This is a genomic window from Mesorhizobium sp. B2-1-3, assembly GCF_006442495.1.
GTDB lineage: Bacteria > Pseudomonadota > Alphaproteobacteria > Rhizobiales > Rhizobiaceae > Mesorhizobium.
The window spans coordinates 115,344-170,734 of record NZ_VFWL01000013.1 but is presented as its reverse complement, the minus strand read 5'-3'; the positions used below and the strand labels follow the sequence as shown (position 1 = coordinate 170,734).

54 protein-coding genes, 1 other RNA gene and 1 pseudogene (1 of these 56 only partly in view) are annotated in these 55,391 nt (G+C 63.7%); 26 read left to right on the top strand and 30 right to left on the bottom strand.

What is annotated here, in order from left to right:
• The first annotated feature begins 227 nt into the window (after positions 1-227).
• The gene (locus FJ973_RS21345) at positions 228-2,060 is read left to right on the top strand and encodes an ATP-binding protein (RefSeq protein ID WP_140516706.1); all 1,833 of its coding nucleotides are present in this window, start codon (positions 228-230) and stop codon (positions 2,058-2,060) included.
• A 221-nt stretch (positions 2,061-2,281) separates the two neighbouring features.
• Here the strand turns inward: FJ973_RS21345 and FJ973_RS21340 are convergent, their stop codons facing one another.
• Both FJ973_RS21340 and miaA read right to left on the bottom strand, forming a co-directional pair.
• Positions 2,282-3,073 carry a GGDEF domain-containing protein gene (locus tag FJ973_RS21340; protein ID WP_140495351.1) on the bottom strand — a complete coding sequence of 264 codons (792 nt, stop codon included), beginning with the start codon at positions 3,071-3,073 and terminating at the stop codon, positions 2,282-2,284.
• 106 nt (positions 3,074-3,179) lie between these two features.
• Complete coding sequence (gene miaA, locus FJ973_RS21335) at positions 3,180-4,145, bottom strand: tRNA (adenosine(37)-N6)-dimethylallyltransferase MiaA (RefSeq protein ID WP_140516708.1); 966 nt, start codon at positions 4,143-4,145, stop codon at positions 3,180-3,182.
• On the opposite strand from miaA, the gene serB reads away from it, so the two are divergent.
• Positions 4,135-5,022 (top strand): phosphoserine phosphatase SerB, encoded by an 888-nt coding sequence (gene serB, locus FJ973_RS21330; RefSeq protein WP_140557584.1) that lies wholly within the window; start codon positions 4,135-4,137, stop codon positions 5,020-5,022. The genes miaA and serB overlap by 11 nt on opposite strands.
• Entirely contained in the window at positions 5,019-5,582 is a 564-nt protein-coding gene (locus FJ973_RS21325) for a GNAT family N-acetyltransferase (protein ID WP_140557583.1), read from the top strand. The genes serB and FJ973_RS21325 overlap by 4 nt, the downstream gene beginning before the upstream one ends.
• Here FJ973_RS21325 and FJ973_RS21320 read toward each other — a convergent pair whose 3' ends face one another.
• The 8 genes from FJ973_RS21320 to FJ973_RS21285 form a co-directional block, all read right to left on the bottom strand.
• On the bottom strand, positions 5,583-5,843 hold the full coding sequence (locus tag FJ973_RS21320) for a toxin-antitoxin system HicB family antitoxin (protein WP_140495345.1): 261 nt from the start codon (positions 5,841-5,843) through the stop codon (positions 5,583-5,585). It abuts the gene before it with no gap.
• Positions 5,840-6,265, bottom strand: a complete 426-nt coding sequence (locus tag FJ973_RS21315) for a putative toxin-antitoxin system toxin component, PIN family (protein WP_140557581.1) — start codon at positions 6,263-6,265, stop codon at positions 5,840-5,842. The genes FJ973_RS21320 and FJ973_RS21315 overlap by 4 nt, the downstream gene beginning before the upstream one ends.
• 55 nt (positions 6,266-6,320) lie before the next feature.
• Positions 6,321-7,835, bottom strand: coding sequence for a DegQ family serine endoprotease (locus FJ973_RS21310; RefSeq protein WP_140495341.1), 1,515 nt, complete (start codon positions 7,833-7,835; stop codon positions 6,321-6,323).
• A 137-nt stretch (positions 7,836-7,972) separates the two neighbouring features.
• Entirely contained in the window at positions 7,973-8,161 is a 189-nt protein-coding gene (locus FJ973_RS21305; protein WP_140521173.1) for a DUF2065 domain-containing protein, read from the bottom strand.
• Between the two features lie 6 nt (positions 8,162-8,167).
• Positions 8,168-9,136: a protease modulator HflC gene (locus tag FJ973_RS21300; RefSeq protein ID WP_140521174.1), complete on the bottom strand. Its 969-nt coding sequence runs from the start codon at positions 9,134-9,136 to the stop codon at positions 8,168-8,170.
• On the bottom strand, positions 9,136-10,257 hold the full coding sequence (gene hflK / locus FJ973_RS21295) for an FtsH protease activity modulator HflK (protein WP_140495337.1): 1,122 nt from the start codon (positions 10,255-10,257) through the stop codon (positions 9,136-9,138). Before hflK ends, FJ973_RS21300 begins: the two co-directional genes overlap by 1 nt.
• Positions 10,258-10,423: 166 nt before the next feature.
• Entirely contained in the window at positions 10,424-10,942 is a 519-nt protein-coding gene (locus FJ973_RS21290) for a dihydrofolate reductase (RefSeq protein WP_140495334.1), read from the bottom strand.
• The gene (locus FJ973_RS21285; RefSeq protein WP_140557580.1) at positions 10,942-11,952 is read right to left on the bottom strand and encodes a DUF4424 domain-containing protein; all 1,011 of its coding nucleotides are present in this window, start codon (positions 11,950-11,952) and stop codon (positions 10,942-10,944) included. The genes FJ973_RS21290 and FJ973_RS21285 overlap by 1 nt, the downstream gene beginning before the upstream one ends.
• A gap of 124 nt (positions 11,953-12,076) precedes the next feature.
• Here FJ973_RS21285 and cobF point away from each other — a divergent pair, with 124 nt between their 5' ends.
• A complete protein-coding gene (gene cobF, locus FJ973_RS21280; protein ID WP_140557578.1) occupies positions 12,077-12,841 on the top strand; it encodes a precorrin-6A synthase (deacetylating) in 765 nt (254 codons plus the stop codon).
• A 102-nt stretch (positions 12,842-12,943) separates the two neighbouring features.
• Here the strand turns inward: cobF and FJ973_RS21275 are convergent, their stop codons facing one another.
• From FJ973_RS21275 to FJ973_RS21250, 6 genes are all read right to left on the bottom strand, one after another.
• Positions 12,944-13,285, bottom strand: coding sequence for a winged helix-turn-helix domain-containing protein (locus FJ973_RS21275; protein WP_140495328.1), 342 nt, complete (start codon positions 13,283-13,285; stop codon positions 12,944-12,946).
• Between the two features lie 92 nt (positions 13,286-13,377).
• The gene (modC, locus tag FJ973_RS21270; protein WP_140557577.1) at positions 13,378-14,490 is read right to left on the bottom strand and encodes a molybdenum ABC transporter ATP-binding protein; all 1,113 of its coding nucleotides are present in this window, start codon (positions 14,488-14,490) and stop codon (positions 13,378-13,380) included.
• On the bottom strand, positions 14,487-15,191 hold the full coding sequence (gene modB / locus FJ973_RS21265) for a molybdate ABC transporter permease subunit (protein WP_140495324.1): 705 nt from the start codon (positions 15,189-15,191) through the stop codon (positions 14,487-14,489). The genes modC and modB overlap by 4 nt, the downstream gene beginning before the upstream one ends.
• Positions 15,192-15,206: 15 nt before the next feature.
• Positions 15,207-16,001, bottom strand: a complete 795-nt coding sequence (gene modA / locus FJ973_RS21260) for a molybdate ABC transporter substrate-binding protein (RefSeq protein ID WP_140557575.1) — start codon at positions 15,999-16,001, stop codon at positions 15,207-15,209.
• 731 nt (positions 16,002-16,732) lie between these two features.
• Positions 16,733-17,527, bottom strand: a complete 795-nt coding sequence (locus tag FJ973_RS21255) for a thymidylate synthase (RefSeq protein WP_140557590.1) — start codon at positions 17,525-17,527, stop codon at positions 16,733-16,735.
• Between the two features lie 303 nt (positions 17,528-17,830).
• On the bottom strand, positions 17,831-18,142 hold the full coding sequence (locus tag FJ973_RS21250) for a DUF2853 family protein (protein ID WP_140495320.1): 312 nt from the start codon (positions 18,140-18,142) through the stop codon (positions 17,831-17,833).
• 167 nt (positions 18,143-18,309) lie between these two features.
• Here FJ973_RS21250 and ssrA point away from each other — a divergent pair.
• Together ssrA and FJ973_RS21240 are read left to right on the top strand one after the other, a co-directional pair.
• Positions 18,310-18,670, top strand: a transfer-messenger RNA (tmRNA) gene (gene ssrA, locus FJ973_RS21245).
• 118 nt (positions 18,671-18,788) lie between these two features.
• Positions 18,789-19,340 carry an AAA family ATPase gene (locus FJ973_RS21240; protein ID WP_140495318.1) on the top strand — a complete coding sequence of 184 codons (552 nt, stop codon included), beginning with the start codon at positions 18,789-18,791 and terminating at the stop codon, positions 19,338-19,340.
• Positions 19,341-19,386: 46 nt separating this feature from the next.
• Here FJ973_RS21240 and FJ973_RS21235 read toward each other — a convergent pair whose 3' ends face one another.
• A complete protein-coding gene (locus tag FJ973_RS21235) occupies positions 19,387-20,592 on the bottom strand; it encodes a multidrug effflux MFS transporter (RefSeq protein WP_140516527.1) in 1,206 nt (401 codons plus the stop codon).
• A 186-nt stretch (positions 20,593-20,778) separates the two neighbouring features.
• Between FJ973_RS21235 and FJ973_RS21230 the strand changes: the two genes are divergently transcribed.
• The 4 genes from FJ973_RS21230 (at position 20,779) to FJ973_RS21215 (ending at position 22,592) form a co-directional block, all read left to right on the top strand.
• Positions 20,779-21,468: a TetR/AcrR family transcriptional regulator gene (locus FJ973_RS21230; RefSeq protein ID WP_140495314.1), complete on the top strand. Its 690-nt coding sequence runs from the start codon at positions 20,779-20,781 to the stop codon at positions 21,466-21,468.
• A 145-nt stretch (positions 21,469-21,613) separates the two neighbouring features.
• On the top strand, positions 21,614-22,147 hold the full coding sequence (locus tag FJ973_RS21225) for an SspB family protein (protein ID WP_140495312.1): 534 nt from the start codon (positions 21,614-21,616) through the stop codon (positions 22,145-22,147).
• 18 nt (positions 22,148-22,165) lie between these two features.
• Positions 22,166-22,363, top strand: a complete 198-nt coding sequence (locus FJ973_RS21220) for a DUF4169 family protein (RefSeq protein ID WP_140495310.1) — start codon at positions 22,166-22,168, stop codon at positions 22,361-22,363.
• A 7-nt stretch (positions 22,364-22,370) separates the two neighbouring features.
• Entirely contained in the window at positions 22,371-22,592 is a 222-nt protein-coding gene (locus tag FJ973_RS21215) for a ribbon-helix-helix domain-containing protein (protein ID WP_140495308.1), read from the top strand.
• 12 nt (positions 22,593-22,604) lie between these two features.
• On the opposite strand, the gene FJ973_RS21210 is transcribed toward FJ973_RS21215, so the two are convergent.
• Complete coding sequence (locus FJ973_RS21210) at positions 22,605-24,398, bottom strand: chloride channel protein (RefSeq protein ID WP_140557573.1); 1,794 nt, start codon at positions 24,396-24,398, stop codon at positions 22,605-22,607.
• A 148-nt stretch (positions 24,399-24,546) separates the two neighbouring features.
• On the opposite strand from FJ973_RS21210, the gene FJ973_RS21205 reads away from it, so the two are divergent.
• The 4 genes from FJ973_RS21205 (at position 24,547) to FJ973_RS21190 (ending at position 26,771) form a co-directional block, all read left to right on the top strand.
• Positions 24,547-25,017 (top strand): MarR family winged helix-turn-helix transcriptional regulator, encoded by a 471-nt coding sequence (locus FJ973_RS21205; RefSeq protein ID WP_140516535.1) that lies wholly within the window; start codon positions 24,547-24,549, stop codon positions 25,015-25,017.
• 14 nt (positions 25,018-25,031) lie between these two features.
• Entirely contained in the window at positions 25,032-25,277 is a 246-nt protein-coding gene (locus tag FJ973_RS21200) for a DUF982 domain-containing protein (protein ID WP_140495302.1), read from the top strand.
• A 267-nt stretch (positions 25,278-25,544) separates the two neighbouring features.
• On the top strand, positions 25,545-25,850 hold the full coding sequence (locus FJ973_RS21195) for a hypothetical protein (RefSeq protein WP_140495300.1): 306 nt from the start codon (positions 25,545-25,547) through the stop codon (positions 25,848-25,850).
• Between the two features lie 33 nt (positions 25,851-25,883).
• Entirely contained in the window at positions 25,884-26,771 is an 888-nt protein-coding gene (locus tag FJ973_RS21190; RefSeq protein WP_140557572.1) for a sigma-70 family RNA polymerase sigma factor, read from the top strand.
• 91 nt (positions 26,772-26,862) lie between these two features.
• On the opposite strand, the gene FJ973_RS21185 is transcribed toward FJ973_RS21190, so the two are convergent.
• Positions 26,863-30,732, bottom strand: a complete 3,870-nt coding sequence (locus FJ973_RS21185; RefSeq protein WP_140557570.1) for an AsmA family protein — start codon at positions 30,730-30,732, stop codon at positions 26,863-26,865.
• A gap of 224 nt (positions 30,733-30,956) precedes the next feature.
• Here FJ973_RS21185 and FJ973_RS21180 point away from each other — a divergent pair, with 224 nt between their 5' ends.
• The gene (locus FJ973_RS21180; RefSeq protein WP_140557568.1) at positions 30,957-31,940 is read left to right on the top strand and encodes a Dyp-type peroxidase; all 984 of its coding nucleotides are present in this window, start codon (positions 30,957-30,959) and stop codon (positions 31,938-31,940) included.
• A 68-nt stretch (positions 31,941-32,008) separates the two neighbouring features.
• Here FJ973_RS21180 and FJ973_RS21175 read toward each other — a convergent pair whose 3' ends face one another.
• Entirely contained in the window at positions 32,009-32,530 is a 522-nt protein-coding gene (locus tag FJ973_RS21175; RefSeq protein WP_140495292.1) for a hypothetical protein, read from the bottom strand.
• Between the two features lie 99 nt (positions 32,531-32,629).
• A complete protein-coding gene (locus FJ973_RS21170) occupies positions 32,630-34,045 on the bottom strand; it encodes an FAD-linked oxidase C-terminal domain-containing protein (protein WP_140521185.1) in 1,416 nt (471 codons plus the stop codon).
• Positions 34,046-34,260: 215 nt separating this feature from the next.
• On the opposite strand from FJ973_RS21170, the gene FJ973_RS21165 reads away from it, so the two are divergent.
• Both FJ973_RS21165 and FJ973_RS21160 read left to right on the top strand, forming a co-directional pair.
• Positions 34,261-34,746 (top strand): thioesterase family protein, encoded by a 486-nt coding sequence (locus FJ973_RS21165; protein WP_140495288.1) that lies wholly within the window; start codon positions 34,261-34,263, stop codon positions 34,744-34,746.
• Positions 34,747-34,893: 147 nt separating this feature from the next.
• Complete coding sequence (locus tag FJ973_RS21160) at positions 34,894-35,091, top strand: hypothetical protein (protein WP_140495286.1); 198 nt, start codon at positions 34,894-34,896, stop codon at positions 35,089-35,091.
• Between the two features lie 50 nt (positions 35,092-35,141).
• Here FJ973_RS21160 and FJ973_RS21155 read toward each other — a convergent pair whose 3' ends face one another.
• A complete protein-coding gene (locus tag FJ973_RS21155; RefSeq protein ID WP_140557567.1) occupies positions 35,142-35,621 on the bottom strand; it encodes an Lrp/AsnC family transcriptional regulator in 480 nt (159 codons plus the stop codon).
• 89 nt (positions 35,622-35,710) lie between these two features.
• Here FJ973_RS21155 and FJ973_RS21150 point away from each other — a divergent pair, with 89 nt between their 5' ends.
• Entirely contained in the window at positions 35,711-36,610 is a 900-nt protein-coding gene (locus tag FJ973_RS21150) for an EamA family transporter (protein ID WP_140557565.1), read from the top strand.
• An 8-nt stretch (positions 36,611-36,618) separates the two neighbouring features.
• On the opposite strand, the gene FJ973_RS21145 is transcribed toward FJ973_RS21150, so the two are convergent.
• Positions 36,619-37,515: a dienelactone hydrolase family protein gene (locus tag FJ973_RS21145; RefSeq protein ID WP_140557563.1), complete on the bottom strand. Its 897-nt coding sequence runs from the start codon at positions 37,513-37,515 to the stop codon at positions 36,619-36,621.
• A 243-nt stretch (positions 37,516-37,758) separates the two neighbouring features.
• Here FJ973_RS21145 and FJ973_RS30995 point away from each other — a divergent pair, with 243 nt between their 5' ends.
• Both FJ973_RS30995 and FJ973_RS21140 read left to right on the top strand, forming a co-directional pair.
• Positions 37,759-37,908 (top strand): hypothetical protein, encoded by a 150-nt coding sequence (locus FJ973_RS30995; RefSeq protein ID WP_181165306.1) that lies wholly within the window; start codon positions 37,759-37,761, stop codon positions 37,906-37,908.
• 9 nt (positions 37,909-37,917) lie between these two features.
• Positions 37,918-38,352, top strand: coding sequence for a hypothetical protein (locus FJ973_RS21140; RefSeq protein ID WP_140516555.1), 435 nt, complete (start codon positions 37,918-37,920; stop codon positions 38,350-38,352).
• Between the two features lie 29 nt (positions 38,353-38,381).
• Here the strand turns inward: FJ973_RS21140 and FJ973_RS21135 are convergent, their stop codons facing one another.
• The gene (locus tag FJ973_RS21135) at positions 38,382-40,697 is read right to left on the bottom strand and encodes a glucose/quinate/shikimate family membrane-bound PQQ-dependent dehydrogenase (protein ID WP_140557562.1); all 2,316 of its coding nucleotides are present in this window, start codon (positions 40,695-40,697) and stop codon (positions 38,382-38,384) included.
• 182 nt (positions 40,698-40,879) lie between these two features.
• Here FJ973_RS21135 and FJ973_RS21130 point away from each other — a divergent pair, with 182 nt between their 5' ends.
• Positions 40,880-43,564 carry a UvrD-helicase domain-containing protein gene (locus tag FJ973_RS21130; protein WP_140557560.1) on the top strand — a complete coding sequence of 895 codons (2,685 nt, stop codon included), beginning with the start codon at positions 40,880-40,882 and terminating at the stop codon, positions 43,562-43,564.
• Positions 43,565-43,750: 186 nt separating this feature from the next.
• Here the strand turns inward: FJ973_RS21130 and FJ973_RS21125 are convergent, their stop codons facing one another.
• From FJ973_RS21125 to FJ973_RS21115, 3 genes are all read right to left on the bottom strand, one after another.
• Complete coding sequence (locus tag FJ973_RS21125) at positions 43,751-44,065, bottom strand: hypothetical protein (RefSeq protein ID WP_140495272.1); 315 nt, start codon at positions 44,063-44,065, stop codon at positions 43,751-43,753.
• A 123-nt stretch (positions 44,066-44,188) separates the two neighbouring features.
• Complete coding sequence (locus FJ973_RS21120; RefSeq protein WP_140557558.1) at positions 44,189-45,742, bottom strand: trimethylamine methyltransferase family protein; 1,554 nt, start codon at positions 45,740-45,742, stop codon at positions 44,189-44,191.
• Between the two features lie 12 nt (positions 45,743-45,754).
• Positions 45,755-48,166, bottom strand: a complete 2,412-nt coding sequence (locus FJ973_RS21115) for an FAD-dependent oxidoreductase (protein ID WP_140557557.1) — start codon at positions 48,164-48,166, stop codon at positions 45,755-45,757.
• Between the two features lie 311 nt (positions 48,167-48,477).
• Between FJ973_RS21115 and FJ973_RS21110 the strand changes: the two genes are divergently transcribed.
• From FJ973_RS21110 to FJ973_RS21105, 3 genes and pseudogenes are all read left to right on the top strand, one after another.
• Positions 48,478-49,968 carry an esterase-like activity of phytase family protein gene (locus FJ973_RS21110; RefSeq protein WP_140557555.1) on the top strand — a complete coding sequence of 497 codons (1,491 nt, stop codon included), beginning with the start codon at positions 48,478-48,480 and terminating at the stop codon, positions 49,966-49,968.
• Positions 49,969-50,126: 158 nt separating this feature from the next.
• A pseudogene (locus tag FJ973_RS31620) lies at positions 50,127-50,402 on the top strand (MATE family efflux transporter); the annotation flags it as partial.
• 70 nt (positions 50,403-50,472) lie between these two features.
• Positions 50,473-51,609 carry an MATE family efflux transporter gene (locus FJ973_RS21105; RefSeq protein WP_281407022.1) on the top strand — a complete coding sequence of 379 codons (1,137 nt, stop codon included), beginning with the start codon at positions 50,473-50,475 and terminating at the stop codon, positions 51,607-51,609.
• A gap of 12 nt (positions 51,610-51,621) precedes the next feature.
• On the opposite strand, the gene FJ973_RS21100 is transcribed toward FJ973_RS21105, so the two are convergent.
• Both FJ973_RS21100 and FJ973_RS21095 read right to left on the bottom strand, forming a co-directional pair.
• The gene (locus tag FJ973_RS21100) at positions 51,622-52,830 is read right to left on the bottom strand and encodes an MFS transporter (protein ID WP_140557553.1); all 1,209 of its coding nucleotides are present in this window, start codon (positions 52,828-52,830) and stop codon (positions 51,622-51,624) included.
• Positions 52,831-53,020: 190 nt separating this feature from the next.
• Positions 53,021-53,425: an SH3 domain-containing protein gene (locus tag FJ973_RS21095; RefSeq protein ID WP_140557552.1), complete on the bottom strand. Its 405-nt coding sequence runs from the start codon at positions 53,423-53,425 to the stop codon at positions 53,021-53,023.
• Between the two features lie 237 nt (positions 53,426-53,662).
• On the opposite strand from FJ973_RS21095, the gene FJ973_RS21090 reads away from it, so the two are divergent.
• Positions 53,663-54,238 (top strand): TMEM175 family protein, encoded by a 576-nt coding sequence (locus FJ973_RS21090; protein WP_140495258.1) that lies wholly within the window; start codon positions 53,663-53,665, stop codon positions 54,236-54,238.
• A gap of 4 nt (positions 54,239-54,242) precedes the next feature.
• Here the strand turns inward: FJ973_RS21090 and FJ973_RS21085 are convergent, their stop codons facing one another.
• Positions 54,243-54,524 carry a hypothetical protein gene (locus tag FJ973_RS21085; protein WP_140557550.1) on the bottom strand — a complete coding sequence of 94 codons (282 nt, stop codon included), beginning with the start codon at positions 54,522-54,524 and terminating at the stop codon, positions 54,243-54,245.
• Positions 54,525-54,683: 159 nt separating this feature from the next.
• Here FJ973_RS21085 and FJ973_RS21080 point away from each other — a divergent pair, with 159 nt between their 5' ends.
• Positions 54,684-55,391 carry the 5' portion of an SDR family NAD(P)-dependent oxidoreductase gene (locus FJ973_RS21080; RefSeq protein ID WP_140557548.1) on the top strand. Its footprint extends 159 nt past the window's final position, so 708 of the gene's 867 nt are visible here — the first part of the coding sequence; it begins with the start codon at positions 54,684-54,686; its stop codon lies off the right edge, out of view.

Sequence of the window (55,391 nt, the reverse complement as noted above, 5' to 3'; positions counted from 1 at the left end):
CAGTCCCGTATCGTCCTCTCGGCGTGTATCCGCCTGCCGATTGTCGAGGAGATGTCGTTCGCTATATCATCCATTCGTCTATTATAGCGAAAACTAATAACTGGAAAAGAGCCTTGTCGCGACAATTTTCGCCGGCTTCTTAATCCTCCCTACACCATCCGGCCACACTCGACCTTAACCCAGTTCCTGTAGGCTCGACGTGAGGGAAAATGGGGATTGGCCTGTCCATGTATGTCGAACGCGAAGCCTCGGTCGGAGAACCGACATCGCAGGAGCGCCGCAACGCCGAACAGAACGACAGGCGCATCCTGGGCAATGTCGTGCAATGCGACGGTGCGCGCGCCACTATCAGCGCCTTTGCGGACGACGTCGACGGCGCGGTGACCGGCCTGTGGACGGTCGGCAAGATGATCTCGGTCAATCTCGGCAGCACGCGCACCGTCGGCCTGGTCTATGCGATCGGCAAGTCGGATCGCGCCTGGAACAGCGAGGGCCAGAACGCCATCGAGGTCAGCATCGAGCTGATCGGCGAAGTGCGCGACGGCGCCGAACCCGGCTCCAAGCCGATCTTCGACCGCGGCATCACCACCTATCCCCATATAGGCGCCATCGCGCACCGCATCCGCAGCCGTGACCTGCAGGCCGTCTACGATCTGGCCGGGCGTCATTCGATCACCATCGGCTCGCTGTCGCAGGACGAGGCGATCGCCGCCAACATCGCCATCGACGACACGCTGGCGCGCCACTTTGCCATTGTCGGCACCACCGGCGTCGGCAAGTCCACCGCCGTCTCGCTGCTGCTGCGCAAATCGATCGCGGCGCGGCCGGATCTGCGCATCCTGATCCTCGATCCGCACAATGAATTCGCCGCGTCGCTGCCCGAATATTGCGTCAAGGTCGATTCCAAGACGCTCGACCTTCCGTTCTGGATGTTCCGGCTCGAGGAATTCGCCGAGGTTCTATTTCGCGGCCGCGAGACCGTGCCCGACGAGATCGATGCGCTGCGCGACCTCATTCCGCTCGCCAAAAACCTCTATCGCAACCCCAATTCCGGTGCCTATCTCAGGCGCGGCAGCGATGCGCTGACCGCCGATACGCCAGTGCCCTACCGCATTGCCGATCTGCTCAAGCAGATTGACGAGCGCATGGGCATGCTCGAAAGCAAGAACGAGCGCCCGACGCTCAAATCGCTGAAGACGCGCATCGAATCGGCGGCAGCCGATCCGCGCTACCGTTTCATGTTCAACTCGCGCCTGATCGAGGACACCATCCACGAGACGATCGGCAACATCTTCCGCGTGCCGCATAACGGCCGCCCTGTGACCTGTTTCGAAATGGCCGGCATGCCGTCCGAAGTGGTCAATTCCGTCTGTTCGGTGCTGGCGCGCCTGGCGTTCGACCTTGCGCTGTGGAGCGAGGGCAAGCTGCAGCTCCTATTGCTGTGCGAAGAAGCGCATCGCTACATGCCGGCCGATGCGCGCCTCGGCTTCGCGCCGACAAGGCACGCGCTGTCGCGCATTGCCAAGGAAGGCCGCAAATACGGCTGCTATCTCGGCGTCGTCACCCAGCGCCCGGGCGAACTCGACCCGACCATCCTGTCGCAGTGCTCGACCTTTTTCGCCATGCGGCTCGCCAATGAGCAGGACCAGGCGATCATCCGCTCGGCCATCGCCGACTCGTCCGCCTCCACGCTCGCTTTCCTGTCGTCCATGGGCCAGCGCGAAGCGATCGCCTTCGGCGAAGGCGTGGCGACGACGATGCGGCTGAAGTTCGAGAGACTGCCGGCTGAACTGATCCCCGGCACGGCAAAGCGCGAACAAGCCATGTCGTCGAAAACCGGAGACGATGTCGATTTGGTGACGATCGTGGAACGGCTTCGCAACGTTCCAAAGCCGCAACAGCAGGCGATGGCCTTTGCCGAAGTGGTCGATTCTGGCCGCCAGGCCGGCGATCCCGACTACCGCAAGCCGCCGGCCGCACGCGTGCAATCGGACGATGATTTCGACATGCGCTACGGCCTAAAGCCCGCCACCTTCGGCATGCGCCCCCAGAACGATTGAGCCTGCAAGCTCTCTGACGACCGGCCGGGAAGCCGCACACAAGCTTCCAAAGGCTTCACATCATCGAACCAGCTTGGTCAAATCCCGAAAGGGAATTCATCAGGCCGGATTGAATGGCGTGGTTTCGAGAAGCCGGAGCGGAGCGGACATTCAGTCCGTGAGCACCGGAAGTCGAAAAAGCCGCGTCAGGCAACCGGCCTCGTGAATTCTTCTTCGGGATTTCAGGCGCAGACGCGGTTGCGGCCTTGCCTCTTGGCCTCGTAGAGCTGGCGGTCGGCGCGGCGATAGAATTCTTCCGCCGTCTCCTTGCGGTCCCAGACGGCAAGGCCGACGCTGGTGGTGATCTTGAGCCGGACATTGCCCGAAAGAACCGACATGTTGGCGATCGCCTTGCGGATACGCTCGGCGAATTTCGACAACAATTCCGCCTCCATGTTGGGCGTGACCACGGCGAATTCCTCGCCACCCAATCGCGCCACCACGTCATGGTAGCGCGTCATGTCCTTGAGACAGCTGGCGACGGCCTTGAGTACCTCGTCGCCAACGTCGTGGCCATGTGTATCGTTGACCTGCTTGAAATGATCAAGGTCGAGGATCATCAGCCCGACGGGTTTCTCGATGCGCTTGAACTCCTCGAGATATTCCTTCAGCGCGTCGTCGAAATAGCGCCGGTTCTGCATGCCGGTCAGGCTATCTGTCAGCGCCGCATGTTCGAACGTCTCGGAGCGGGCGCTCAGTGACACGGTCATGGCCCGCAGCTTGCCTTCCTCCGTCGCCTGCCTGCGGATCAGCGGGTAGATGAAGAAGATGCCGAAGAACAGCGCGGTCGCGAGCAGCACGCCCGTCGCGAAAAGCAGCTTGTTGAGGTAGATGACCTTGTCCAGGCCGGAGGCCGTGTGCAGTTCGGTGGCAAAGGATTGCAGCAGTCCATAGGCATGCAGCGTCACCAGGCCGGCGGCCAGGATCACGAAGATAAAGACGAAAAACGCCGATTCCGCCTTGTGGAAACGCATCTGCTCCCCGATGGAAAAATGCCCATCGACCTTATGGCATGGCGGGCCTTACGGAGGGTTAATTTGGACAACCACAACGAGAACCTTTCCGTGAAGGAAAGGCTTTCTAGGTTGCATTAGCAACAAGCGTTTGGATCGTGGTTTCGATATCGTCACCAGGATGCAATCTTTGCCATTCCGGTCCTAGCTGGTGCCGAAACCAGGTCGTCTGCCGCTTGGCATATTGCCTGGTTGCGATCTTGGCGCGCTCAATCGCCTCGGGAAAACCCGATTGTCCGGCCATCGCCGCTTGCAGTTCGCGAACGCCGATCGCCTTCATCGCCGGCAATTGCGGATCGAGACGAAGCGATGCGAGTTGCCTGACTTCGTCCAGTGCGCCCTTGGCCAGCATCTGGTCGAAACGCCTTTCGATGCGTCCGACCAGCGCGGCCCGGTCCGGCTCGATGACAAAGAAGCGGGCCGTCTGTCTGTCGATGAGCGGCCGGCCCCGCGCGGCCTGCCAGTCCAGGATCGAGCGGCCGGATGCGTCGAGCACTTCGAGCGCCCGCACGATGCGCTGGCTGTCCGTGGGCTTCAACTGCATGGCAGCCCTGGAATCCTCGCGCAGCAGGATGCCATGTAGTTTGACGGCGCCTTGCTCCTTCAACTCGTAGCGCCAACGGTCGCGTACCTGCCGCGGAATGTCGGGCATTTCCGAAATGCCCTCGGCCAAGGCGCGAAAGTAAAGGCCGGTGCCGCCGACGAAGATCGGTCGCCGCGAGAGCGCGCCGTCTTCGATCAGCCTCGTCACGTCGCGCAGCCACGCCCCGGTCGAGTAGGCGGTGCCGGGATGGACATGCCCATAGAGATAATGCGGTGCCCGAGCGAGGTCCGCCGCCTCCGGCCGGGCAGTCAACACGTCGAGAACCGAATAGGCTTGCATGGAATCGGTGTTGACGATCACGCCGCCTATACGTTCGGCCAGGTCGAGCGCCAGCGCCGACTTGCCGCTGGCGGTCGGCCCGGCTATCAGGATCGCATTCTTCACGCGGCCTTCGCCCGCATCCGCACCGGAATTATCGATGCCGCTTATCGCCACGCTTGTTTCCCATCCCGCCGATCGTGCCTTGTCACCATCGCTTGCGAATATGGCCTCACGGTCGGTGGGCGCAAGCACTGTTCGCTGGATGGCCGGAGACATTGCCTGCGATCTCGCACTGCCGGCGAATGCACAAGCCGACGAGGCGACCGCCAATCTGCGCGCGGCGCTGGCCGCCGAGCCGATCGACGTGATCGTCCAGCAGTCGGCAACGCGCCGCAAGAAGATCCTCATCGCCGACATGGATTCGACCATGATCGACCAGGAATGCATCGACGAGTTGGCCGACGAGATCGGCGTCAAGGAGCACGTCGCGGCGATCACCGCACGATCGATGAATGGCGAGGTCGCCTTCGAGCCCGCCCTGCGCGAGCGCGTGGCGTTGCTCAAGGGGCTCGATGCGGCCGTGGTCGATCTGATCGTTGCCAACCGGTTGACATTGGCCTCCGGCGGCCGCGCGCTGGTGCGGACGATGCGGGCCAACGGCGCCTGGACCGCACTAGTCTCGGGCGGCTTCGAGGTCTTCACCTCACGCATCGCCGCCATGCTCGGCTTCCATGAAAATCGCGCCAACCGCCTGCTCGAACAGGATGGCCTGTTTGCCGGGTTGGTCGGCGAGCCGATCCTAGGCCGCGCCGCCAAGGCCGAGGCGCTGATCGAGATCACTGCGCGTCTCGGCCTCACCCCGGCCGATGCCATTGCTGTCGGCGACGGGGCCAACGATCTCGACATGATCCGCCTTGCCGGCACCGGTGTTGCGCTGCATGCCAAACCGATGGTGGCCGCGCAGGCAAAGGTTCGCATCGACCATGGCGACCTGACCGCATTGCTCTATCTGCAAGGCTACAGGCAGGAAGAGTTCGTCCAATGAAACCAATGCGCACCGAGCGCCTGATCCTGCGCAACTGGGAGGATTGTGACCGCGAGTTGTTCCATCGCATCAATTCCGACGAACGCGTGATGGAGTTCTTCCCCTTCCGTCGCGACCGTGCCGCAGCAGACGCCAAGATGGACGAACTGCGCGCCATCATCGATCGGGACGGCTATGGCTTTGCCGCCGCCGAGGTCGCTGCATCAGGTCAATGCATCGGCTTTGTCGGTATCACCGGGACCGACCATCTGCCGTTCCTTCCCGCCGGCACCGTTGAGGTCGGCTGGCGGCTGGCGCCCGAATTCTGGGGCAAGGGTTATGTCACGGAAGCTGCCGAGGCATGGCTGGCCTACGGCTTCGAAAAACTCGGCCTTGGCGAGATCGTCTCCTTCGCGGTCGAGAACAACCGCCGCTCCACTGCCGTCATGAAGCGCCTCGGCATGACCGCCGATCCCTCGGCCAACTTCGACCACCCCGGCATTCCCGACAGCCACCCGGAGCTGAAAAGGCATGTGTTCTACAGGCTGACGAGCGCGGATTGGCGGAAGAATCGTCGCTGATCAATGCCTGTCAGGTGGAAATTCGTCGCCGGACTGTGGCGATCTGTCTGCGACCCGCCCCAGCATTTTCGCGAAATCGCCCGGTGACGCGTCGCCGGCACGACGACGCAGGAAGTCAGCTGCCGCTTCCATTGCCCCGACCTTTTGCGCCACAGCCGACGCAATCCATTGATTGAGCGACACGCCATCGGCCTTCGCGAGGCGCGCGGCTGCTTCCTTAACCGACTGTGGCAGTTTCAGCGGATAAGTCGCTTTGCTCATGTACGAAGTCCTTCCAAGAACTCGGCCGGGCTCACAAGCAGTACATCAAAACGGCCTGCCGCAGCTAGGAAGTCCCGGCGATTGTGAGTCACCAACGCATTGGCCCGGCCGTTGATCGCTGCTTCAAGCACCATCTCATCCTTCGGATCGTTCAATTGCGGCCGCCAGAGAAAGTGCAGCTCGACCGGCTCAGCCAGCAATGCAAAGCCGGCCAGCAAACGGCCCAGATCCGGCGCGGACAACCCGTGAGCCGCCACCTGCTCGGGTCTGGCCAGCACGGTTTCATATTCAAGAAACAGCGCTGTCGTCACTAATGGGCGAATTTGCCGATCCGCAATCAGCTGCAGGATGGCGAAAGACGCGCCATTCCTGCTTCGCAAGCCTGCCGTCAAAACGTTTGTGTCCAGTACGATCCGCCTCACAAGTCAAAATAGTACATCCCATGGGATGTTACAATATGACCATCGTTAGCGATCCTCAGTCCATCCGGATCGTCACAAACCTCAGCTCACCGGTCTTGGACGCCAGCATCAACAGTGCGTTCTTGCGTCCCTGCTCCTTCAGCGCGCCGATCCGGTCCATCACATCCTTGGGCGTGGCAACCGATTCCTGTGCAATTTCGGTGATCACCTCGCCCGGCTGGATGCCGCGTTCAGCCGCGGCCGAATCCTTGGCGACATCGGTGATGACGACGCCCGAAACATCGGCGGCGATGCTGAACTTCTTGCGCGTATCGTCGTTCAATTCGCCGACGGTCATGCCGAGCACCGAGGCCGTCGAAACCGCCGGCGCCTTGTCGCCTTTGTCCTGGTCGGTGTTGCCGTTTTCGCCGCTGGCGAGCTTCTCGCTGTCCTCGAGCCGGCCAAGTGTTACCTTCACCGTTTGCTCGACACCCTTGCGCACGATCAGCACGTCGACCGCCTTGCCGACCGGGCTCTCCGCGACCACACGCGGCAGGTCGCGCATTTCGTGGATGTCCTTACCGTCGAACTTGATGATCACGTCGCCGGCCTGGATGGTGCCGTTGTCGACCGGTCCACCCTTGATGACGCCGGCGACCAGCGCACCCTTGGCGGTCGCCATGCCGAGGCTCTCGGCAATGTCGTCGGTCACCGGCTGGATGCGCACGCCAAGCCAGCCGCGCCGCGTTTCGCCATATTGGCGCAGTTGCTCGACAACGCCCGATGCGAGCTGCGAGGGGATGGAGAAGCCGATGCCGATCGAGCCGCCGGACGGCGAAATGATCGCCGTGTTGATGCCGATGACCTCGCCGGCGCTGTTGAACAGCGGCCCGCCCGAATTGCCGCGGTTGATCGCGGCATCGGTCTGGATGAAGTCGTCATAGGGGCCTGAATTGATGTCGCGGTTACGCGCCGAGACGATGCCGACCGTGACCGTGCCGCCGAGGCCGAACGGATTGCCGATCGCCATCACCCAGTCGCCGACGCGCATCTTGGTGGAATCGCCGAACTTCACCGCCGTCAGCTTGTGGCCCTTCGGATCGACCTTGAGCACCGCGACATCGGTCTTGGTGTCGGTGCCGACCAGCGTCGCCTTCAGCGTGACTCCATCGGAGAAATTGACCTCGATATCGTCGGCATCGGCGATGACATGGTTGTTGGTGACGACGATGCCCTGCTCGGCGTCGATGACGAAACCGGAGCCGAGCGACTGCACTTTCTGCGAGCCATTGTCCTTGTCGCCGCCACGGTTCTTGAAGAAATCGTCGAAGAAATCCTGGAACGGCGAGCCTTCGGGAAGCTGCGGCATCGGCACCGCGCCCGGACCTTCCGTGCCCTTCACCGTCTGCGACGTCGAGATGTTGACCACCGCGCCGAGCAGGCCTTGCGCCAGGTCGGCCACCGAAGCAGGCCCGTCGGCGGCCATTGTCGGCGTCACGAAGGCCGGAACGGCCACGGTGCCCAGAAGAAGCGCTGCCGCGCCAGCGACGAACGTGCGTCGAGCCGCGCGCAAAAGGGTGTTGGATGTCATCGAGAAGCCTCCCGGCACTTCTGAAAGAGAAAAGCGCTTCGACGGAAACGCCGTGTCGCGCCATGATGGCAAGAAATAGGGCACGTTTGCGGCTATGGCTATTGGCAGAGTGTAAATCCCGCGTTTTTGCACACCCCCTAGCCGCCGCGGATCAGCCAGACGATACCGACGCCGGCGGCAATCGCCACCAGCCCGGCGATCCGCAATGCGTTCTCCGGCAACGACAGCACCTCAGCCGCCAGTTTCCTGGCGAAACCGGGAAAGCCGCCATAGACCAAGCCCTCAATGACGAGGACCAGGCCTATTGCCGCGAAGAAATCCTGCACCGGCCGCTACTGGCCGGTGCCGGGCGAAGTTGCGGGTGCGGTCGCCGGTGCGGCAGGAGGTGCCGGTTGCGGAGCCGCCGGCCTTGCCGGCGCCTCCTTTCCGTCAGGGTCGCGGAAGAAACGGAAGAACTCCGAATTCGGCGACAGCACCATTGTCGTGCCGGTGTTGTCCAGCGCCGTGCCATAGGCGTTCATCGACCGGTAGAAATCGAAGAACGCCGGATCGCGCTGATAAGCCTCGGCAAAGGTGGCGCTGCGCTGCGCCTCGCCCTCGCCGCGCAGGATTTCGGACTCCTTCTGCGCTTCCGCGATGATCTCGACCACCTCACGGTCGGCGCGGGCCTTGATGCGCTGCGCCGCCTCGTTGCCGCGCGCCCTCAGCCTTTCGGCCTCAGCCAGACGTTCCGCCTTCATGCGATCGAAGGTCTGCTGCGAGACTTCGGCGGTGAGGTCGGTGCGGCGGATGCGGACATCCTCGATCTGCAGGCCGAGCGAGGTGGCGTCGGGCCGTAGCTGATCGCGCACTTCGCGCATCATCACAGCGCGCTCCTCCGAAAGGGCGGCCTCGAAGTCGCGCAGACCGTAGACGCGGCGCAAGGCAGCGTCGAGACGCGTCCTCAGCCGCGCTTCGGCGAGCTCGATCTGGCCGGATACGGCGGCACGGAAGACACGCGGATCCGAGATGCGGTAGGCGATGAAGGCATCGACCTCATAGAACTTGCCGCCCGAGACCTGGACGCGGATGTTGTCGAGGTCGAAGCGCAGCACCCGATTCTCGATCAACTGCACGGTGTCGGCGTCGAAGAACGAGAACGGCGCCTTGAAGTAGATGCCGGGCTCGGTCTTGACGTCGACGATCTCGCCGAACCTCAGCACCAGCGCCTGCTGGCGCGCATTGACCACGAAGACTGACGAATAGAGCAGGAACAGGATGACCGCCGCGATGACGACGATGACGGGGAGACGGTTGGCCATCACTGGTTACCTCCCGTCGTCGCGCCAAGCGGGGCCGGAGCCGGCGCTTTCTGCTGCAATGCCGGCAGCGGCAGATAGGGGACGACCCCCTGCCCGTTGCCTTGCTCGACGATCACCTTGCCGGAGTCCTTCAGCACCTTCTCCATCGTTTCCAGGTAAAGCCGCTTGCGCGTCACGTCGGGCGCCTTGGCATATTCGTCATAGACGGAGATGAAGCGCTGGGCCTCACCTTCGGCCTCCTGCACCACCCGGTTCTTGTAGGCGGCCGCGTCTTCGCGGACCTGTGCGGCCTCGCCGCGTGCCTGGCCGAGCTTCTGGTTGGAGTACTGGTTGGCCTGCTCGACGAACTTATCCTCGTCCTGCTCGGCGCGCTGCACCTCGTCGAAGGCGTCGGCGACCTCACGCGGCGGCGCCGCGTCCTCGATCGAGATGGCGTTGACCTGAAGCCCGGCCTTGTAGCCGTCGAGCGTGGTCTGGATGATCTCACGCACCGAAGCCGCTATGCCCTGGCGGTCGTCACGGAAGATGTCCTGCGCCGGCCTGCGGCCGACGGCCTCGCGCATCGCGCTCTCGGCGACCTGCCTCAGCATGCCGTCCGGGTCGGAGACGTCGAACAGATAGGCGCGGGGATCGGAGACCTGATAGGCGACCGAGAACTGCACGTTGACGATGTTCTGGTCGCCCGAAAGCATCAGCCCCGACGTGTTGCCGCTGGACGCGCCACCGCCAATGTCGACGAGCTGCTCGGAAATCTTGGCCGTTTCGACGGTTTCGAGCGGCCACCAGTGGAAATGCAGGCCGGGCTGCGACAGCTCGGCCTTCGGCTTGCCGAAGCGCAGCTCGACCGCGACCTCATCGGGCTGCACGGTGTAGACTGCCTGGAACGCCCATAGCACGACCAGCGCCGCACCGATCAGCCCGAATATGGCCGGACTGGCGCCGCCACCGCCGGGCAACGCACGCCGCAGCCTGTCCTGGCCACGGCGGATGATGTCCTCGAGGTCGGGAGGCGAGCCTTGCGGTCCGCTTGGCCCCTTCGGTCCCTGCCCCCAGGGTCCCTGATTGTTGCCGCCGCCGCCCCATGGGCCGCCGCCACCGCCACCTTTGTCGTTCCAGGGCATGAATGTCCTTTCGCTTGGAATTCCCTCAAGCGCCGGAATTTCGGCGCAAATCCAGTCTTGTTCTTCTATAGGGACGCCACGGCATGCTTTCAACGCGATGCTCTGCCGGCATCATCGGTTTTGGGCCGGTCGCGACCCTTTGTCGTCTTTAAACGCCTTTTTTCTTTCAATGGCTCTCGCGGCGTCGCTCGTAAACCGTATAGCGCGTCGCGTGGCTGTCCTTTTCGCCGACCGGGATCTCCTGCGAACTGACTTCGCGCCAGCGTTTCGGATCGATCGGCGGGAAATGCGCGTCGCCGTCGACAGCGGCCAGCACATGGGTGACATGCAGCCGGTCAGCGAGCGGTAGCGCCTGCGCATAGATTTCGCCGCCGCCGATCACGCAGACCTCGTCCACCCCGCTCATGCAGCGCCCCCGCACATCAGCCAGCTGGATCGCGTTCTCAAGCGTATGCGCCACCTCGACGCCGTCGGCGCGCCAGGTCTTGTCACGGGTAACAACGATGTTCAGCCTGCCCGGCAGCGGCCGGCCGATGCCTTCATAGGTCCTGCGGCCCATGATGATAGGCTTGCCCATCGTGTCTGCCTTGAAGCGCTTGAGATCGGTGGAAAGCCGCCAGGGCAGTCCCCCGTCCCGCCCGATAACGCCGTTCTCGGCGATGGCGACATAGATTGCCACGTGCATCAGTTGCCGTTCCCATTGTCGGATGGATCGAGGATAAGGATGTCGATGTCGCGCTCTGGATAGAAGTCCTCAGCCGTCATCTCGAAACTCGTCGGCCCGACCTTCCTGACATTGTCGCCGCAGAACGAGACCAGGGCTTTGGGATTGCCCTTGTCGACGGTCAGCTTAAACTTGCCGATGCTGCCGGCCGCCCAGTTGCCGCCGGTGGTCAGGATGTAGGCGATGCGGCTCTCGTAATATTTTGGATAGCCGTCGGGATCGTTCTTGGCAGCCTTGCGCACTGCGTTCTCGAACGTGTCGTCCATGCAGTAGCGGGACTTGTAGGCGGCGTACTGTCCCTGGAACTTGCCGTCGTAGAAGAAGCTGACCGACGAGGTGCCGCCGACGCTCGGTTTGTAGCGGTGGGAAACGTGGACGTCCTTGTTGGCCGGAAAGGTCGAGCGCCACCAATAGGTCGAGCGCAATTGCCAGAACGGTGCATAGTTGGGTTTCGCGCCAGGGCTGTCATCGACAGTGTCCTCGATGATGATGCCGCGGGTGACCCAGTCGTCCGCCACCGTTTGCGGCAGCTTCGCGAGCGCCGCCTTTGCCGCTTCGCCGAATGGGTTGAAAGGCACGTTCTGCGCCTTCAGGTCGGCACCGATGTCGATGCCGAGCGCGAACGCCTTCTGCTCGAGCTCAGGCTTTGCCGCCACGCCGTCGATCGTCACCTCGAAGCCAAGGAAATTGTCGCTCTGGTTTTCGGGGATCGCCGGCATCTCCTCGGGATCGCCGGAGATGTCGGGCATTGGGAAGGCGACGATCGCGTCGACGTCCTTATCGGTGTTGTTGTGGAACACGTAATCCACGGTCACCTTTTCCGGCGAGATGAAGAGGTCCTCGCTCTGCATCGCCACGGCATCGCTGCGCGACAGCACCAGGCCGCCGGTGCCGAGTTCGGCAACGGAATCATTGGCGAACGCGGGTGCGGCCGACAAGGCCAGCACCGCCGTCAGAACATATCGCAACATGAAAGCCCCTCGGCGAGAATGTCGCGACGACCCTAGCGGTTTCAACGTGGCGTTTCAAAGCCCTTCCGCATCCGCGCCACGCCAGTCTGGACTAAAGGGTTGCGATCGGGCAGGAGTTCGCTTCATGCGCAAGCTTCTCGTCATCGGCATCGGCGCCGGCAATCCCGACCATATGACCGTGCAGGCCATAGACGGCCTCAATCGGGCCGACGTGCTGTTCATCCCCGACAAGGGTGCGAAGAAGAACGATCTTGCCGAACTGCGCCGTCACATCTGCGACCGCTTCGTCACCAACCCGAATTCACGCCGCGTGGAATTCGACGTGCCCGTGCGGGCCGAACCGGCGCCTTCCTATCGCTCGACGGTCGATGACTGGCACGAGGCAATCGCCGCCATCTATGAAGACCTGATCCGCGAAGAGATCGCCGCGGATGGTTGCGGCGCCTTCCTGATCTGGGGCGACCCCTCGCTCTACGACAGCGCGCTGCGCATCCTGGAGCGCGTACGCCTCAGGGGCAACGTCGCCTTCGAACTGGAGGTTATTCCCGGCATCACCGCCATTCAGGCGCTCGCCGCCAGCCACGCGACAGCGCTGAATCGCATCGGCGATTCCATCCTGATCACCACCGGCCGCCGGTTGACGGAAGAAGGCATGCCGCAGAATGCCGGCAGCGCCGTCGTCATGCTTGACGGCAAATGCGCCTTCAACACGCTCGCCGACCAGGATCTTTTCATCCAATGGGGCGCTTATCTCGGCACGCCGGACGAAATCATCGTCTCCGGCCGCCTAGGCGACGTCGGCGCCGAAATCGAAAAGCGCCGCGAGCAAGCTCGCAGGGAAAAAGGCTGGATCATGGATACGTACATGCTGAGGAAGGTAGGGGAGTAGGGCAGTAAGGCAGTAAGTGAACGAGACATCAGGAGCCGGAACACAAGAAAGCACACAAAAATTCGACGCGCCCGAGTTGGTCTGCCCTACTGCCCTACTGCCCTACCCCTCCTCAATCTCCGCCTGCAACGCCTCCATATGCGTCGCGGCCGCCGAAGCCGCCGCGCGTTCGATGGCGCGGAAACGGCTGACCACGGCCAGGCCCACCGCCGTCAATTGTGCGCCGCCGCCCTTGCGGCCGCCGGTCTGCGCGGCCACCAGCGGCTTGCCGAACACCCGGTTCATGTCCTCGACCAAGTCCCACGCATGCTTGTAGGACATCTCCATGCCGCGCGCGGCGGCCGAGATCGAACCGAAGGCGGCGATCTGCTCCAGCAATTCGATCTTGCCCGGCCCGATGCGCCCGTCGGGGTCGAGATTTATCCGCAAGCTCAGCGACGGCATTGTCTTCCTCCGCGATCACGCCCGCCATGTTAGAGCGTCCCTAGCCGCCTCGCTATTCCAAATCGATATAGCGCAGAGACCCGCTCGCCGTCTCAGCCGTCCGCCTCCGCGGGCAGCCCGCCCCCGGTGTTTGCCTGGTCGAAACTCACCGTCTTGATCACGGCGAAGACCTGTCCGCCGAGCCGCAGCTTCAGAACCTGCCGCGACTGTTCGGTGACCCGTGCCAGCACGGTCGCGCCGTTGCAGTCGATACCGATCTCGACCGTCGGCCCCTCGCCCGGTCTGATCGCGACGATCGTGCCGGCCAGGATGTTGAGCGCGCTGAGACCAGACGGCCGTTCGGTGGCGATCATGACGTCGCGCGCGCGGATGCGTATGCGCACCGGCGCGCCCACCGTCGCCGCCAGCTTGGGCACGCGTATCTCGCCGGCGTTCGAGCCAAGCACCGTCATGCCGAAAACCTCGTCATGCTGCAGTACGCTGGTGTCCAGCACCGCGCCGCCCTCGCCGCGCTCCTCCGCCGGCAGAAGGTCCAGCCTTTGCATGACAGCCGTGGTCGGGCCGCTGGCGGCAAGCTTGCCTCGCGCCAGCATCACCACCTCGCTCGCCAGCCGCGCCACCTCGGCGATCGAATGGCTGACATAGACGATCGGGATCTTGGTCTCGTCGCGCAGGCGCTCGACATAGGGCAGGATTTCGGCCTTGCGCGCCTCGTCGAGCGAGGCCAGCGGCTCGTCCATCAGCAACAGCCGGGGGCTGGCGAGCAGCGCCCGGCCGATCGCGACGCGCTGCCTCTCGCCGCCCGAGAGCTTTGCCGGCCGCCGCGCCAGCAGCGGCTCGATGCCGAGCAATTCGACGACGGCGTCGATCTCGGCATAACGCTCCGCCGCCGGCGTGAACCAGCGGCCGTAGCGCAAATTGCTCGCCACGCTCATATGCGGAAACAGACGCGCGTCCTGGAACACCATGCCGATCCGGCGCCTGTGCTTCGGCACGAAAATGCCCTTGGCGGTGTCGACCAGCACACGCCCATCGATCTCGATGCGTCCCTGATCGGGCCGGATCAACCCGGCAATCATATTGATCAGCGTCGTCTTGCCCGAGCCAGAGGGCCCGAACAGCGCCGTCAGCCGCCCGGCGCTCTCGAAGCGGATGTCGAGCGGGAAATCGCCGAGCCGATGGCGGATGTCGACAAGGACCGTCATTCGATGTCCATCCGCCGGCCGACGCGCCGCGCCAGCACTTCCGAGGCCACCAGGGCGGCCATCGAGATGACGATCGAGATCAGCGTCAGCCGAAGCGCGCCGGCATCGCCGCCCGGCACCTGGGTGAACGTGTAGATTGCCGACGGCAGCGTCTGCGTCTCGTTCGGGATGTTGGAGACGAAGGTGATCGTCGCTCCGAACTCGCCCATCGCCTTGGCGAAGGAGAGGATGGCACCGGCGATCAGCCCGGGCAGGATCAGCGGCAAGGTGATGGTGCCGAACACCCATGGCGGGCTGGCGCCGAGCGTTCCGGCCGCCGCCTCCATCTTGCGGTCGACGGCCTCGATCGACAATCGGATCGCCCGCACCATCAGCGGAAAACCCATGACGCCGCAGGCAAGAGCCGCACCCGTCCAGCGAAAGGAAAAGACGATGCCGAAATGCTCGGCCAGGAATGCGCCGGCCGGCCCGCGCTTGCCGAAGGTCAGAAGCAGGAGATAGCCGGTCACCACGGGCGGCAGGATCAGCGGCAGATGCACCAGCCCGTTGAGCAGCGTCTTGCCCCAGAATCGGCCGCGCGCCAGGAGCAGCGCTATCGCTATGCCCGGCGGCAGGCTGGCGATCATCGCCACTGTCGCCACCTTGATGGACAGCCGGACCGCATTCCATTCGTCGGGAGTGAGGTCCAGCAGCCAGTTCATGCGCAGGTGGCTATCCTAGTTGACAGGCGCAAGGACCGTGAAACCCTGCTCCTTGAATAGATCCGATGCCTTTGCCGTCCGCAGGCACTTCAGGAAGGCAGGCGTGTCCTTGTCCTTCGAATCAGCCGTTTGGGCAACCGGATAGATGATCGGCGGATGTGAATCCTCGGGGAAAACACCAACCACCTTGACGCCCTTTTCGGCATGCGCGTCCGTGGCATAGACGATGCCGAGAGCCGCTTCGCCCGTCGAGACCAGCTTGAGTGCCGCACGCACATTCTCGGCCTGCGCCACCTTGCCCTCGACCGAGGACCAGACGCCGAGCGATTCAAGCGCGGCCTTGCCGTATTTGCCAGCCGGCACAGCCTTGAGGTCGCCCATGGCGAGCTTGCCGTCGCCGACCAGCTTGGCCAGATCAAAACCCTTTTCGATCTTGGCTTCAACGCCCGAATCCTTCGGCGCCACCAGCACGATCTGGTTGCCGAGCAGCTTCACTTCGGTATCGGGCTTGGTCAGCTTCCTGTCGGAAAGATACTTCATCCAGTCGAGATCGGCCGAGATGAAGACGTCCGCCGGCGCGCCGCTTTCGATCTGCTTGGCGAGCGCCGAACTCGCCGCGTAGGAGATGGTCGCCGCTTCGCCGACATCTGCCGCGCAGGCCTTGTTGACCGCGTCGAGCGCGTCCTTGAGGCTGGCGGCCGCAAACACCACGACCTCGTCTTGCGCGCGCGCCGCCGGCATTGCTGCCGTCCACGCCGCCGCGAAGCCACCAATGGCGACCGCCGCCACTGCAAAACCGTTGCGCGTCATGAAGCTCTCCCTGAGTTGGCATCCGGCCTGCTCGAAGCCTGCCATCCGATATATCCGGATGAATATAACAAGGAAAGGTTTTTCGCCCATCGTCGCCATTGAATGCGCGGCGTCATCGCGACCTGCGATAGACCAGCACGGATACAGCGAAAGGCAGACGAAGACGTCACAAGAAAATCGGCGCCCGTTGCCCTCGACGGAACCAAGGCTGAAATCTTCTAAAGCGCGTCGTTCCCCCAAAACTGCGGTCACTTTTGGGCGACATAGCTGTCGCCGCCGTGATCTATTGGGAGAGGCGAGACAATGTCTAAATGCAGATAAGTGTGTGTCGAAACGAGCCTTCCGGCGTCTTCACCATCCGCACTTTGCAGACATACCGCGTCTCGCTTGATATGGCGCTTGCGGGAAGGTCATTCCCCTCTGCGTCAGCGGGCTTGCAAGTCGCGCGGGGACAGTTTGGCGGCTTCGCAGCTGGATCGTCGCAGAACGGCTTCATGCTGTTGTTGATGCATTCACACCCGCACTCGGCAAATGCGTGGGCATTGAAAGCGAAGACAAAGACGAGCGCAAATACCGCTGCTGACAGTCGCATGGACGCCTCCCCGGAAATCTCCTGGCCTGAGGGTAAGGTCGACCGATCTTGTCGAAAAGATATCAAAACGACGTACCGGCGAGGCACCACCATCGCCACGGCCTCGAGACATCAAGGTCGGCAAGGTTGCGCCAGCGGTTCAGACCGCGATCGGCGCCTTGATCGTCGCGTCGGCGACATAGTTTTCCAGCCGGAAATCCTCGAAGCGGAAGGCGAAGAGATCCTTCACTTCAGGGTTGATCCACATGGTCGGCAGCGTTCTTGGCGTGCGCCGAAGTTGCTCGCGCGCCTGCTCGAAATGGTTCGAATAAAGATGCGCGTCACCGAGCGTATGGACGAAATCACCGGGCTTCAGGCCGGTCACCTGCGCCACCATCAGCGTCAGCAGGGCGTAGGAGGCGATGTTGAACGGCACGCCGAGGAAGATGTCGCCGGAACGCTGGTAAAGCTGGCAGGAAAGCCGGCCTTCCGAGACGTAGAACTGGAACAGGCAATGGCATGGTGGCAACGCCATCGCCTCCACCTCGGCCGGATTCCAGGCCGAAACGATCAGCCGCCGCGATTGAGGATTGCGGCGTATCTCTTTCACAAGATTGGTTATCTGATCGATCGACCCGCCATGGCCGTCCGGCCAGGAACGCCACTGCTTGCCATAGACGGGGCCAAGGTCGCCATTCTCGTCAGCCCATTCGTCCCAGATGGAAACGCCATGGTCGGTCAGATATTTGATATTGGTTTCGCCGGCCAGGAACCACAAAAGCTCATGAATGATCGATTTCAGGTGCAGCTTCTTGGTGGTGGTGACGGGAAAGCCGCGCGCCAGATCGAAGCGCATCTGGTAGCCGAACACGGAGCGCGTGCCCGTGCCCGTGCGGTCGCCGCGGTCGGCTCCATGATCCAGCACGTGCTGCAGAAGGTCGAGATACTGGCGCATCGGTTCGGCTCGATTCGATTGTGCGAGCATTATAGCTGCTAGACAGGCGGCCGAACACATCAAAACGGCGCAGGCGACGCTTGCCTCATCACTGTTTCGGCGTCTGCGCCGACATCCAAGCAAACTGGCCGCAGCCTCGGTGTCCGTCTTGCAACGCCGTCAATTGGCGAAACCATCGGTGACAGCATTCCTCTCCCCGTCTCTATACGGGGAGAAGATGGCGGCAGCCAGATGAGGGGCAGCACAAGCCGTGCCCGTTACAAACCAGCGGCGCGCTTCAGCAGCCGCGCGAGCACGGAATTCTCAGAGCGAACCGAGCTTTCCCAGGTCCTTGGCAACGAGGTAGTAAAAAGTTACCCGATTCTTGGTGTTGTCTGCGGCCATCGCCTTGCAGGTCTTCTCGATCGCAGCATCTGCCTTAGCCGCATCGGCGACGCCGAGCTTCTTGCCGACCCAGTTTTCCCGGACGCGCTCGAGTTCTTTGGGATCGGTGCAGGACACCAGCGAGGAGTCGCGGTTCCTGAGCGCGATGCCCAGATGCTTGACGATCTTCTCGACAATTTCCGCACTCGCCGCGGCGTCGTATTTCTTCACGTCTGCAAGATAGTCGGCCATCAAAATTCCCCTCGTCGGCGCCACGGATCCGGTCGATGAGGGCTGTGGCGCGCTCCGCAACTCGTGCGCTCGGTCGGTAACTCCTCACCGCGGCAAAGCTTCGGTTGAGACCGTTCCCAAGTCAACCCTGCCGCGTCGCATTTTGACACAGGGACAAAGCACATTGCGGTCTTTCATTTCTGGCGATGGGCCCCTATATTCGCTTCGTCGGCTTGACCGACTATGGCGATAAACTGGCGATGAAATAAGCCGTTCGGACCCGGGGGCGGTACCCGGCGCCTCCACCAAAAACCGCTCTGGAAGACGGAGCGGCTTTTGCTGGGGGCGAAATAGGATCGACGAAGGTGTAAAGATCGTACTTTTGCCCGGCATTGTACCACCGTCATCGGGCTAAACTTATAGTTGCCAACGACAACTATGCGGAAGCACGTCTCGCTGCTTAATGCAGTGCGATAGCTTCAAATCAAGCCCTAGGGGTTCGCACTTCTAGGCGGGGTTCGGAGGTACCTGGCAACAGAAACCTCCACTTCTCCCCCTTTTTCATCTGCATCACGCGCAACGGCACGCTCGCGCCGGCCAGACTTCGTTCGGCCCATGGGAGACGACGCAGTGGAGCCGCGTGCCTCCTTCGTTCATGGGTAAAAAAATGCAAAACAATTCCGACCGATTCTTCGTGCTGACCGGCGGTCCGGGCTCCGGCAAGACCGCACTGATCGAAGCCTTGCGCCGTGCAGGGTTCGCCACCTCGGTCGAGGCCGGACGCGGCATCATTCGCGACCAGTCCGCCATTGGCGGTCCCGCCTTGCCGTGGAGCGATCGCACGTTGTTCGTCGAATTGATGCTGTCCTGGGAGATGCGCTCCTACCAAGCTGCGATCGAACAGGAAGGACCGGTCTTCTTCGATCGTGGCGTGCCCGACACGCTGGGCTATCTCCGCCTCTGCGGCCTGGCGGTGCCCGATCACGTCGGCATCGCAGCGAAGCGTTGCCGCTACAACCCTCGTGTCTTCGTTGCCCCGCCCTGGCCCGAAATCTTCACGCAGGATGAAGAACGCAAGCAAACGCTCGACGAAGCCGAGCGTACCTGTCACGCGCTGGTCGGCGTCTATGCCGAACTCGGTTATGAACTGGTACGGCTGCCCCTGGCGCCTGTCGAGACACGGCTGCGCTTCATGCTGGACGAAACGGGATTGGCATGAAAAAGGCCGGGATCGGCCCGACCTCTTTCAATTTATTGGCGATCGCCTACTCCGCCGGCGCTTCGACAGCCTCGCGCGAACGGCCGAGCGTGATCTTGGCCAGGGTGAAGGAGATCACCGCGCAGAGCGTGATGCCGGCGACCATCGGCAACGGCGTGCCGTCGAAAAAAATGCCCGCGACACCCATGGCGAGCGCACCGATGGCGAAGTGCAGCGTGCCCATCAGCGCCGAAGCCGTGCCCGCGATCTCGCCATGCTCCTCCATGGCCAATACCGAGGTGGTCGGAATGACCAGGCCGAGAAAGCCATAGCCGACGAACAGCAGCGCCGCCATCACATCCAGCCGGTCCACACCGGAAGCCATGACAGCGAACAGTGCCACCATCGTCGTGGCGTAGCCGGTCACCGCCACCCACACCACCCGCTTGAGCCCGAAACGCTCGGAAAGCAGGCCGGTGAGCTGCGACATGCCGATGAAGGCGACGGCATTGATCGAGAAGAACACGCTATAGACCGAAGGCGACAGGCCGTAATGGTCGATCAGGATGAAGGACGAGCTCGACAGATAGACGAAGAAGCTCGCAATGCCGAAGCCCGCGATCGCCACCAGGCCGAGGAAATTGCGGTCCCCCATCAGGAAACGGTAGCCTGAAAGGGCGGTGCCAAAGGAAGAACCGGCGCGTTCTTCAGCCGGCCGCGTCTCCTTGAGCGAGGTCGCGAGCAGGATGGTTGCCAGCACCGCTGCTGCCGTGACGGTCCAGAACACGGCGCGCCAGCCGAAACTCTCGATGATCTGGCTGCCGGTCAGCGGCGCCAGGATCGGCGATACCGAGAACACCAGCATCAGCAACGACATCAGCTTGGCGGCTTCGTTGCCAGTGTGCAGGTCGCGCACGATCGCGCGCGGAATGGCCATGCCGGCGCTGGCGCCAAGGCCCTGCAGGAAACGGAAGGCGATCAGCCATTCGATCGTCGGCGCCAATGCCGAACCGACGCCGCCGACCATGAACAGCGCAAGACCGCCATAGAGCGGCAGCTTGCGTCCGACCATATCGGAGATCGGCCCGACGACGATCTGGCCGAAGCCCATCGACAGGAAGAAGATCAAAAGGCTCATCTGCACGGCTGCGGTGCCGGCGTTGAGATCCGCGCCGATCGAGGGCAATGCGGGCAGATACATATCGATGGCGAAGGGCCCGATGGCGGACAACAGGCCGAGCACGACCGCGATGCGGAGGAATTTGGGACTCATGATGTTGGCTTCTTTCGAATCTGGTTGCCGCCGCAAGGCGACGTCTGACCCCAGGACGTTCGATCCCGTGGGATTCCGACTCTCCGAGAGCGAATTGTTCGCCTGTCCAGAGGTGAACCCCTTATAGCGTGTCCACAAATTTAGACAGTCTTGTCTAAATCGTCAATCACCTCTATATAGATTTTCATGAGACCGGGTGTTTCTCCTGACAGTTTCCCGCCACGCAGCCACGAGGCCAAGCGCATCTCGGTGGTCGACGCCGCCGCTTCCGTGTTCTGCCGCGAGGGCTTTGCCGGCGCCAATATCGACCTGATCGCCGCCGAGGCGGGTGTCTCGCGCCAGACCGTCTACAACCACCATGGCGACAAGGAAAAGCTCTTCATCGCCGTAGTCCGCGATCTCACCGAGCGCTGCAATGCCGGCATCTTCGCCACCATCGCCACGTTCCCGGACCAGCCGAGGGATCTGGAAGCGGATCTGATCGGCTTTGCCGTGCGCCTGAACCAGAACTGCATCTGCAACCGCGACGGAAAATTCCTGCGCAAGCTGATCCAGACCGAAGGCGAACGCTACCCTGAATTGTTCGCCGAATGGCGCGAACAGGGCCCGGGGCGGACCTGGCCGGCAATCGCCGCCCGCTTCGCCCGCCTTGCCTATGGCGGTTACCTCGCGATCGACGACCCCGACGTCGCGGCGCGGCAGTTCCTCGGCCTCGTCAATGCTGAATTGCAGACGACCTTCATGCTCGGCGGCACCCCGGCCGAGGACGAGGTCGTGCAATCGGCGACAAATGGCGTGCGCACCTTCCTGCGCGCTTTCGGCAAGCGCCCCTCCCCGACCAGCGTCAAGAAACACGCCGCGCTTGCCAACGCGTGACATTTGCGGGTGACGCAAGCCGGCTTCCGCGATCAAATCTCGGCAATCGTCCTCGCTTCCTCGCGGCGGCGGTCTATATGCGGTTTACGCCGCGCTCAAGCTTGATTACAGCTATGCGGACGATTCAACGGAACCCGACCGCCACATGGCCGACGACCACATCCGCTATGACATTCTGGCCCAGGAGGCGTTGCGCGGCGTCATGCGCAAGGTCCTGGCCGAGGTCGCGCGCACCGGCCTCCCCGGCAACCATCATTTCTTCATCACCTTCCTGACCGGCGCGCCGGGCGTGCGCGTGTCTTCGCGGCTGCGCGAGCGCTATCCGGAGCAGATGACCATCGTCATCCAGTTCCAGTATTGGGACCTGAAGGTCACCGAGACCGGTTTCGAGGTCGGGCTCTCCTTCTCGGACGTGCCGGAAAAACTCGAAATCCCGTTCTCGGCGGTGCGCGGCTTCTACGATCCGTCGGTTAACTTCGAACTCGAATTCGACGTCAAGACCGAAGGCCAGTCAGATGACGAACCAGCTTCCCAGCCGGCGTCCGAACCGCTCGCCATCGTCTCCGAGAAAAAGCCGAAGGCGGAGAAGAAGGCCGCCGAACCCGAGAAGAAGGCGGCCGATGCCGATGCCGCCAAGGGCGCCGAAGTCGTCTCGCTCGACGCCTTCCGCAAGAAATAAGCCTTCGGGTCGCGCGTCATGGCCGACATCGTCAATCTGCGCCAGGCTCGCAAGCAGAAGGCAAGGCTGGAGAAGGAACGCACTGCCAGCCAGAACCGCGCCCTGTACGGCCGCTCCGGGGCAGAGAAGGAACGCGACCGCCTGGTTGCCGAAAAGGCCGAGTTCTTCGTCGCGGGCCATCGGCGTCAACCGTCGCCCGATCCGGACCCCAAATGAGCTCCAGGTGAGCCCGGTCGAAAAACGCTCGGTGACGATCCGTGGCCACCGCACCAGCTATTCGCTCGAAAAGCCGTTTTTTGACGACCTTGTCGCCATCGCCGCCGCGCGCAATCTGACCCTTGCCGCGCTGGTCGCGGAAGTCGACGAAAACCGGCCGCGTGACACCAATCTGTCCTCGGCGCTCCGGATCCATGTACTGGCCTGGGCGAAGCGCGGCCGCGCCTGACGCCTGGCTCCGTCAGGCAGTGCCTTCCTGTTTCCCGCGGCGGGTGCCGAACCCCAGGAGGGCCGTGCGATCGCGCTCTTCCGCCTGCTTCCTGGATCTGACGCGCATCAGGTCCTTCCAGCCGACGTAACCGACCAGCGTTCCGTCGTCGCGTGCCACGACCGGCAGATGCGACACGTTGGCCGTCAGGAGCTTGTCCGACAGGCCTTCCAGATATTCATCGGGATAGGCAAGCGTCACCTTGCTGCCGGCCAGCAAGTCGCCGAGCGTCGTCGTCCGGTGCTTGCCGGCACGCCGCCAGCGCAGAATCGCCGGTGGATCGATGAGGCCGAGCACCTGCCTGTTGCCGTCAATGACCGGGAAGCTCGGATGACGCGTCTCCGGCGCAGTCAGGAATGCCGCTGCGCCATGCAGCGTCATCGTCGCCGGCACGCTCTGGACCTGCGTGGTCATCACTTCGTGCACCCTGGTCAGCGCGAACGGATCGACCCGGTATTCGCGCACCAGATGATGCCCTCGCCTGGCGATCTTCTCGGTCAGGATGGAACGTTTCATCAAAAGCACCGTCACCGCATGGGCGGCGGCGCAGGCCGCGATCAGCGGCACCAGCACATGCGTGTTGCCGGTCAATTCGACCGCGAAGAAGGTCGCCGTCAGCGGCGCGCGCATCGTGCCACCCATGGTCGCCGCCATCGCCAGCAGCGCCCAGAAGCCGGGATCGGCCGCCGGCAGGAAGCCGGCGAGCACCGCGCCCATCGCGCCGCCCATGATCAGCAGTGGCGCCAGCACGCCGCCCGACGTTCCCGAGCCCAACGCCACGGACCAGATGACGGCTTTCACCACCAACAACAGGAGTGCCGCCGTCGCGATCGTACGGCCGTCCAGCATGCTGGATATGTTGTCGTAGCCGACGCCGAGCGCCTGCGGCTCGATCAAGCCGCCAATGCCGACGACGAGGCCGCCGAGCATCGGCCACCACATCCAGTGGATCGGCAGCTTCTGGAAACCGTCCTCGCAGGCATAGACCATCTGCGTCAGCAAGGCAGACAGGAGGCCGGCGGCAACGCCGATCAGGACCCAGCCGCCAAGACCGGCAAAGGAAATCGCCATGCCGCCCTGAAACGGAAAGATCGGTCCCGGCATGTGCAGCATGGTGCGCTCGACCTCCGCCACGATGGCAGCCACCGCCACCGGAATGAAGCTGCGCGGCGTCCACTCGAACAGAAGCAGTTCCACCGCCAGCATGATGGCGGCGATCGGCGTTCCGAACACGGTGGTCATGCCCGCGGCAGCGCCCGCCACCAGCAGCGTCTTGCGCTCATTGTCGCTGACCGGCAGCATCTGCGCGATCAGCGAGCCGATGGCGCCGCCGGTCATGATAATCGGGCCCTCGGCGCCGAACGGTCCACCGGAGCCGATCGAGATCGCCGACGACAGCGGCTTCAGCACTGCGACCTTGGCGTCCAGCCGCGAGCGCCCGAGCAGGATCGCTTCGATCGCTTCTGGAATGCCGTGGCCACGGATTTTCTCGCTGCCGTAGCGCGCCATCAGGCCGATAATGAGTGCGCCGATCACCGGCACGGCGACGGCGGCATAGCCAAGCGGCGTGTCCTCCAGCCTCAGATCGGCGAGCGTGAATTGACCGAAATAGGCGACGTTGGTGGCGAGCCGGATCAATTTCAGCAGGATGATGCCGGCAAACAGCGCGGCCGTCGCCACCACCACCGCGATGCCAGCGATCAGCAACACCCTGGCGTCGGTGGTGAAATCGCGCAGATGTCCGGGACTGCCCTGTTCGGTCTTCATTGCCTGCCTGCTTTCCGTGGCGTGTCGCTGTTGGAGGATCGGCAAACCGTCAAAACGGCTTTGCCGGCGGCTATGTATCGTAATACGATATAAATATTCAAGCGGACTTGGCCCGAAATCGTTTGAGCTTTGGCTGGAATGACAACACATGTCTGATATGTCGCATCCGCAAAAACCCCGCCCCGCCATCAGCCAGGCCGACTACCAGCGGCTGTCGGAGTTCCGCTATCTGATCCGCCGCTTCCTGGAATTCAGCCAGCTACAGGCCGAAGACGCCGGTCTGACATCGCGCCAGCATCAGGCACTGCTCGCCATCAAGGGTTTTCCGGGCGGAGGCCCGGTAGCCATCGGCGACCTCGCCGAACGCTTGCGCATCCGTCATCATAGCGCCGTCGAACTGGTCAACCGCCTGTGCGAGGCCGGGCTGATCGTCAGGGATCAGGACAAGGACGACCAGCGCAAGGTGCTGCTGCAACTGACCGAGCGGGCCGATGCCTGCCTCGCCGACTTGTCGGCCGTGCATCTCGACGAGCTTTCGCGCATCGAACCCATGCTGAGGAGCGTGCTCGCCCGAAAGGACCGCGACACGCTCCAGAGACAAGTTTCGCAACCTAGCTGAATGGAGGCTATGCCATGTACAACATCTGGTTTTCCAAGGCAGTCCCGGTTTCCACAGGCGTTACTGGCGACGTTCGAAATCTGTCCAATGCCGAACAAGCTCTCGACCTTCTTACCAATCACTGGCGCGATGCGGGAAGCATCAAGCATAAGGCTGCGCTGCGGGCGTGCCGACAGGCCATGAACGGCGGCGTATCGGCCGATACCGCCAGGGATGCTTTTGTCGAAGCCGCGAGGGAAGCGCGCATTCTGGTCGAATAACTGCCGCGCATGGCCTGGGCGTTGTTGGCCCAACCACAGGCCCGACATACCGTCCTCGATCGACGGTGAGCGCACGATGAGATCGCGACAGCCGTCAGCAACGCGCCGTCGTCCATTCAACTTTTGCGAAGCCCGGCTACCATCGGGAAGATGGGACATAAGGGGCCGCATAAAAAAATTCCGGAAACCCCGAATCCTTTGGCTCCGCCGCTTCGTCTCGGACATGAGCGACCTGCAAGGTGCAGGGCCGGCAAAGGAACAGACAAGATGAAACACCATTTGATACGTTACAGGACCAAACCGGAGCTGGTCGACGAGAACGAGCGGCTGGTCAAGGCCGTGTTCCAGGAATTGCGGGATAAATCGCCCGAAGGGTTTCGCTACATGACATGGCGGTCCGGCGACGGTACCTTCTTCCATCTGGTCGAGGCGGCAACCGAGGAGCAGGCCGGCACCCTTCCGGGGCTAGCGGCATTCGCGACTTTTCAGAACGGCATCAGGGATCGCTGCATCGAGCCTCCGCATCGCGAGGCGATGACGGTAGTAGGCAGTTACCGGATGCTGGACCACTAGGCGCGGTCAAGCGATGTGGAGAACGGCGGGCGTATGAACATCCTCATTCCTGGCGAGCACCGCGCGCTCATCGAACGCCTGCTTGGGGACTTGCGCCCAAAGCTGCACCGCTATTGCGCGCGCATGACGGGTTCCGTCTTCGACGGCGAGGACGTGTTGCAGGAAGCGCTGGCCAAGGCGTTCGAGGCTTTGCCGAACGCCGGCCAGATCGCAAATCCGGAGGGCTGGCTGTTCCGCATCGCGCACAACACGGCACTCGATTTTCTGCGCCGGCGAGCCCGCGAAAAGGCCTTTTCCGATGAGGATCCGGACATGATCGTCGACCCGGCCAACGCCACCTTCGACCGTCAGGCCGCTGCCGCCGGCCTGCACACCTTCATGCGCCTGCCCGTCGCGCAGCGCAGCAGCGTCATCATGATGGACGTTCTGGGTTATTCGCTGCAAGAGATCAGCGCCGCGCTGGACACCAGCGTCCCGGCCGTCAAGGCGGCGCTGCATCGTGGCCGCGGCCGCTTGCGCCAGCTCGCCGCCGAGCCCGAGGATCGGCCGGTTCCCAGGTTGGGCGTCTCCGAACGCCTGTTGCTCGAAGCCTATATCGATCGCTTCAACGCCCGTGATTTCGACGCCGTGCGCGACATGCTCGCCGATGAAGTTCGCCTGGAGCTGGTGGCCAGGACGCGGTTTACCGGACCCAAGGAAGTGGCCACCTATTTCCACAACTATTCCCGCCTCCGCGATTGGCGTTTCGTGCCGGGATTCGTCGAGGACAGGCCGGTGGTCCTCGTTCACGACGGCAACGATCCGGCTGCGCGACCAGCCTATTTCATCCTGCTTGTCTGGCAGGAGGGCAAGCTTGCCGCCATCCGCGATTTTCGTCACGCCCGCTACGTCGCCGACAGCGCCGAACTGCTCGTTATTTGAACGATCGAGGGAAATCCCCTGCCTACTGCCTACTGCCTACTGCCTACTGCCCTACTGCCCTACTGCCCTACTGCCCTACTGCCCTACTGCCCTACTGCAAAGACTTCAGCAAATTGTCGATCGTAGACGGATTGAACTGCGGTTTGGCCGGAGGCGGATTGTCATTGGCCACCGGCGGTGCCGCCGGTTCCGGGTTCGGCGTCTGCTCGGCGCCCTTGCGCTCTGCTTCCAGCCTTGCCTTCTCCTGCGAGGAGGTCCGCATCGCCTCCTCGGCCTTTGCCTTGGCATCCGCCTCGGCTTTGACTTTTGCCTCGGCATCCGCCTTGGCCCTGGCCTCTGCTTCGGCCTGCGCCTGAGCTTCCGCCTCGGCTTTCGCCTTGGCGTCGGCCTCGGCCTTCAGCCGCGCCGCCTCCTCCTGCTGTCGCAGCTCCTCGGCCGCCTTGTCGCGCTGGTCCTGCAACGCAGCGTAATAGCGCACCTCGCGCCGCAGCCGCTGCTTCTCCAGCAACGCGGCCTGCATCGCCTCGACCCGCTGCTGCTCCTTCTCCAGCGCGCGCTGCGTCAGGAACTGCGCCAGCGGTTCGCTGTCGAACTGCCGTTTGACGGCGCCGAACGGCCCCTCGACGCTGAAATTCATCGCCGGTTCGGAACCGACGAGCGCTTCGTCGCCGGGCCGGTAGGTGACCGCGCCCTTGGCGGAGACCGTATCGGCATTGAGGTCCGCCGTGATGTCGGCGGACAAGGTCGCCGAAGGATTTTCGAGGCTGATCGGCGGCGCTCGCAGCGTGCCACCTGCAATGGTGAAGGCGATGTCGGTATCCTTTGCCGCGAAACTGCCATCTGCCGCGATAGCGGGCGCGAAGCCGGCGGTCTTGGCTGCATCGATATCGCGGCCGATCGCGTCGGCCTTGGCGAGGAAGGTGCTGAACGCATCCGGATTGACGCCGGCGACCGTGACGCCCTTCAGCGCCGCCGTGCCCGAACCCGACAGAGCGGCGATCATCGCGTCGACCGATTTGCCGCTTGTCGAAAACGCCGCGGAGACATCCCCCTTGCCGCCGATGCCGGCATCCGGCAGCACGGCTGGCAGATCGGCGTCCGCGAGCTTCATCTGGCCGGTGAAAAGCCCAGTGCCGTCATTGTTTTTCAATTCGAACAGGCCGGTCAGCGCACCGCCAAGGAATTTCGCCTTGAGATCGGACACGCGGATGCCTTCCTGGTCGAGCTTCAGCGACAAGGCCGCGTCATAGGCGGTCGCGAATGGCCCTGCGGCAAGGGAAGCCGTGGTCAAGTCGAGATCGGCCGTGAATGGAAGGCTGGATTTCTGGCTGAACGGGGCCGACGGCCACACACCGCCTTTATTGTCTCCGCTCTTGTCCGTGAACGCGGAATCGCCGAACAGCGCCACCGCCATCGGGTCGAGATCAAGTTCGTCGAGCGCCAGCGAGCCGGCCAGATGCGGCACGCCATCCTTGCCGTCAATCCCCTCCTTGACGTCGATGTTCACGTCACCCGACACCGCAGCTTCGTTGATGGCGGCGTTGAGGCCGGAGAGCACCAGTAGGCCGTTGCCGTAATCGGCCTGCGCGGTGAGCGACGTCGACGTGCCTGTCCCCATGCCCGGCAGGCCTATGCCCGATGTCATCAGCCAGGGCTCGATGTCGGCCGCATCGAGGCTGACCTTGCCCTTCGCGACCGGACCTTGGGGCGTGTCGGCTACGGTGCCGTCGAAACCGGCGTTGAAGTCGTTGCCGGCAAGGCTGAAGCTCGTCGCCAGGCCGCCGCCCAGCGTGCCCTTGGCCTGGATGTCGGTGCTTGCCTCGCCGAGCATGCCGAGCGGCAGTGCCGGCAAGCCGTAAAGTGCCAGCAGCGCTGTGGCGTCGGGGTTCCTGGCATTGAAGGTCAGCGCCACAGGCGCTTCAAGAAGCTTGTCGACCGCTCCCTTCCCCGACAGCGAGGCGGAAAAGGACGATCCGCCGGCCTTGCCTTGCCCGCTCACAGCAAGCCCTGTTGTGCCGTCGCCATTGTCGGCAGCACTCACCACAAGATCGACGCGCGAGTCCTGGAACAGGTCGGGATAAGCAGCGGCGCGGCTTGCCAGTCCCTTGAGCACGGCATTGTCGGCATAGTGCTGCGCCGCCACGTCTATCAGCGGCTTCAGGTCGACGGCGACCACGGAGGCGTCAAGCTTGCCGGTCGGGCTCGCTGGGAAATCCTTGATCCGGCCTGTGGCGCTGATCGACGCGCCAGCCAGCCCGCCCACCGACAGCCGGTCGATCTCAAGCAGCCCGTCGCGCAGCCTGAGCGCGGTGTCGACCGTGTCGGCGGTCAAGCCTCCGGCACTGACCGGTCCCGCCTTGATCTGGAAATCGAGGTCGCGGTCGGCAAATCGGTTGGCGCCCTTGTCACTGATGAAGATCGAAGCGAAGGCCGCTAGCCCGTCGACATCGAGATCGCCGCCTTCCAGCCGCATCAGCACCGAGGGCCTGGCGTCGTCGGGCTGGCTGGAATCGATGCGGCCGGAAAACATCGCTTTGCCCAGGACCAGTTCGAGATCGCTGAAGGCCTGGCGCTTTTCGGAGAGATCGACTTTAGCCCGGAAGCCGGCGGCGGGCAGACGCCGGATCGCCTCGTCGACGTCCTTGGACAACCAGGCAGCGAAGCCGGAAGGCTGCGCCACCGCCAGCAGCAGCGAACCGGTGAAGCCGAAATGGTTCTCGACGCTGAGCAGGCCGTCGGCCTCCAGCGTGGCGCGGCCGGGCAGTGTCGCGGCGAGCGATTTCACCGACCAGCCGCCATCGACCGGCTCGGCGGAAAGATGAACGTCGCGAACCGTGGTGTCACCGGCCACCACGGCCGGCAACCTGACCTCGACCGTTCCGGGAATGGTCGGCTTGGGCAGGTCGAGCAAAGCCTGTTCCAGTCCGGCAATGCGCTGATCCAGTGTCAGGCCGGCGCCTGCCGCACCCACGGCCTCGTCGAACTGCACCTGCGCGCCATTGGCCTCGATGGCGAAGCTCGGCTTCTGGCCGAGATCGATCGAGGCCTTGCCGTCGGCGGTATAGGGATTGTCGAGCGGTCCGGTCTCGAAGCGGAATTCATCGATGCCGAGCTTCTGGTGATCGAGCGCGAATTTGCCGTTAACCCGAAAGCCGGGATCGGACTTGCCGGTACCGACCTTCACCGTCTCGCCATCGGTGCCCCGCAACTGGGCTGAGTTCTTGTCGGCGCCGGAAATCTTGAACTGTCCGGAGTAGATGGCGGCTCCGTTGACGATGCCGGCATTGCCGTCGGTTTCGATGACCAGCGGATAGGCGTCGGGATCGGCCTTGAGCCGAAACCGCATCTGGCCGTTGGCTTCGGCCTTGCCGGTAGTGGCGGCAACCGTCGTGCGCAGGCCGTCGAACCTCAACGTGCCATCCATGCGCCACGGGCCCGCCAGCGATTTGGCCGAAATGGTCGAATTGATCTCGGACATGGTGTGGCTGCGTCCGCCGGCGGCATGACGCAGCTCGATCTGCCCTTCCGTCACCGTCAGCTTCTCGATCGAGATCTGGTTGAGGTTGAAGGGCGAGGACGGCCGCATCGCCCAGTCGACGGTACCATTGGCGGCGATGTCGATCGTCGCTTTCGGCCGCACCAGCCGCATGTCGAAAATCAGCACCTCGCCACGCAGGAACGGCGCCAGTTCCGCATCCATCGAAAACGTCTCGACGGTCATCGCCGGCTGGCCGGCGGGGCCGCCGGCAACGGCGACATTGGAGAAGGTTACCGACGGAAACGGCAACAAGCGCGCCGTGGCGTCGCCCTGCACGGTCACCTTGCGGCCGAGAATGGCGCTCGCTTCGCGCTCGAACTGCGCCCGATAGCCGGACCAGTCGACAAAATACGGCCCCACCAGCGCCGCGCACAGCACCAGCACGAACAGGCCACCAAAGATCACGAACAGGCGTGCGAGCATCAGTTCCGAACGGTTTGGTTGAAATCAGCCGCACTCTACCTGCATCCGCGTGTCGATAAAGAGGCAATTCGATCGTCGTCGGCGACAACCATGGACGGCGTTCGATGTTGCGCGGTCGCTCTTGATCGCGATACCTTGCTTTGGGCGTCCTCGCCCTGTTCCGGTCGCGGCGTTTTCCGATCCGGGATCGTCTGAAACAATCCTGGAAAAGCGGAGAATTGGGGATGTCGGGGAAGAACTGGGACCGTGTGCCGATCGATGCGCAGAGCGTCGACGCGCCGCTTTCGCAATCAGCGATTTTCCTTGTCGTCACCATAGCCGATGAACAGCCGGTTCTCGCAAGGGTTTGTTCCGTGCTCGGCGACCTTGACGACCTGGTCAAGACTGTCGGGTTCCGCGACCTCGGCGGCCGCCTGTCGTGCATTGCCGGGATCGGCCACGACCTCTGGGATCGGCTCAGCCCCGGCCGGCGGCCGGCGGAGTTGAAGCGGTTCGCGCCGATAACGGGAGCGGTTCACGCCGCGCCCACTACGCCGGGCGACCTTCTCTTCCATATCCGCTCCGAGCGGCCCGACATGTGCTTCGAGTTCGAGCGTATCCTGCTGGACAGGCTTGGTCCCGGCGTGACCGTCGTCGACGAAGTCTCGGGCTTCCGTTATTTCGATGCCCGCGACCTGCTCGGTTTCGTCGACGGCACAGCCAACCCCACCGGCCTCGATCTGCCCGCCTCGGCGCTCGTTGGCGACGAAGATCCCGATTTTGCCGGCGGCAGCTATGTCGTCGTTCAAAAATACCTGCACGATCTCCAGGCGTGGGCGCGAATCCCCACGCCCGTGCAGGAGGCGATCATCGGCCGAACCAAGATCGACAACATCGAAATCGATGATGACGGCGCGCCGCGCAAATCGCACAAGTCGCTCGCCACCATCGAGGATGCCGACGGTAACGAACATGACATATTGCGCGACAACATGCCCTTCGGCCGGCCGGGGCAACGGGAATTCGGCACCTACTTCATCGGCTATTCGAGGTATCTCTGGGTGATCGAGAAGATGCTGCAGCGCATGTATATCGGCGACCCGCCCGGCGCTTACGACCGGCTGCTTGATTTCTCCACCCCTCACACCGGCACGACATTCTTCGCGCCGACACGGCCGATGCTGCAGGTACTTGCCGAAGCAGCGCCAGGGAAGTTGGCCACTCGGTAAACGACGCACACAGCAAAGCGGCGTGCTGCGGAGATCAGCACGCGATCATCGGCGTCATCAGTGCGAATTCAACGCGCGTCGCGCTTTGCCTGCGCCACCTTGGCCGCTTTGCGTTGTCGGCCGAGCTCAGCCGGCCGAACCAGATTCGGCGTCCTCTGGTTTGCCACCGCTCGCATGCCCTTGTGCGCAGTGCGCGCGTTGAACGCTGGACCATCCGTCGGCGCTTTCTGCTTCAGGGCCAGCGCCTTGCGCGCGCTGTCGACCAATGAGACGCGCGCCGTCAACTGGCGGCGCCGTTCGGCCTCGCCATTCAACCGCCGCATGGCCGTCGCCAGCATCGCAAGCTTCAACTGAGAGCCGCCATCGGCCTTTGAAGCGACAGCCCCTTTCGGTGTGCCCTTGCCCCGGATTTCGCGCCGGCGTCGATGCGCCTCGGTCTGCGCCTTGTCGCGCCGCTCCCGAAGGCGTTTGACGAGGCCGGACAGATCGGCGTCAGAAAGGTCCTGGACCGCCGGATGGTGCGATTTTTCCACCAGCTCGTGTTCGTCGGCACTCAGCGCGCGCGCTTCTTCCTTGCGTGAAATCGCCATGACACCACTCCTCCGCTTGGGTTGCCCGTCTTCTGGGCCTTCAGCACACGGAGTCTCGGCCCGATTGGAGGTGGGGTCAAGACGAGCCGATGACGGCGTCTACTCGGCAGCCGGCAGGATCTTGCCCGGGTTCATGATATCGAGCGGATCGAGCGCCTGCTTGATCGTGCGCATGATGTCGACGCCGTGGCCGAGCTCATGGCGCAGGAAGCCAATCTTGCCTTGGCCGATGCCGTGCTCGCCGGTGCAGGTGCCCTCCATGGCGATGGCCCGCATGTTGAGCCGCGCCACGAACTTTTCCGACAGCGCGATTTCCTTCGGGTCGTTCACGTCCATCAGCACCAGGACGTGGAAATTGCCGTCGCCGGCATGGCCGACGATCGGCGCGACAAGCCCCATTTCGGCGATATCGGCCTCGGTTTCGGTGACGCATTCGGCAAAACGCGAGATCGGAACGCAGACGTCGGTCGACAGGCCCTTGGCGCCTGGCCGCAGCGTCAGCGACGACCAATAGGCGTCATGTCTGGCCTTCCAAAGTTTGGTGCGCTCCTCGGCGACACTGGTCCACAGGAACGGTCCGCCGCCATTCTCCTCGGCGATCATGCCGAAGGTCTCGGCCTGCTCGGCAACGCCGGCATCACTGCCATGGAATTCGACGAACAGGCACGGGCTTTCGGGATAGTCGAGCTTGGAATATGTCTTCATCGCCCGCATCTGCAGCGCGTTGACCAGTTCGATGCGCGCCACCGGAATGCCCATCTGGATCGTCGCGATGACGGCGTTGCAGGCCGCTTCGACGCTCGGAAACGGGCAGACACCGCCGGAAATCGCCTGCGGAATCCCTTGCAGCCTCAAGGTCAGCGAGGTGATGATGCCGAGCGTGCCTTCCGAGCCGACCAGCAGCCGTGTCAGGTCGTAGCCGGCCGAGCTTTTTTTTGCCCGCTTGCCAGTGGTCACCGCCTCGCCATCGGCCATGACGGCCGTCAGCGACAGCACGTTCTCGCGCATCGTACCGTAGCGCACCGCGTTAGTGCCTGAGGCCCGTGTCGCAGCCATGCCGCCCAGCGAGGCATTGGCGCCGGGATCGATTGGAAAAAACAGGCCGGTGTCGCGCAGATGCCGGTTGAGATCCTCGCGAGTCACCCCGGGCTCGACCGTGCAGTCGAGATCCTGCGGATTGACCGATAGGATCCGGTTCATCCGCGAAGTGTCGACCGAGATGCCGCCGCCCGGCGCGTTGGTGTGGCCTTCGAGCGACGAGCCGACGCCGAAGGCGATCACCGGCACGCGGTGCGCGGCGCAGGCGCGCACGATCTCCTGTACCTCGGCGGTCGTTTCCGGGAAGACGACGCCGTCCGGTGCCTGCGTCGGGATGTAGGTTGTCGTATGCGCATGCTGGGAGCGAACCGCCTGGCCGGTCTGAAAGCGCTCGCCAAACCGCTGCTTGAGGATGCCGAGCACGGCGGCGATGCCTTCTTCGTTGCGCTCGACCGGATTGAGGTCGCTCAGGGCCATGAATTCCTCCGCGAATGGACCAGTGTCCATGCTTGTCATGCATTTATGGATGATGCCTAACGCAATTCCAGGAAAAGTGTGAAGCGGTTTTCCCGGGAAAAGCGCCTAGCGCTTTCCCTGGGGAATTGTATCAAAGAGGCGGTCCGACGTTTCCGTGGAACGATGAACCGCTCTTACAACCACGCTCTGTCCAGCACCAGAACAAGGAAGTTGCCATGCCGATCCCCGCCCCTTTTGTTTCTCAGCCAATGGCTATCGAGAAGGACTGGATCGATTATAACGGCCATCTCAACATGGCCTACTACAACGTCCTGTTCGACCGCTGTTCGGATGAAGCCTTCGAGGCGATGGGCATGGGGCTGGATTATGTCAAGAACCGTCGCCTCACCATCTACACCGCCGAAGTCCATGTCTGCTACGTGCAGGAACTGCATCTCGACCACAAGGTCACGGTCTCCTTCCAGCTCATCGACCATGACGAGAAGCGGCTGCGGTTCTACCAGGAAATCCGCCATGCCGACGGCTGGCTCGCCGCCACGTCCGAGCAGCTTGCACTGCATGTCGACATGTCCGGCCCCAAGGTAGCCCCCTTTCCCGCCGACGTGCTGGCCAAGATCGAAGCGATGCGCGCCGCTCACGCAGCCTTGCCGATGCCCGAACGCGCAGGCCGCTCGATCGGCATCAAACGCAAGACGGCTTGAACCCGCCCGGGGCCCGCGTTAACCTTACCGAGGTTTTAACGGGAACAAGCCGATTGGACCGTTGCGCGACTCAGCGGGCCGTTCGAAAACGATCCGCATCGAAGTAGCGACACGGGCGGCGGGGCATAGCCGATTCGGGGGACGTGCATGAAAACCGATATCAAAGTCGAGGTGGACAGGCTCGCCGCCGATCCGCGCATTACCGACTATGATTTCTGGCGCTCGCTGAAGAACGTCAACAACGAGATCTTCCACATCGCCAACAACAATGAGCCGATCCCCTTCGACATGATCCGCTGGCGCGTCATCCTTAAGCAGGCCCGCATGAAGCGCGGCCACGCCTGACGCTGCGGGTAGAGCGGCCACTCCGTTGACGACATTCCGGGCGTTTGACCTCAACCCTGCCGCCTGATCGCCGCCAGCGGCGAGCGCGCCGCCACCGGCGAAGACTGGATGATCGCCGTGTTGGTCATCGCGTAGGGAATGATACGGTCGATCACCCGTTCGAGTTCGACCACCGAGCCGACATGCGCCAGCGCGATGAAACAGTCCTCGCCGGTTACCCGGTCGCATTGCGCGATCTCGGGTAGGTCGCGGATGATCTCGGCCACGACGGCGAGCTGCCCCGGCACCGGCCTGATGCGCAGCCATGCCGACAGGTTCAGGCCAAGCGCCGCCGGATTGATCCGCACGCAATAGGCTTCGATGACGCCGCTCTCCTGAAGCTGCTTGACACGCTCGGACACGCTCGGCGCCGACAGGCCGACGGCGCGCGCCAGCTCGGCCGTGCTGGCGCGCGCATCTTTTTCCAGCAGGCGCAGTATCTTCAGATCGACCGCGTCGAGGTCGAGATTTTCGTTTCGAAGGCGCTTCATCAAAAACTCCTTGCATCCGGAAAGCGACCGAGGTCCCTGAACGACCACGACCCATATCAGACGGAAAAAATACCTGCGATACTGATCCGATGAACGATCGGACGCAAGTCCAAACCACGCCCGCAGGTGCGGCCTTCACCAGCCTGGCGACATCGCTGCCGCCGCATGTGTGGTTCTGCGTCAGCGCCGTGTTCCACTATCTCGGCCCTGCCGTCGCCGTGCTTTTGTTTGCGCAGATCGGCGTGCTGGGCATGGCCTGGCTGCGCATCGCCACCGCCGCGTTGATTTTCGCGCCGCTGACGCGTCCGTGGCGAACCTTCGCCCAGGCCGATTGGTCGACACGGCTGCTGCTGCTCGCCTTCGGCGCCTGTCTGGCAGTGATGAACTGCTCCTTCTATCTGGCGCTCGACCGCCTGCCGATTTCGCTGGTGGCCGCGATCGAATTCGTCGGCACCATCGGCGTCGCGCTGGTCGGTCTCCGAAGCGCGCGCAATCTCGCTGCCCTTGCCGTCGCCGTGGCCGGCACCTTGCTGCTGATCGACGTCAAATGGTCCAGCGATCCCATCGGCCTGTTCTGGGCCTTCCTCAACGGCGCGCTGTTTGTGGGCTATATCGTGCTTGGCCACCGCGTCGCCGCTTCAGGCGCCGGCGGCGGCATTGCCGGGCTCGGCGCCGCCATGGCCGTGGCCTTCCTGGTCGTGCTGCCGATCGGCCTCACCGACGCGTTGCCCGCCTTTTTCTCCGCGCCGCTGCTGCTGGCGGCCATCGGCGTCGGCATCTGCTCCTCGGTCATCCCCTATATCTGCGACCAGCTCGCCATGGCGCGGCTGCCGCGGTCGAGCTTCGCGCTGATGCTGTCGCTGCTGCCAGTCACCGCGACGCTGATCGGCATTCTCGTGCTGCGCCAGATCCCCGGCATCAGCGACTGCATCGGTATTGCGCTGGTGGTGGCCGGCGTCGCCTTGCATAGGCCTGCGAGCACGCAGTAGATCCTCCGCTAAGCCAGTTTCTCCTTCAGGAAGGCGACGGTCCGGCCCCAGGCGAGATCAGCCGCCTTCTTGTCATAGCGCGCTGCCGAAGTGTCATTGTTGAAGGCGTGATTGGCGCCTTCATAGACATAGACCGTGTATTCGACATGCGCGGCATCGAGTTCCTTCTTGAAGGCGTCGATGCCGGCATTGGTCCGTTCGTCCAATCCGGCATAGTGCAGCAGCAGCGCCGCCTTTATCTTGGAAACGTCCGCGGCCTTCGGCTGCATGCCGTAATAGGCGACACTTGCCGCCAGATCAGGCGCGTTCACGGCGAGCATGTTGGCCGTGCCGCCGCCCCAGCAGAAACCGACGACACCGACCTTGCCGTTGCCGTCCTTGTCGGCCTTGAGGAAAGCCACCGTCGCGACGCCATTGGCGACGGTCTGCGCCGGATCCAGCTTGGTGAACATGTCGCGCGCCTTGTCCTCGTCGGCGGGCGTCTCGCCGAGCGGCGACAGGAAATCCGGAGCGAGCGCCACGAAGCCCTCCAGCGCCACGCGCCGGGCGACGTCGCGTATATGCGGGTTGAGCCCCCTGTTTTCGTGGATGACGATGACGGTGCCGAGCTTGCCCGCCTGGTCCGCCGGCTTGACCAGATAGCCCTTCATCTCGCCGCCGGCGCCGGGATAGGTGATGTCCTGGCCTTTCACGCGGGGATCGTTCTCGGCGACGATGGCCGCTTGGGCAGAGTTGGCAGCCAGCATCGGCGCGATCGCCGCGGCCGCCGCCCCGGATCCCGCAAGCCGGGTCAGTTGCTCCATGAAGCGGCGGCGATCGAGTGTCAGATGCGTGTATTCGTCATAGGCGTCGATCATCGCCTGGGTGATCCCAAGCTTTGCTGGTCTGGCGGCTGCTTTGGTCATGGCGCATTCCTCGGCTTCAGGCTTCAACACCGGAGCTAGATAGGGGCGCGGCCGGCCCGGTCCAGCCTGGATGAGCGCAGCGGCAAGCATCGGCCGCAGCCAGTGAAGCCGGCAACGCCGGCGCCCGCCCCATCACTTTTTGGTCATCGCCGATAAATCCTGCCGGCACTGCCACAATGGTAAGGGAAGCTGCGTGCTACCGATGCCCGTCCCATCCCGTCCCGACCAGAAGGACACCCGCCGATGATCGTGCCTATCCTCACCAGCGCGTTCGTCCTTGCCCTGGCTGCCGCTCAGGCATTACGCTTCCGGCTTGTGGACGCAGGCAGGCGGTCGATGATCGAGCTTCGCATCGGCCGGGACCGCCGCCCGGACCCGAAATCCCAAATTTGAGGTGAGACCATGAACGTCCAGGATATCGTCAACACCGTCTCGCAAAAGGCGGGCCTCGACCAGGCAACGACCGAGAAAGTCGTCGGCACCATCTTCTCGGTGCTGGAGCACGAGGCGGAAGGCACCAAGGTTTCGGGTTTCTTCGCCAAGATTCCCGGCGCCGATGATCTCGCCCGCCAATACGACGTCATGGCCGCCGGCGCGGCCGGCGGTGGTGGCCTGCTGTCGTCGCTGCAAGGCGCGCTGGGCGGTGTTCTCGGCGAAAAGGCCGGCGCACTGATCAACGGCGTCGCCGCGCTCAAGGCTTCCGGCCTCGACATGGCGCAGATCAGGCAGGCCGGCGCCACGCTGATCCAGCAGGCCGAAGCCGCCGCCGGGCCTGATCTCACCAATGAAGTGCTCGGCTCGGTACCCAGCCTGAAGAGCCATCTCGGAATCAGTTAGGGCGCGATCCTGCGAGACCGCACCCGTTCCTACTTCGGCAGCGCATACGCCATCACGTAATCGCCGGGCTTGGTGCCGACCGAGCCATGGCCGCCGGCGACGATGACCACGAACTGGCGCCCGTCAGCCACCGTATAGGTCATCGGCGTCGATTGCCCGCCGGCTGGCAGGCGCGCCTGCCAGAGCTGCCTGCCTGAGGTCAGGTCGTAGGCGCGCAGGTAGTCGTCGACCGCGGCGCCGAGGAAAGCCACCCCGCCGGCGGTGATCATCGGCCCGCCAATGCCGGGCACGCCGACCTTCAGCGGCAAAGGCAGCGGCGTCATGTCGTAGACCGTGCCGTTCCTGTGCTTGTAAACGATCTGTCCGGTCCTGAGGTCGGCGCCGGCGACATAGCCCCATGGCGGCGCCTGGCACGGAATGCCGAGCGGCGACAGGAACGGTCCCATCACCACCGCATAAGGAGCGCCGTCATTTCGGTTCAGCCCCTGCTCGCTGCCCTTGGCGTCGCCTGGCGGCGGCACGTCCGCGCGGGGCACAAGCCTGGAGGTGAAGGCGAGATAGGTCGGCATGCCGAACAGCACCTGCCGGACCGGATCGACCGCCACGCCGCCCCAGTTGAAGACGCCGAAATTGCCGGGATAGACCAGCGTGCCCTGCAGCGATGGCGGCGTGTAGCGGCCCTCATAGCGCAGCCTGTGCAACGCAATCCGGCACGCCAGCTGGTCGAACATGGTGATGCCCCACATGTCGGCATCGGTCAGCGGCGGCGGATTGAAGGAAAGGTCCGACACCGGCTGCGTGGGCGATGTGTAGTCGCCTTCGATGGCGCCGCCGGGCGCCGGCACTTCCTTGACCGGGATGACCGGCTCGCCGGTGCGCCGGTCGAGCACGTAGAGGTCGCCCTGCTTGGTCGGCCCGACCAGCGCCGGCACGACCGTTCCGTCGGTCTTGGTGATGTCGACAAGGCTCGGCTGCGCCGGCACATCCATGTCCCAAAGGTCATGATGCACGGTCTGGCGCACCCATTTCAATTGCCCCGTATTGAGGTCGAGCGCGGTGATCGAGGAGGAGAATTTCTCGACATTGGCGCTGCGGCCGGCGCCGAGCTGGTCCGGCGCCTGGTTGCCGAGCGGTATGTAGAGCAGGCCGAGCTTTTCGTCGGCACTCGGCGTCGACCACATGTTGGGCGAATTGGCGGTGTAGGTCTGGCCTGCCGCTAGCGGCGTGGTCTGCTCGGGATTGCCGGAATCCCAGTTCCAGATCAGCGCGCCCGTGGAGGCATCGAAGGCGCGGATGACGCCGGAGGGCTCCTGCGTGGAATAATTGTCGTTGACCGCGCCGCCGACGACGATCTTGTCGCCTGATATCAGCGGCGCCGATGTCGAATAGTAATAGCCGGACTTGGGATAAGGCATGCCGGTCAGAAGGTTCAGCGTACCGCCTTCGGCAAACGCCTGACAGACCTGACCGTTGGCGGCGTCGAGTGCGATCAGCCGCGCATCCGAAGTCGGCAGGTAGACACGCGCGGCGCAAGGCTGCCCGGCACCGATCTTGGCATCGGCGTAATAGGAGACGCCGCGGCAGGTCTGGTGCTGGCGGTCCTTGTCGAGCTTGACCTGGGGATCGTAGCGCCACTTCTCCTTGCCCGTGGCGGCGTCGATGGCGATGGCGAAATTGTGCGGCGTGCAGATGTAGAGCGTATCGGCGATCTTCAGCGGCGTCACCTGATAGGTGGTCTCACCGACGTCGTCGGGACCTTTCACGTCGCCGGTGCGATAAGTCCAGGCCGGCTGCAGGTTGGCGACGTTCTCCGGCGTGATCTGGTCGAGCGGCGAATAGCGCTGGCCATAGGGCGTGCGGCCGTAGAAGTGCCATTCGCCGGCAGGTATGTCGCCGCCGAGATCGGCCGCCGGGGTCACCTTGTCGATGTCGAGATTGCCGGCAATATCCTTGGGATCGGTCGTCATTGAATAGCCGGCGACCGCCAGCGACGCCAACACGGCGAGAATGAGCGGCGCGCGGCCATCGGGACCAATAAGGCCCCGCCTCGCCCACGGCGTCAGCAGCCACAGCGCGACGAGCACGATGATGCCGCCGCGGGGCCCGAGTTCCCACCAGTCGAAGCCGATTTCCCAGACCGCCCAGGCAAGCGTGCCCAGCACGATCGCGGCGTAGAGCCAGAGCGCGGTGGATCTGCGCCGGTAGAGCAGCCATGCGGCGATGAGGAAGGCGATGCCTGATATGATGTAGTACCAGCTGCCTCCCAGTGAAGCCAACCAGATGCCGCCGGCGCCAAGCGCGAGGCCGATGAGGAGGAGAATGAGGGAGGTGATGGTGACAGCCAAGATGATACTCCTTCGACTGTTGCGCGCCTCGAGGCGGCCGTGGGCAACAGGATCCCCTCCCTGCCCTTTGCGCAGCTTTCCCTCACCCGCCCTGCCTGTCAAGCAGGCCGGAAACAATCAGGAGTGGAACAAAACGTAGACAGTTCTGGTCTTTCTCCACCGAATCACTACATTCGGGGGCGATGTCCGGCTTTTCCGAAGACATGCCCTTTTTCGATGAACCCGATGCGCGGCCCACCGCCCCGTCGGGCATCGCCGCGCGCGCCATGGCTGCCCGCGGCGGCCACAACAACGCGCCCGACTATCTCAAGGGGTTGAACCCCGAGCAGCGGCTGGCGGTGGAAACCACCGAAGGTCCCGTTCTGGTGCTGGCCGGCGCCGGCACCGGCAAGACGCGCGTCTTGACCACCCGCATCGCCCACATCCTGGCGACCGGAAAAGCCTTTCCCTCGCAGATCCTGGCCGTGACCTTCACCAACAAGGCCGCGCGCGAGATGAAGCAGCGCATAGGCATCCTGATCGGCGAAGGCAATGTCGAGGGCATGCCCTGGCTCGGCACCTTCCACTCGATCGGCGTCAAGCTCTTGCGCAGGCACGCCGAGCTTGCCGGGCTGAAATCCGACTTCACCATCCTCGACAACGACGACGTCGTGCGGCTGATCAAGCAATTGATCCAGGCCGAGGGCCTTGACGACAAGCGCTGGCCGGCCAAGCAGTTCGCGCAGATGATCGACGGCTGGAAGAACAAGGGGCAAGGCCCGGCCGATATTGCCGAGGGCGATGCGCGCAGTTTCGCCAACGGCAAGGGCCGCGAGCTCTACAAGGCCTATCAGGAGCGCCTGCAGACGCTGAACGCCTGCGATTTCGGCGATCTGCTCTGCCACCCTATCCGCATCTTCCGCGCCAATCCGGACGTGCTGAAGGAGTATCACAAGCGGTTCAGATACATCCTGGTCGACGAGTACCAGGACACCAACACCGCGCAATACATGTGGCTGCGGCTCCTGGCACAGCGGCCAAATAGCGGGCGTAGCGCGACGTCTACGGATTTGCATTCGGCCGAAGGCCGCAAGCCTGACCGGGCGTCCGAGCCTTTGCGAAGCCCCTCCCGCGACGCCGAAGGCGCGCAGAAAAGAGGGGTCGGGCCCGCGCCGGCAGGCGAGGAACAGCCCGTGAGCGAAAACAAAATAAACATCTGCTGCGTCGGCGACGACGACCAGTCGATCTATGGCTGGCGCGGCGCGGAGGTCGACAACATCCTGCGCTTCGACAAGGATTTTCCCGGCGCCACCATCATCCGGCTGGAGCGCAATTATCGTTCCACCGCGCATATCCTCGGCGCCGCTTCGCACCTCATCGCCCACAATGAAGGCCGCTTCGGCAAGACGCTGTTCACCGATCGCGACGATCCCGAGGATGGCAAGGTCAACGTCCACGCAGCCTGGGATTCCGAGGAGGAAGCGCGCGCTGTCGGCGAGACCATCGAGGCTTATCAGCGCCAGAAGCACAATCTCAACGACATGGCGATCCTGGTGCGGGCGTCCTTCCAGATGCGCGAGTTCGAGGACCGCTTCGTCACGCTCGGTCTCAACTACCGCGTCATCGGCGGCCCGCGCTTCTATGAGCGCATGGAGATCCGCGACGCGCTTGCCTTCTTCCGCGTCGTCGCGCAAGGCGCCGACGATCTCGCCTTCGAGCGCATCGTCAATGTGCCCAAGCGCGGCCTCGGCGAAACCACCATCCGCCAGATCCACGACACGGCCCGCGCGCTGCGCGTACCGATGTTGGAAGCCGCCGCCAAGCTCGCCGAGAGCGATGAATTGAAGCCCAAACCGCGCGCCGCATTGCGCGAGGTCGCGGCCAATTTCGAACGCTGGCAGAAGGCGCTGGAAACCACGCCGCACACCGAACTGGCCGAGACCATCCTGGAAGAGAGCGGCTACACCGACATGTGGAAGAACGATCGTTCGGTCGAAGCGCCCGGCCGGCTGGAAAACCTCAAGGAGCTGATCCGCTCCATGGAGGAGTATGAATCGCTGCGCTCCTTCCTCGAACATGTCGCTCTGGTCATGGATGCCGAGCAGAACGCCGAACTCGACGCCGTCAACATCATGACGCTGCATTCGGCCAAAGGCCTCGAATTCGAGACCGTTTTCCTGCCGGGCTGGGAGGAAGGCCTCTTCCCGCACCAGCGCGCGCTGGACGAAGGCGGCCGTTCCGGCCTGGAGGAGGAGCGCCGACTGGCCTATGTCGGCGTCACCCGTGCCAAGAAGAACCTGCACATCTGGTTCGTCTCCAACCGCCGCATCCACGGCCTGTGGCAATCGACGATTCCCTCCCGCTTCCTCGATGAACTGCCTGAAACCCATGTCGAAGTCGCCGAAAGCGGCAACTCCTATGGCGGCTACGGCAATTCCTATGGCGGCGGCTCGTTCGCTTCCGGCCGGGGCGGCCGCCAGAACCCCTATGGCGCCTCGCGCTTCGACAATGTCGGCGCCGAAAAATCCGGTGCCTTCTCCAACAGCTACGCCACGCCGGGCTGGCAGCGGGCGCAGCAGAACCGCACCGAAGCGACCGATCGCAACTGGGGCTCGCGCTCCGGCCACCAGATCGAGCGCATCGGCTATGGCGAGACCGACAGCGGCTACGGCGCCGGCCGCACGAGCATCAAGGGCCGCACCATCGATGGCGAGTTGGTCGCCAAATCCGTCGCCGACACGCCGTCCCCCTTCAACGTCGGCGACCGCGTCTTCCACCAGAAATTCGGCAACGGCAACATCGCGGCCATCGAAGGCAACAAGCTGACCATCGACTTCGACAAGGCCGGCCAGAAACGCGTGCTGGATGGGTTTGTCGCGGCTGTGTGAGAAAAAATGGACACTCACTCGCGTAAGGAGCTGGTCAAAAATCCTGAGGTTTTCTTGTGAAAATCGAAGTAGATTTTGACCCTAATTATGTTTGCGATTTCACAGCTAAAATTGATTGGAATGAATTCCAATAGCGTGGACGTCCGAAGTGAACGGAACTTTCGGTAGTCACCCGGGCCGGACCGCTCAGTCCACCTTCTTCTCTCCCGCCTCGCCAGCCTTGACGATATCTCCCGTCGTAAACAGGATTTCCTTCAGTTCCGCGCGCCAGTCCTGCTTCTGACGCAGCAGGAATTCGAGATCCATGCCGAAATGCTTGAACTCCTCGCCTTGCGCGTTCTTCATGATGGCGCGGGCCTGCGGGTCCTTCTCCACCGACATGCGCTGTTCATACCAGGAGATCGCTTCCGCTTCCTCGATCAGCGAGGTGATCATGCGGGCGAAGGTTCGCACCTCCTGCGACAATTCTTCGGGCGGTTCGTGGTACTGGTCGAAACCCATGTGGTCGTCCTCCCTCAATGGCTCGCAATGCGAGCAGGCGCTGGCCGTGCCATGAATGCATGAGAGGTGCAGCAGGTTCCGGATCGCACCCACAATTCAGGACGATGAAAGGAACAGGCTATCTCACGACACCGGCGCTGCCCCGCCCTGTTCGGTGCGACGCGCGATGAAATCATCGAGCACAGCCGACGTGGCAATGGCCGTCGCCGGCGGCTCGAAATCGGCGAGGATGCGCTTCCAGATACCGGTGGCGCGTTCGGTTGCGGTCTTGGAACCGGCCTGCGTCCAGTTGCCGAAATTCGACCAGTCGGCCACCAGCGGCTCGTAGAAGGCGGTGCGGTAGCGCGCCATGGTGTGACCTGCCGAGAAGAAATGGCCGCCGGGCTGCACTTCGGCGATCGCCTCGAAGCCGATGGCATCGTCGTCGCCGGGCGTGGCGGCGCACAGTTCAGCCACCGTCTGCAACGCCTCGATGTCGGTGACCAGCTTTTCGAAGGAAACGCTCAGGCCGCCCTCCAGCCAGCCGGCGGCATGGATGCACACGGTGGCGCCTGCCAGCACCGAGCCCCACAGCGCAAACTGCGTCTCATGCGCCGCCTGCGCATCGGAGATGTTGGCCGCGCTGCCGCCGCCCGAACGCCACGGCAGGCCGGTGAAGCGCGCCAGTTGGCCGGCTCCGAGCGTCGCCTTGACATGCTCCGGCGTGCCGAAGGCCGGCGCGCCCGATTTCATGTCGACATTGGAGGAGAAGGAGCCGTAGACGACAGGAGCGCCCGGCCGCACGATCTGCGCCAGCGTCAACCCGGCCAGCGCCTCGGCATGCTGCAGCGTCAGCGCGCCGGCCACCGTGATCGGGGCCATCGCACCCGCCAGGCAGAAGGGCGTGATGATCAGGACCTGGCCCGCCCTGGCGAAGTCGATGATGCCTTGCGCCATCGGGATGTCGAGCTGGCGCGGCGAATTGGTGTTGATGACGGTGTAGCAATGGGCGCCCGAGCGGAACTCGTCCTCGGACAGCCCGCGCGCCAACCTGATCATGTCGAAACTATCGTCGACCTGCGGGGTGCCGCGCGCGAAGATGAAGGGAAGCTTGTCCGACAGGGTCAGTTGCGCCCGGTTGACGGCGTAGTGGCGAAAATGGTTGTCGATGTCCTGCGGCTCGACGCAAGGTCCCAGCATGTGCAGCACGTCGAAATGCTGCACCAGCTTGATGAACTCCTCGAAGGCCGCCAGTGTGCCTGGTCGGCGGCCGCGTTCGAGGTCAGTGACGTTCGGCGCGCCGCACCCTGCCAGGAAGGTCATCGACCCGAGTTCCAGCGTCAGATCGCGGGAGCGGTCACCGGCATGGGTCTGGATCGATTTTGGCGCCGAGGCCAGTGCGGCCGCCACCATGTCGCGGCCGATCCGCACCATGTCGGTTTCGGGGTCGATCAGGGCGCCGGCGCGAGCGAGCAGGTCGCGCGCCTGCGGCAGCAGAACCTTGATGCCCAGCTCTTCCAGCACGCGCAGCGCCGTGTCGTGGATCGAGGCGACGTGGTCGTCCGAAAAGATTGGCTGCGGCAGGAATGGGTTCTTCAGAGAGCGGTAATTGGGCCGGCGGCTGCTCTCGCTGCCGGCCTCGCCGATGCGTCCTCGCCGGCGCTCGCGCCTGCCTTCGCGTGCCGCGTCATCGATCATCCGGAAACCTCCTCATTGCCGCATCGCCTTGCCCAAGGGATCGTAGGGCGAAGCCGGAATGACACGCGCCGGCCGCTCGGTGCCGACAATGTGCACGCAAAGCGCCGTTCCTTCCTCGGCAAAATCGTCATCCACCAACGCCAGCGCGACGCTCTTGCCGATCGTGTAGCCAAAGCCGCCGGAGGTGACGAAGCCGACGCGCCGAGCGCCGTGCCAGACCGGCTCGAAGCCGCTGGCGTCCGCGTCGATGGCATCGACTTCCAGCGTCACGATCCGTCGTGCAACACCGGCCTTGCGTTCCTTCAGCGCCGCCTCGCGGCCAATGAAATCGCCCTTGTCGAAAGCAATGAAGCGGTCGAGCCCTGTCTGGCCGGGCGTGTAGCCTTGCGTGAATTCACGCGACCAGATGCCGAAGCTCTTTTCCAGCCGAAGCGCGTTGAGTGCGTAATAGCCAATCTCGGCGAGGCCGAGATCCTCGCCGGCGGCAAGCAGCGTTTCGCGCAATGTGGCATGCATGGCGGCCGGGCAGTTGATCTCGAAGCCGAGTTCGCCGGCGATGGAGAGGCGAGCCATCCTTGCCCGCACCATGCCGATGTCGAATTCACCGCATGCGATGAATGGCAAGGCTTTGGCGGAGATGTCCTGGTGCGTCGTGCGCTCGACGATCTTTCTGGCATTGGGGCCGGTGACCAGAAAGCCCGACATCGCATCTGAAATATCGGTGACGCAAACGCCTTCAGCCATATGCGCTTCGAACCAGCGCATGTGGAATTCGCGCAGATAGTAGGAGCCCATCAGCCAGTAGTCGCCATTGCCCCAGTTGAAGACGGTGAGATCGCCCTTCAGCCGCCCGTCCGGCCCGAGCATCGGCGCCAGCCTCGCCTGTCCCGCCTTCGGCAGCCTGCAGGCCAGCAGCCTGTCGAGCCAAGCCTCCGCGCCCGGTCCCGAGGTCGCGTAGCGCGCATAGGCCGAGATATCGATGAGGCCGGCGGCGCGCCGGACTTGCAGCGCCTCGTCACCGACGATGTCGAAGGCGTTGGAACGCCTGAGCGTCGTCTCCTCGCGGAATCCCATCGGCGCGAAATAGGCGGGGATTTCCAGCCCCCAGGAGGCCGTCCATTCGCAGCCCGCCGCACTCATGCCGTCATAGGCGCCGGGGCGTTTCAGCGGCCGGCCCGCAGGCAGCCGTTCGTTGGGAAAGGTCATGACGAAACGACGAGAATAAAACTGTCGCGTCGTCTGCCTGAGATATTCCCGGTTTGCGGCGAAGGCGCCGTAGCGGGCGATGTCCATGCCGAAAATGTCGGCCTGCGGCTCGCCGTAAATCATCCACTCGGCCAGCGACTTGCCGACGCCGCCGCCCTGGCTGAAGCCGGCCATGACGCCGCAGGCGACCCAGTAATTCTTCAGGCCGCGGACCGGCCCGACGATCGGATTGCCGTCCGGGGTGAAGGTGAAGGCGCCGTTGACCCATTTGCGGATGCCTGCCGTCGCCAGGCAAGGGAAGCGCTCATGCGCCTTGGCAAGTTCCGGGCCGATGCGGTCGATGTCTTCGGGGATGAGCTCGATGCCGTAATCCCACGGCGCGCCGTCCATGTTCCAGTGCTTCGGGTTCTGCTCGTAGACGCCGAGCAGCACGCCCTTGCGCTCCTGCCGCAGATAGGAAAAGCCGTCGAGATCGACGGCCAGGCCGATCTCCTTGTCGAGGGCAGCGACTTCCGGAATGTCCTCGGTGACGAAATAATGGTGCTCCATCGGCGTCACCGGCAGTTCAACCCCGGCCATGCGGCCGAGTTGCTTGGCCCACAACCCGCCGGCATTCACGACATGCTCGGCGGTGATGGTGCGTTGCTCTGTGACGACATCCCAATGGCCGTCGGCGCGCGCCTTCAGCTCGACCACGCGGTTGCGCAGGATCACGTCGGCGCCGCGCTTCTTGGCGGCACCGACATACGCATGCGTCGTGCCGTAAGGGTCGAGATGGCCCTCGTTGGAATCGTATAGGCCGCCAAGCACGCCGGTGACGTCGACGATCGGGCAGATCGCCATGATCTCGTCAGGCGTCACCAGCCGGGCGGTCTCGATGCCGACCGACTGGAATACCGCCCAGGCCGATTTCAGCCACTCCCAGCGCGCCGGATCGCTGGCGATGTTGACGCCGCCAGTCATGTGCAGCCCGACGTCCTGGCCGGATTCGGCCTCGATCTCGCGGTAAAGGTTGATGGTGTAATCCTGCAGCGCGGCGACATTGGGGTCGGCATTGAGCGCGTGGAACCCCGCCGCCGCATGCCAAGTCGACCCCGCCGTCAGTTCGGCGCGCTCGATCAGCGCCACATCCGACCAGCCGAACCGCGCCAGGTGATAGAGCACCGAAGCGCCCACCACTCCTCCCCCGATGACGACTGCGCGGTAGTGAGACTTCAAGGCTTCCCTCCTCCACGGACTGTTCGAAACCGGAACCATATACGTACTGTACATGAGTGTCTAGTACTACGAACAGCTCCTGGACGCTGTCGAACCTGTGTCGGAACGATCGATTTTTTGGCGCGGCCGCACTTCCCCAGCAGCGTCGCGGCGGGCCGACGCGAATGCGTCACCAACTGTCATGCAAGCATCATGTTCGCGCCTTAGACCGCTTGCCGAGGGCACAAGCGGCCCTCCAGGGCGGCAGCCTCGCCGCCGCCAGGCAACCTCAGAATTCCGCCGTCCCGGCGCTTTGTCATCAAGGGGATTCCATGACGCATCTACGCTCATTCTCGTTGCGGCTGCTGGTCGCCGCGCTGGCGGCCTCGGCCGTTTCGCTGCCCGCCTTCGCCGACAGCTCGGCCAGCGTCGGCGGCGCCAGTTTCGTCAACAAGGGGCTGGTGGGGGTTGGCCGCATCCCGGCCGGCCAGCGCGACAGGTTCGGCGAGACCTTCGGCTCCGGCTCCGGCATGTCGATCGACACCGCGGGCTGGACGCATGATGCCGGCACCTACAGAGGCTCGCTGTGGCTGCTGCCCGACCGCGGTTATAACGTCGTCGGTACCACCGACTACCGGCCGCGCCTCAACACGATCAACATCGAGTTCGCCCCGGTGGCGCCAGGTGCCGCGCCCGCGGCCGGCCAGGAGCAGACCGGCGTCAAGGCGACGCTCGCCGACACCATGCTCCTGACCGACGACAAGGGCGCCGACGCCAGCGGTCTCGACCCGCTGAACGGCGTGCGTCCCGCCGCCGGCGACATGCCTGTCCTGCCGCAGGCCGACAATGGCAAGCTCGCGCTCGACAACGAGGCGATCGTGCGGCTGCCCGACGGCACCATGCTCGTCTCCGACGAATACGGTCCCGACATCTACCGCTTCTCCGCCGACGGCCGTCTGATGTCGGCGACCCAGCCTCCGGCCGCGCTCGTGCCGATGCGCCACGGCACGGCCAATTTTGCTTCCGACAATCCGGGCCCAGGTGCTGCCGAACCCGACCCAAAGGATCCCGAAACCGGCCGCCAGAACAATCAGGGCCTCGAAGGCATGGCAATGACGCCGGACGGCAAGTTCGTAATCGCGGTCTTGCAGTCGGCGACCCGGCAGGACGGCGGCGATTCGGCCTCGACGCGCCAGAACACCAGGGCGCTGATCTATGACGCCTCCGATCTTGCCCATCTCAAGCTGGCACATGAATATGTCGTGCCGCTGCCGGTGTTCAAGGACGCCAAGGGCAAGACCAAGGTGGCTGCGCAAAGCGAGATCGTGGCGCTGTCGGATACCGCTTTCCTGATGCTGGCGCGCGACAGCGGCAACGGCCAGGGCCTGAAGGGCGAGGAGTCGCTGTATCGCAAGATCGACATTGTCGACCTTTCCGGCGCGACCGACATCGCCGGCGGTGCCTTCGATGCCGCCGACAAGCCGGTGGCGCCCAAGGGCGTGCTCGATCCGTCGGTGACGCCGGCAAGGCTGACGCCGTTCATCGACATCAACGACAAGGCCGAGCTTGCCCGCTTCGGCCTGCACAATGGCGCGCCCAATGACAAGGACAACCTCTCGGAAAAGTGGGAAGCGATGTCGCTGGCGAGCGTGCTCGATCCGAAGCTGCCCGACGACTATTTCCTGTTCGTCGCCAACGACAACGATTTCCTCGCCCAGGACGGTTTCCAGGTCGGCGCGCCCTACAAGGCCGAGGACGGCGCCGATGTCGACACCATGTTCCTTGTCTATCAGGTCACGCTTCCCGGCCTCGCCAGGAAGTAAGCATCTTGCAGCAGGCGCCGCCTGGCGCCTCCTGCCCGACAAGCTTGATCGGATGCACGACGGCGTGCCTTGCCCGCCGTCGCTCCTTTCGCAAGGGTGCATCCCGGTCGGGCCTGCGGTATCCTGCGTGCCGGACTCAAAAGAACCAGCTTTGCCGGATGCCCGCCATGGATGAAAAGATGCCCGCGCGCCGGCGCACCGGTGACCTGACCAGCGGCCCCATTCCGCGCACGCTCCTGCTGTTCGCCCTGCCGGTGCTCGGCTCCAACGTGCTGCAATCGCTCAACGGCTCGGTCAACGCTGTCTGGGTCGGCCGCTTCCTCGGCGAATCCGCGCTTACCGCCACCTCGAATGCCAATCTGGTGCTGTTCCTCATCCTCGGCACGGTATTCGGCATGGGCATGGCGGCCACCATACTGGTGGCGCAATCGGTCGGCGCCCGCGATCTCCCCGAGGCACGCCGCATCGTCGGCACCAGCGCCACCTTCTTTTTGCTTCGTCTCGGTGCTGTTCGCCGTCTGCGGCTGGATCTGGGTCGACACCATTCTGGGCGCGCTCGGCACACCGCCCGACGCCTTGCCGCTGGCGCGCTCCTATTTGCGCATCATCTTCGTCGCCGTGCCGATGATGAACCTTCTGTCCTTTGTCATGACGGTGCTGCGCGGCGCCGGCGATTCGCGCACGCCGTTCTTTTTCATGGCGCTCGCCGTCGTGCTCGACATCATCTTGAACCCACTGCTCATCCGCGGCATCGGGCCGTTCCCCGAGCTCGGCATCGCCGGCTCGGCGACCTCGACGCTTGTGGGCCAGACGGTGAGCGTCATTGCCATCCTGATCGTGCTCTATGTCCGCAAGCATCCGCTGCGTCTGGCCGGCGCCAATCTGGCGCTGCTGCGGCCGGACCCCGCCTTGCTGCGCGTCGTCGTCTTCAAGGGCGTTCCGATGGGTTTGCAGATGATCGTGATTTCGGCCGCGGCCCTGACGGTGATGGGCATCGTCAATTCCTACGGTTCGCAGGTGGCCGCCGCCTACGGCATCGCCGCGCAGTTATGGACCTACATCCAGATGCCCGCGCTCGCCATCGGCGCGGCCGTGTCCTCGATGGCGGCGCAGAACGTCGGCGCCGGCCGCTGGGACCGCATCAGCCGCATCGCAGCGTCCGGCGTCGGCTTCAACCTGGTGCTGACCGGTGCTCTCGTGGCACTTCTATGGGTCTTCGATCGCTCGATCCTCAGCCTGTTCCTGAGCCGCGACAGCGCGGCGATAGACATCGCCGCTCACATCAACAACGTCGCGTCCTGGTCGTTCATCCTGTTCGGCGTCACCATCGTGCTGTTCGCCACCGTGCGCGCCACGGGCGCCGTGATGCCGCCGCTGGTCATCCTGGTGATCTCGGTACTGGTCGTGCGCACCGGCTTTGCCTATTTCATGCGGGATGTGATCGGCGAGGAGGCGCTGTGGTGGAGTTTCCCCGCCGGCTCGATCACCTCCCTGCTGCTGGCCGCGGCCTATTACCGTCTCGGCGGCTGGCGCACCCTGCACATGATCGAGAACCGGCCGGCCGCTGGCGAGCCGCCCGACACCGGGCTCGGCGTGCCGCGCCAACGCGCGCATTTTTCCCCAGAGACGCCGAACGGCTGAAGCTGGCCGCTCTCAAGGCCTGTTTTTCAACCCAAAGCCCAGCGCGACCAGCGCAAACACGATGATCATGCCGGCGAACGCCAGGCTGGCCGCGATGGGGCTGGCATAGGTCGAGATGATGCCAATGCCGATGACGGGCAAGGCATTGCCGATAAAGCAGCAGATGAAGAAGCTGGATACCACTTCCGCGCGGCGATCCTCCGGTGCGATCTCGTTCACCACCTGCAGGCTGCCACGATAGCCGAGTGCGGCCGTCACGCCGCAGCAGGCGGTGGCGGCGATCATCAGCGCCATCGACGCCAGCATCTGCGCCGCCACCACCATGAGGATGCTGGGAATCATCAACGCCAGCGCGGTCAGCATGGCCTTGCCGCTCTGCATTTGCTTCAGCGCTACGATGCTGAGCGCGGTGACGATCGCCAATTCGAAGAACAGCGCACCGGCGACAGCATGGTTCGTCTCATGCAGTTGCTGCGCCAGGATGCTTGGCGCCACCGCGGCATAGAAGCCGACCAGCGCCATGGCGCCGAAACCGGTCACCGCCGGCGCGACGAAGCGCGCGCGGATTTCATCCGGCACGGCAAAGTGCGGCCGCATGGAAATCTGCCCGAGGCCGCCAGGCTCCGCCACCGTTTCGCGTGTACGCCAGACCAGGATGAAGACGAATACAAGCGCCGCCAGATAAACGATGAAGACCAGGCGCAAGGGCCACGGTTCATACTGCGCCAACAGTCCCGAAACGAGTGCGCCGAAACCGAGGCCCAGGAAATTGGTGCTGGTGGCAATGACGCTGGCGCGCGCCTTGTCAGCGCCGGGGAGAAGCTCGGCGATCCATGCCGTTCCGGTCCCCGCGCCGACACCGATGCCAAGCCCGCTCAGGACGCGCGCCACATCGAGCAGAACGACATTGTTGGCGAACAGAAAGACAAGCGCGCTGGCGACGGCGACGATCATGGCCGCGAGAGCGGCAGGCCGGCGCCCAACGACATCCGACGCGCCGCCCAACATCAGCAGGGCGCCGAGATTGCCGACGACATAGACCGCGTAGACCAGCGTCAGCGTGATCTGTGAAAAGCCGAATTGCTGCTTGTAGATGATGTACAGCGGCGTCAGCACCGTGCTGCCGGCAAACAGAACGGCGATCATTGTGGCAACCACCGGAATTGCGAGAGCCTCGCCGCCTGCTTCGTTGCGCGTATGCGCCAAGTCACGAATGGCCATGGCCAAACCTCTTCATCGGTTCAGGGATCGCGACCTTAACGCGCCCTTACTCCCGACGTTCCGGCCGGCCGGCGGGCTCCTGACAGCATGACGGACGTTGCCCCGAAACCCGCCGCCTGAACAGGCCCGAATCGGAGCCGATGGTTCCGATCCGTCACGACATCCTGTCGTGTGACCCCGCTAAAATCCGTTATTTGCAGGAAAAACCTGGTGCGATCTTGCACTTCCCGGGACGCGGTTTGTGCGGCGGGCGATGGTGCGGAGGACGGTGCGGCCGATGCTGCCAGTGCGGCGGACGATGCGGCGGGCGCACGATGATCACTGGCGGGCGAACGACATGGGCCCGCGAGAGATAGCCGGAACTGGCCCAGCCGCTGAGGCCGCCGCCATGGATTCTGCACCAACCCGGCTGGCAGCCGGTGACGTTCACCCTGTAGCCGACTGGCAGCGTCCCCACCTTGGCATATCCCGCCCCGGGCCCGGAGCGCACGTTGAGGTTGGTGGTGGTGTGGGCGCTGTAGGCGAACGCGGCGGCCGACGTGCCGAGGATGGCGGCCAGAATGGTCGCGAGGCAGAGCAGAAATCGAAATCTCATCAGTCACTCCATTCGATCGCTCGGCCTTATGTGATTCAGCCGAGGCTGTCTTCGATGGAGGACTGTGGCAAGAAAAGTCAACAATTTGCCACAGCAAAGCATTGCCGCGAGCCGGCCTGGCGGGAGAGTTTCCCCTGATATAGTTGAGAAATTCCCCGGATGGCGTTTATCGGCCTGACAACATCAGCTAACGATTTAGCATCTTCAACGATCGACACCGGACATAGGGCGCAAATCATGGGCAAAGGCAGGGTCGAGGCATTCACCGACGGCGTCGTGGCCATCATCATCACCATCATGGTGCTTGAACTGAAGGTGCCGCACGGCGAGGATCTCTCGGCCTTGCTGCCGCTATGGCCGATCTTCTTCAGCTACGTGCTGTCCTTCATCAACGTCGGCCTTTACTGGAACAATTTGCACAATATGTTCCACACCGTGCAGCGGGTCGACGGCCGCGTGTTGTGGGCGAACCTCAATCTCCTGTTCTGGCTGTCGCTGATGCCGGTGACGACGGCCTTCATGGGCGAAAACCATTTCGCGCCGGTGCCGGTCGCCGTCTACGGCGCCGATCTTGCGCTGTGCGCGATCGCCTACTTCATTCTCGTCGTGACGCTTCACCGATTGCACGGCAACGATACGGCCTTTGCCAGGGCGATCGGCAACGACCGCAAGGGCAAGATCTCGCTTGTCGCCTATCTCTGCGCCATCCCGCTGACCTTCATCAGCCAGTGGATCGGCGTCGCGATCTATGTACTGGTTGCCCTGGTCTGGCTTGTGCCGGACCGGCGTTTCGCACGCGTGATCGAAAAATAGGGATCTATTCGCGCATCGCTTTCAGCTTCTCGGCCACCGACGCGGCAAGATCGGCGTAGCGCTCTTCCAGCCGTTCCGCCGCCTTGATGACCGCAAAGTCATGGCCGAACTTTTCCAGCGCCATGCGCAGCTTCTCGACGAAATCCGCCTGTTTTTCCAAGGCGGAAAACAGCGTCTTCACCTGTGCTTCGTTGATCTCGGGGTTTGCCAGCATCTGCGGCACTTCGCGGTTCATCTGATCGCCGATGGTGGTCTGCTGCTTCAGGATTTCGATCCAGTCCGTCAATCGGGAAATCTCCTTTTTGCGAGGCACCATGCGCAGTCTCGGCTGGACCGGTCAACCCGGCCCATGCCGGCTGCTGAAGCGCAGCCAGGCGCGTGGAGGCTTGCGCCAGCCCGCTCCGGCGCTAAGTTCGGCGCCATCGCAAGAAGGAATCCGCCGCCCATGCTGACCGACGCAGAACTCCAGACCGCTTTGCCCGCGCTTGGTTCGGGCAATGCCGCAGTCATTACCGGCGCTGCCAGCGGCATTGGTCTTGCCGCCGCGAAGCGGCTGGCTCTCATGGGCATGAAGATCGTGCTTGCCGATGTCGCCGGCCCGCGTCTTGAGGATGCGGCCCGTATTGTGTCCGCGATCGCCGGCGACGATGCCGTGCTGGCCGTCGCCGCCGATGTTTCGAAGGCACAAGACGTGGATCGTCTCGCCGAAAGAGCCTTTGGCGCCTTCGGCAATGTGTCGCTGCTGATGAACAATGCTGGTGTCGGCAACAACCCGGGTAAGCCGTGGGAGAACCGCGACGCTTGGAAGCAGCTGCTGGACATCAATTTCTGGGGTGTCGTGCATGGCGTCGAAGCCTTCGTGCCCCGCATGCTGGCGGCCCGCCAGCCGGGCCTGATCGTCAACACCGGCTCCAAGCAAGGCATCACCACGCCGCCTGGAAACCTTGCCTACAACGTCTCCAAGGCCGGCGTGAAGACCTTTACCGAGGGACTGGCGCATGCCCTGCGCAACGAACCGGGTGCCCATCTGTCGGCGCATCTGCTGATCCCGGGCTTCACCTATACCGGCCTGACCGAGGGTGCGACCGAGAAGCCGGCCGACGCCTGGACCGGCGAACAGGTCATTGATTTCATGCTGGAATCCCTGACAAAG

Coding starts and splice junctions, on each gene's coding strand:
- FJ973_RS21345 (WP_140516706.1), top strand. CDS start 228: ATGTATGTCGAACGCGAAGCCTCGGTCGGAGAACCGACATCGCAGGAG.
- FJ973_RS21340 (WP_140495351.1), bottom strand. CDS start 3,073: ATGCGTTTCCACAAGGCGGAATCGGCGTTTTTCGTCTTTATCTTCGTG.
- serB (WP_140557584.1), top strand. CDS start 4,135: ATGCCGCTTATCGCCACGCTTGTTTCCCATCCCGCCGATCGTGCCTTG.
- FJ973_RS21325 (WP_140557583.1), top strand. CDS start 5,019: ATGAAACCAATGCGCACCGAGCGCCTGATCCTGCGCAACTGGGAGGAT.
- FJ973_RS21320 (WP_140495345.1), bottom strand. CDS start 5,843: ATGAGCAAAGCGACTTATCCGCTGAAACTGCCACAGTCGGTTAAGGAA.
- FJ973_RS21310 (WP_140495341.1), bottom strand. CDS start 7,835: ATGACATCCAACACCCTTTTGCGCGCGGCTCGACGCACGTTCGTCGCT.
- FJ973_RS21300 (WP_140521174.1), bottom strand. CDS start 9,136: ATGGCCAACCGTCTCCCCGTCATCGTCGTCATCGCGGCGGTCATCCTG.
- hflK (WP_140495337.1), bottom strand. CDS start 10,257: ATGCCCTGGAACGACAAAGGTGGCGGTGGCGGCGGCCCATGGGGCGGC.
- FJ973_RS21290 (WP_140495334.1), bottom strand. CDS start 10,942: ATGCACGTGGCAATCTATGTCGCCATCGCCGAGAACGGCGTTATCGGG.
- FJ973_RS21285 (WP_140557580.1), bottom strand. CDS start 11,952: ATGTTGCGATATGTTCTGACGGCGGTGCTGGCCTTGTCGGCCGCACCC.
- cobF (WP_140557578.1), top strand. CDS start 12,077: ATGCGCAAGCTTCTCGTCATCGGCATCGGCGCCGGCAATCCCGACCAT.
- FJ973_RS21275 (WP_140495328.1), bottom strand. CDS start 13,285: ATGCCGTCGCTGAGCTTGCGGATAAATCTCGACCCCGACGGGCGCATC.
- modC (WP_140557577.1), bottom strand. CDS start 14,490: ATGACGGTCCTTGTCGACATCCGCCATCGGCTCGGCGATTTCCCGCTC.
- modB (WP_140495324.1), bottom strand. CDS start 15,191: ATGAACTGGCTGCTGGACCTCACTCCCGACGAATGGAATGCGGTCCGG.
- modA (WP_140557575.1), bottom strand. CDS start 16,001: ATGACGCGCAACGGTTTTGCAGTGGCGGCGGTCGCCATTGGTGGCTTC.
- FJ973_RS21255 (WP_140557590.1), bottom strand. CDS start 17,527: ATGCGCCAGTATCTCGACCTTCTGCAGCACGTGCTGGATCATGGAGCC.
- FJ973_RS21250 (WP_140495320.1), bottom strand. CDS start 18,142: ATGGCCGACTATCTTGCAGACGTGAAGAAATACGACGCCGCGGCGAGT.
- FJ973_RS21240 (WP_140495318.1), top strand. CDS start 18,789: ATGCAAAACAATTCCGACCGATTCTTCGTGCTGACCGGCGGTCCGGGC.
- FJ973_RS21235 (WP_140516527.1), bottom strand. CDS start 20,592: ATGAGTCCCAAATTCCTCCGCATCGCGGTCGTGCTCGGCCTGTTGTCC.
- FJ973_RS21230 (WP_140495314.1), top strand. CDS start 20,779: ATGAGACCGGGTGTTTCTCCTGACAGTTTCCCGCCACGCAGCCACGAG.
- FJ973_RS21225 (WP_140495312.1), top strand. CDS start 21,614: ATGGCCGACGACCACATCCGCTATGACATTCTGGCCCAGGAGGCGTTG.
- FJ973_RS21220 (WP_140495310.1), top strand. CDS start 22,166: ATGGCCGACATCGTCAATCTGCGCCAGGCTCGCAAGCAGAAGGCAAGG.
- FJ973_RS21210 (WP_140557573.1), bottom strand. CDS start 24,398: ATGAAGACCGAACAGGGCAGTCCCGGACATCTGCGCGATTTCACCACC.
- FJ973_RS21205 (WP_140516535.1), top strand. CDS start 24,547: ATGTCTGATATGTCGCATCCGCAAAAACCCCGCCCCGCCATCAGCCAG.
- FJ973_RS21200 (WP_140495302.1), top strand. CDS start 25,032: ATGTACAACATCTGGTTTTCCAAGGCAGTCCCGGTTTCCACAGGCGTT.
- FJ973_RS21195 (WP_140495300.1), top strand. CDS start 25,545: ATGAAACACCATTTGATACGTTACAGGACCAAACCGGAGCTGGTCGAC.
- FJ973_RS21190 (WP_140557572.1), top strand. CDS start 25,884: ATGAACATCCTCATTCCTGGCGAGCACCGCGCGCTCATCGAACGCCTG.
- FJ973_RS21185 (WP_140557570.1), bottom strand. CDS start 30,732: ATGCTCGCACGCCTGTTCGTGATCTTTGGTGGCCTGTTCGTGCTGGTG.
- FJ973_RS21180 (WP_140557568.1), top strand. CDS start 30,957: ATGTCGGGGAAGAACTGGGACCGTGTGCCGATCGATGCGCAGAGCGTC.
- FJ973_RS21175 (WP_140495292.1), bottom strand. CDS start 32,530: ATGGCGATTTCACGCAAGGAAGAAGCGCGCGCGCTGAGTGCCGACGAA.
- FJ973_RS21170 (WP_140521185.1), bottom strand. CDS start 34,045: ATGGCCCTGAGCGACCTCAATCCGGTCGAGCGCAACGAAGAAGGCATC.
- FJ973_RS21165 (WP_140495288.1), top strand. CDS start 34,261: ATGCCGATCCCCGCCCCTTTTGTTTCTCAGCCAATGGCTATCGAGAAG.
- FJ973_RS21160 (WP_140495286.1), top strand. CDS start 34,894: ATGAAAACCGATATCAAAGTCGAGGTGGACAGGCTCGCCGCCGATCCG.
- FJ973_RS21155 (WP_140557567.1), bottom strand. CDS start 35,621: ATGAAGCGCCTTCGAAACGAAAATCTCGACCTCGACGCGGTCGATCTG.
- FJ973_RS21150 (WP_140557565.1), top strand. CDS start 35,711: ATGAACGATCGGACGCAAGTCCAAACCACGCCCGCAGGTGCGGCCTTC.
- FJ973_RS21145 (WP_140557563.1), bottom strand. CDS start 37,515: ATGACCAAAGCAGCCGCCAGACCAGCAAAGCTTGGGATCACCCAGGCG.
- FJ973_RS30995 (WP_181165306.1), top strand. CDS start 37,759: ATGATCGTGCCTATCCTCACCAGCGCGTTCGTCCTTGCCCTGGCTGCC.
- FJ973_RS21140 (WP_140516555.1), top strand. CDS start 37,918: ATGAACGTCCAGGATATCGTCAACACCGTCTCGCAAAAGGCGGGCCTC.
- FJ973_RS21130 (WP_140557560.1), top strand. CDS start 40,880: ATGTCCGGCTTTTCCGAAGACATGCCCTTTTTCGATGAACCCGATGCG.
- FJ973_RS21125 (WP_140495272.1), bottom strand. CDS start 44,065: ATGGGTTTCGACCAGTACCACGAACCGCCCGAAGAATTGTCGCAGGAG.
- FJ973_RS21120 (WP_140557558.1), bottom strand. CDS start 45,742: ATGATCGATGACGCGGCACGCGAAGGCAGGCGCGAGCGCCGGCGAGGA.
- FJ973_RS21110 (WP_140557555.1), top strand. CDS start 48,478: ATGACGCATCTACGCTCATTCTCGTTGCGGCTGCTGGTCGCCGCGCTG.
- FJ973_RS21100 (WP_140557553.1), bottom strand. CDS start 52,830: ATGGCCATTCGTGACTTGGCGCATACGCGCAACGAAGCAGGCGGCGAG.
- FJ973_RS21095 (WP_140557552.1), bottom strand. CDS start 53,425: ATGAGATTTCGATTTCTGCTCTGCCTCGCGACCATTCTGGCCGCCATC.
- FJ973_RS21090 (WP_140495258.1), top strand. CDS start 53,663: ATGGGCAAAGGCAGGGTCGAGGCATTCACCGACGGCGTCGTGGCCATC.